The 57,479-nt window shown below is 71.3% G+C and carries 56 protein-coding genes (2 of these 56 cut by a window edge); 37 read left to right on the forward strand and 19 right to left on the reverse strand.

From position 1 onward, the window contains the following. Window positions 1–19 carry the 3' end of a cation:proton antiporter gene (locus ACLQ2S_RS18310; RefSeq protein ID WP_425702170.1) on the forward strand. Its footprint begins 1,460 nt before the window's first position, so the window shows 19 of its 1,479 coding nt (coding positions 1,461–1,479); the start codon falls outside the window, past its left edge; it ends in the stop codon at window positions 17–19. Between the two features lie 28 nt (window positions 20–47). On the opposite strand, the gene ACLQ2S_RS18315 is transcribed toward ACLQ2S_RS18310, so the two are convergent. The 3 genes from ACLQ2S_RS18315 to ACLQ2S_RS18325 form a co-directional block, all read right to left on the reverse strand. Next, complete coding sequence (locus ACLQ2S_RS18315) at window positions 48–1,703, reverse strand: hypothetical protein (protein WP_425702171.1); 1,656 nt, start codon at window positions 1,701–1,703, stop codon at window positions 48–50. A gap of 242 nt (window positions 1,704–1,945) precedes the next feature. Beyond that, window positions 1,946–3,538 (reverse strand): xylulokinase, encoded by a 1,593-nt coding sequence (locus ACLQ2S_RS18320; RefSeq protein WP_309223525.1) that lies wholly within the window; start codon window positions 3,536–3,538, stop codon window positions 1,946–1,948. Window positions 3,539–3,541: 3 nt separating this feature from the next. Continuing rightward, window positions 3,542–5,839, reverse strand: coding sequence for an aminotransferase class III-fold pyridoxal phosphate-dependent enzyme (locus ACLQ2S_RS18325; protein ID WP_309223524.1), 2,298 nt, complete (start codon window positions 5,837–5,839; stop codon window positions 3,542–3,544). A gap of 144 nt (window positions 5,840–5,983) precedes the next feature. Between ACLQ2S_RS18325 and ACLQ2S_RS18330 the strand changes: the two genes are divergently transcribed. Next, on the forward strand, window positions 5,984–7,165 hold the full coding sequence (locus tag ACLQ2S_RS18330) for a PucR family transcriptional regulator (RefSeq protein WP_309223523.1): 1,182 nt from the start codon (window positions 5,984–5,986) through the stop codon (window positions 7,163–7,165). A gap of 422 nt (window positions 7,166–7,587) precedes the next feature. Beyond that, entirely contained in the window at window positions 7,588–8,625 is a 1,038-nt protein-coding gene (locus ACLQ2S_RS18335; RefSeq protein WP_425702172.1) for a glycoside hydrolase family 11 protein, read from the forward strand. 123 nt (window positions 8,626–8,748) lie between these two features. Here ACLQ2S_RS18335 and ACLQ2S_RS18340 read toward each other — a convergent pair whose 3' ends face one another. Then, on the reverse strand, window positions 8,749–9,153 hold the full coding sequence (locus ACLQ2S_RS18340) for a DUF6223 family protein (protein WP_425702173.1): 405 nt from the start codon (window positions 9,151–9,153) through the stop codon (window positions 8,749–8,751). 222 nt (window positions 9,154–9,375) lie between these two features. On the opposite strand from ACLQ2S_RS18340, the gene ACLQ2S_RS18345 reads away from it, so the two are divergent. The 12 genes from ACLQ2S_RS18345 to ACLQ2S_RS18400 all read left to right on the forward strand — a co-directional run bounded on the left by ACLQ2S_RS18345 (window position 9,376) and on the right by ACLQ2S_RS18400 (window position 21,108). Beyond that, window positions 9,376–10,512 (forward strand): sensor histidine kinase, encoded by a 1,137-nt coding sequence (locus tag ACLQ2S_RS18345; RefSeq protein WP_425702174.1) that lies wholly within the window; start codon window positions 9,376–9,378, stop codon window positions 10,510–10,512. Continuing rightward, window positions 10,509–11,171, forward strand: a complete 663-nt coding sequence (locus tag ACLQ2S_RS18350) for a response regulator (RefSeq protein ID WP_425702175.1) — start codon at window positions 10,509–10,511, stop codon at window positions 11,169–11,171. Before ACLQ2S_RS18345 ends, ACLQ2S_RS18350 begins: the two co-directional genes overlap by 4 nt. 109 nt (window positions 11,172–11,280) lie before the next feature. Beyond that, entirely contained in the window at window positions 11,281–12,054 is a 774-nt protein-coding gene (locus ACLQ2S_RS18355; protein ID WP_425702176.1) for a (Fe-S)-binding protein, read from the forward strand. A gap of 17 nt (window positions 12,055–12,071) precedes the next feature. Then, window positions 12,072–13,481 carry a lactate utilization protein B gene (locus tag ACLQ2S_RS18360; protein WP_425702202.1) on the forward strand — a complete coding sequence of 470 codons (1,410 nt, stop codon included), beginning with the start codon at window positions 12,072–12,074 and terminating at the stop codon, window positions 13,479–13,481. Further along, window positions 13,463–14,077 (forward strand): LutC/YkgG family protein, encoded by a 615-nt coding sequence (locus tag ACLQ2S_RS18365; RefSeq protein WP_425702203.1) that lies wholly within the window; start codon window positions 13,463–13,465, stop codon window positions 14,075–14,077. The genes ACLQ2S_RS18360 and ACLQ2S_RS18365 overlap by 19 nt, the downstream gene beginning before the upstream one ends. A gap of 70 nt (window positions 14,078–14,147) precedes the next feature. Next, window positions 14,148–14,603: a helix-turn-helix transcriptional regulator gene (locus tag ACLQ2S_RS18370; protein WP_309223520.1), complete on the forward strand. Its 456-nt coding sequence runs from the start codon at window positions 14,148–14,150 to the stop codon at window positions 14,601–14,603. After that, window positions 14,600–15,010, forward strand: a complete 411-nt coding sequence (locus ACLQ2S_RS18375; protein ID WP_425702177.1) for a VOC family protein — start codon at window positions 14,600–14,602, stop codon at window positions 15,008–15,010. Before ACLQ2S_RS18370 ends, ACLQ2S_RS18375 begins: the two co-directional genes overlap by 4 nt. Further along, entirely contained in the window at window positions 15,007–17,385 is a 2,379-nt protein-coding gene (locus ACLQ2S_RS18380; protein WP_425702178.1) for an ATP-binding cassette domain-containing protein, read from the forward strand. Before ACLQ2S_RS18375 ends, ACLQ2S_RS18380 begins: the two co-directional genes overlap by 4 nt. Window positions 17,386–17,680: 295 nt before the next feature. Next, entirely contained in the window at window positions 17,681–18,313 is a 633-nt protein-coding gene (locus tag ACLQ2S_RS18385) for an HNH endonuclease family protein (protein ID WP_309223519.1), read from the forward strand. A gap of 128 nt (window positions 18,314–18,441) precedes the next feature. Then, window positions 18,442–19,449 carry a 1-aminocyclopropane-1-carboxylate deaminase gene (locus ACLQ2S_RS18390; RefSeq protein ID WP_425702179.1) on the forward strand — a complete coding sequence of 336 codons (1,008 nt, stop codon included), beginning with the start codon at window positions 18,442–18,444 and terminating at the stop codon, window positions 19,447–19,449. A 140-nt stretch (window positions 19,450–19,589) separates the two neighbouring features. After that, window positions 19,590–20,360: a neutral zinc metallopeptidase gene (locus tag ACLQ2S_RS18395; RefSeq protein WP_155219841.1), complete on the forward strand. Its 771-nt coding sequence runs from the start codon at window positions 19,590–19,592 to the stop codon at window positions 20,358–20,360. A gap of 100 nt (window positions 20,361–20,460) precedes the next feature. Further along, complete coding sequence (locus tag ACLQ2S_RS18400) at window positions 20,461–21,108, forward strand: HAD family hydrolase (protein ID WP_425702204.1); 648 nt, start codon at window positions 20,461–20,463, stop codon at window positions 21,106–21,108. Between the two features lie 65 nt (window positions 21,109–21,173). On the opposite strand, the gene ACLQ2S_RS18405 is transcribed toward ACLQ2S_RS18400, so the two are convergent. The 5 genes from ACLQ2S_RS18405 to ACLQ2S_RS18425 all read right to left on the reverse strand — a co-directional run bounded on the left by ACLQ2S_RS18405 (window position 21,174) and on the right by ACLQ2S_RS18425 (window position 27,669). Then, a complete protein-coding gene (locus ACLQ2S_RS18405) occupies window positions 21,174–23,723 on the reverse strand; it encodes an ABC transporter permease (protein WP_155219838.1) in 2,550 nt (849 codons plus the stop codon). Beyond that, window positions 23,723–24,490 carry an ABC transporter ATP-binding protein gene (locus ACLQ2S_RS18410; RefSeq protein ID WP_309223518.1) on the reverse strand — a complete coding sequence of 256 codons (768 nt, stop codon included), beginning with the start codon at window positions 24,488–24,490 and terminating at the stop codon, window positions 23,723–23,725. The genes ACLQ2S_RS18405 and ACLQ2S_RS18410 overlap by 1 nt, the downstream gene beginning before the upstream one ends. Before the next feature lie 265 nt (window positions 24,491–24,755). Beyond that, window positions 24,756–25,439: a response regulator gene (locus ACLQ2S_RS18415; RefSeq protein ID WP_155219831.1), complete on the reverse strand. Its 684-nt coding sequence runs from the start codon at window positions 25,437–25,439 to the stop codon at window positions 24,756–24,758. Between the two features lie 39 nt (window positions 25,440–25,478). Continuing rightward, entirely contained in the window at window positions 25,479–26,675 is a 1,197-nt protein-coding gene (locus tag ACLQ2S_RS18420; protein ID WP_425702180.1) for a sensor histidine kinase, read from the reverse strand. Between the two features lie 79 nt (window positions 26,676–26,754). After that, window positions 26,755–27,669, reverse strand: coding sequence for a RecB family exonuclease (locus ACLQ2S_RS18425; protein WP_155219825.1), 915 nt, complete (start codon window positions 27,667–27,669; stop codon window positions 26,755–26,757). Window positions 27,670–27,794: 125 nt separating this feature from the next. Here ACLQ2S_RS18425 and ACLQ2S_RS18430 point away from each other — a divergent pair, with 125 nt between their 5' ends. The 3 genes from ACLQ2S_RS18430 (at window position 27,795) to ACLQ2S_RS18440 (ending at window position 30,655) form a co-directional block, all read left to right on the forward strand. Continuing rightward, window positions 27,795–28,916 carry a M50 family metallopeptidase gene (locus ACLQ2S_RS18430; RefSeq protein WP_375335355.1) on the forward strand — a complete coding sequence of 374 codons (1,122 nt, stop codon included), beginning with the start codon at window positions 27,795–27,797 and terminating at the stop codon, window positions 28,914–28,916. Window positions 28,917–28,963: 47 nt separating this feature from the next. Next, on the forward strand, window positions 28,964–29,935 hold the full coding sequence (locus ACLQ2S_RS18435; protein ID WP_375335354.1) for a tRNA (adenine-N1)-methyltransferase: 972 nt from the start codon (window positions 28,964–28,966) through the stop codon (window positions 29,933–29,935). Between the two features lie 150 nt (window positions 29,936–30,085). Next, on the forward strand, window positions 30,086–30,655 hold the full coding sequence (locus tag ACLQ2S_RS18440; protein WP_155219820.1) for a hypothetical protein: 570 nt from the start codon (window positions 30,086–30,088) through the stop codon (window positions 30,653–30,655). Between the two features lie 56 nt (window positions 30,656–30,711). On the opposite strand, the gene ACLQ2S_RS18445 is transcribed toward ACLQ2S_RS18440, so the two are convergent. Beyond that, window positions 30,712–31,005, reverse strand: a complete 294-nt coding sequence (locus tag ACLQ2S_RS18445; RefSeq protein ID WP_309223537.1) for a ferredoxin — start codon at window positions 31,003–31,005, stop codon at window positions 30,712–30,714. 178 nt (window positions 31,006–31,183) lie between these two features. On the opposite strand from ACLQ2S_RS18445, the gene arc reads away from it, so the two are divergent. From arc to prcA, 6 genes are all read left to right on the forward strand, one after another. Next, entirely contained in the window at window positions 31,184–32,965 is a 1,782-nt protein-coding gene (gene arc, locus ACLQ2S_RS18450) for a proteasome ATPase (RefSeq protein ID WP_309223516.1), read from the forward strand. Between the two features lie 213 nt (window positions 32,966–33,178). Beyond that, complete coding sequence (gene dop, locus ACLQ2S_RS18455) at window positions 33,179–34,696, forward strand: depupylase/deamidase Dop (protein WP_155219817.1); 1,518 nt, start codon at window positions 33,179–33,181, stop codon at window positions 34,694–34,696. Between the two features lie 104 nt (window positions 34,697–34,800). Then, window positions 34,801–35,016, forward strand: a complete 216-nt coding sequence (locus tag ACLQ2S_RS18460) for a ubiquitin-like protein Pup (protein WP_092380345.1) — start codon at window positions 34,801–34,803, stop codon at window positions 35,014–35,016. Between the two features lie 195 nt (window positions 35,017–35,211). Further along, entirely contained in the window at window positions 35,212–35,394 is a 183-nt protein-coding gene (locus tag ACLQ2S_RS18465) for an endonuclease domain-containing protein (RefSeq protein ID WP_331461363.1), read from the forward strand. Further along, entirely contained in the window at window positions 35,313–36,152 is an 840-nt protein-coding gene (prcB, locus tag ACLQ2S_RS18470; protein WP_309223515.1) for a proteasome subunit beta, read from the forward strand. Before ACLQ2S_RS18465 ends, prcB begins: the two co-directional genes overlap by 82 nt. Before the next feature lie 61 nt (window positions 36,153–36,213). Continuing rightward, window positions 36,214–37,044 (forward strand): proteasome subunit alpha, encoded by an 831-nt coding sequence (gene prcA / locus ACLQ2S_RS18475; RefSeq protein WP_309223514.1) that lies wholly within the window; start codon window positions 36,214–36,216, stop codon window positions 37,042–37,044. 129 nt (window positions 37,045–37,173) lie between these two features. Here prcA and ACLQ2S_RS18480 read toward each other — a convergent pair whose 3' ends face one another. Genes ACLQ2S_RS18480 through rfbB form a run of 6 tightly spaced genes read right to left on the reverse strand, consistent with a single transcriptional unit; the run spans window position 37,174 to window position 42,465 of the window. After that, window positions 37,174–38,199: a glycosyltransferase family 2 protein gene (locus ACLQ2S_RS18480; RefSeq protein ID WP_155219814.1), complete on the reverse strand. Its 1,026-nt coding sequence runs from the start codon at window positions 38,197–38,199 to the stop codon at window positions 37,174–37,176. Next, window positions 38,196–39,500, reverse strand: coding sequence for a polysaccharide biosynthesis protein (locus ACLQ2S_RS18485; RefSeq protein WP_309223513.1), 1,305 nt, complete (start codon window positions 39,498–39,500; stop codon window positions 38,196–38,198). The genes ACLQ2S_RS18480 and ACLQ2S_RS18485 overlap by 4 nt, the downstream gene beginning before the upstream one ends. Further along, on the reverse strand, window positions 39,497–40,198 hold the full coding sequence (locus ACLQ2S_RS18490) for a glycosyltransferase family 2 protein (RefSeq protein WP_155219811.1): 702 nt from the start codon (window positions 40,196–40,198) through the stop codon (window positions 39,497–39,499). Before ACLQ2S_RS18490 ends, ACLQ2S_RS18485 begins: the two co-directional genes overlap by 4 nt. Next, window positions 40,191–40,589 (reverse strand): DUF2304 domain-containing protein, encoded by a 399-nt coding sequence (locus ACLQ2S_RS18495; RefSeq protein ID WP_155219808.1) that lies wholly within the window; start codon window positions 40,587–40,589, stop codon window positions 40,191–40,193. The genes ACLQ2S_RS18490 and ACLQ2S_RS18495 overlap by 8 nt, the downstream gene beginning before the upstream one ends. Further along, window positions 40,586–41,470: a dTDP-4-dehydrorhamnose reductase gene (gene rfbD / locus ACLQ2S_RS18500; RefSeq protein WP_155219805.1), complete on the reverse strand. Its 885-nt coding sequence runs from the start codon at window positions 41,468–41,470 to the stop codon at window positions 40,586–40,588. The genes ACLQ2S_RS18495 and rfbD overlap by 4 nt, the downstream gene beginning before the upstream one ends. Continuing rightward, entirely contained in the window at window positions 41,467–42,465 is a 999-nt protein-coding gene (gene rfbB, locus ACLQ2S_RS18505) for a dTDP-glucose 4,6-dehydratase (RefSeq protein ID WP_309223512.1), read from the reverse strand. The genes rfbD and rfbB overlap by 4 nt, the downstream gene beginning before the upstream one ends. A gap of 84 nt (window positions 42,466–42,549) precedes the next feature. Between rfbB and rfbA the strand changes: the two genes are divergently transcribed. From rfbA to ACLQ2S_RS18525, 4 genes are read left to right on the forward strand one after another with little or no spacing between them, the layout of a single operon-like run. Continuing rightward, window positions 42,550–43,461: a glucose-1-phosphate thymidylyltransferase RfbA gene (rfbA, locus tag ACLQ2S_RS18510; RefSeq protein WP_309223511.1), complete on the forward strand. Its 912-nt coding sequence runs from the start codon at window positions 42,550–42,552 to the stop codon at window positions 43,459–43,461. Then, on the forward strand, window positions 43,458–44,075 hold the full coding sequence (locus ACLQ2S_RS18515) for a dTDP-4-dehydrorhamnose 3,5-epimerase family protein (RefSeq protein ID WP_309223510.1): 618 nt from the start codon (window positions 43,458–43,460) through the stop codon (window positions 44,073–44,075). Before rfbA ends, ACLQ2S_RS18515 begins: the two co-directional genes overlap by 4 nt. A gap of 57 nt (window positions 44,076–44,132) precedes the next feature. Further along, window positions 44,133–45,491, forward strand: a complete 1,359-nt coding sequence (gene pafA / locus ACLQ2S_RS18520) for a Pup--protein ligase (protein ID WP_155219802.1) — start codon at window positions 44,133–44,135, stop codon at window positions 45,489–45,491. 54 nt (window positions 45,492–45,545) lie between these two features. Beyond that, the gene (locus tag ACLQ2S_RS18525) at window positions 45,546–45,731 is read left to right on the forward strand and encodes a hypothetical protein (protein WP_155219799.1); all 186 of its coding nucleotides are present in this window, start codon (window positions 45,546–45,548) and stop codon (window positions 45,729–45,731) included. 91 nt (window positions 45,732–45,822) lie between these two features. On the opposite strand, the gene ACLQ2S_RS18530 is transcribed toward ACLQ2S_RS18525, so the two are convergent. Further along, on the reverse strand, window positions 45,823–46,923 hold the full coding sequence (locus tag ACLQ2S_RS18530; RefSeq protein ID WP_155219795.1) for a DUF3866 family protein: 1,101 nt from the start codon (window positions 46,921–46,923) through the stop codon (window positions 45,823–45,825). A 200-nt stretch (window positions 46,924–47,123) separates the two neighbouring features. Here ACLQ2S_RS18530 and ACLQ2S_RS18535 point away from each other — a divergent pair, with 200 nt between their 5' ends. From ACLQ2S_RS18535 to ACLQ2S_RS18560, 6 genes are all read left to right on the forward strand, one after another. Next, window positions 47,124–48,113 carry a helix-turn-helix transcriptional regulator gene (locus ACLQ2S_RS18535; protein WP_425702181.1) on the forward strand — a complete coding sequence of 330 codons (990 nt, stop codon included), beginning with the start codon at window positions 47,124–47,126 and terminating at the stop codon, window positions 48,111–48,113. Further along, window positions 48,110–49,132, forward strand: coding sequence for a helix-turn-helix transcriptional regulator (locus ACLQ2S_RS18540; RefSeq protein ID WP_309223508.1), 1,023 nt, complete (start codon window positions 48,110–48,112; stop codon window positions 49,130–49,132). The genes ACLQ2S_RS18535 and ACLQ2S_RS18540 overlap by 4 nt, the downstream gene beginning before the upstream one ends. Before the next feature lie 10 nt (window positions 49,133–49,142). Next, a complete protein-coding gene (locus ACLQ2S_RS18545) occupies window positions 49,143–49,391 on the forward strand; it encodes a hypothetical protein (protein WP_309223507.1) in 249 nt (82 codons plus the stop codon). A 242-nt stretch (window positions 49,392–49,633) separates the two neighbouring features. After that, window positions 49,634–49,906, forward strand: coding sequence for a Sec-independent protein translocase subunit TatA (tatA, locus tag ACLQ2S_RS18550; RefSeq protein WP_155219792.1), 273 nt, complete (start codon window positions 49,634–49,636; stop codon window positions 49,904–49,906). Between the two features lie 18 nt (window positions 49,907–49,924). Then, a complete protein-coding gene (gene tatC / locus ACLQ2S_RS18555; protein WP_309223506.1) occupies window positions 49,925–50,875 on the forward strand; it encodes a twin-arginine translocase subunit TatC in 951 nt (316 codons plus the stop codon). Between the two features lie 61 nt (window positions 50,876–50,936). Then, window positions 50,937–51,869 (forward strand): diacylglycerol kinase, encoded by a 933-nt coding sequence (locus ACLQ2S_RS18560; protein ID WP_309223505.1) that lies wholly within the window; start codon window positions 50,937–50,939, stop codon window positions 51,867–51,869. 58 nt (window positions 51,870–51,927) lie between these two features. Here the strand turns inward: ACLQ2S_RS18560 and ACLQ2S_RS18565 are convergent, their stop codons facing one another. Then, window positions 51,928–52,683 carry an HAD family hydrolase gene (locus ACLQ2S_RS18565; protein ID WP_309223504.1) on the reverse strand — a complete coding sequence of 252 codons (756 nt, stop codon included), beginning with the start codon at window positions 52,681–52,683 and terminating at the stop codon, window positions 51,928–51,930. An 85-nt stretch (window positions 52,684–52,768) separates the two neighbouring features. Between ACLQ2S_RS18565 and ACLQ2S_RS18570 the strand changes: the two genes are divergently transcribed. From ACLQ2S_RS18570 to ACLQ2S_RS18580, 3 genes are all read left to right on the forward strand, one after another. Continuing rightward, window positions 52,769–55,537, forward strand: coding sequence for a DEAD/DEAH box helicase (locus ACLQ2S_RS18570; protein WP_155219786.1), 2,769 nt, complete (start codon window positions 52,769–52,771; stop codon window positions 55,535–55,537). Between the two features lie 159 nt (window positions 55,538–55,696). After that, the gene (locus ACLQ2S_RS18575) at window positions 55,697–56,611 is read left to right on the forward strand and encodes an MHYT domain-containing protein (protein WP_425702182.1); all 915 of its coding nucleotides are present in this window, start codon (window positions 55,697–55,699) and stop codon (window positions 56,609–56,611) included. 35 nt (window positions 56,612–56,646) lie between these two features. Continuing rightward, window positions 56,647–57,060 (forward strand): type II toxin-antitoxin system Phd/YefM family antitoxin, encoded by a 414-nt coding sequence (locus tag ACLQ2S_RS18580; protein WP_155219783.1) that lies wholly within the window; start codon window positions 56,647–56,649, stop codon window positions 57,058–57,060. Between the two features lie 115 nt (window positions 57,061–57,175). On the opposite strand, the gene smpB is transcribed toward ACLQ2S_RS18580, so the two are convergent. Next, window positions 57,176–57,479: the 3' portion of an SsrA-binding protein SmpB gene (gene smpB / locus ACLQ2S_RS18585; protein ID WP_155219780.1), read on the reverse strand. Its footprint extends 188 nt past the window's final position; only the last 304 of its 492 coding nucleotides appear in the window; its start codon lies off the right edge, out of view; its stop codon occupies window positions 57,176–57,178.

Genomic DNA, 57,479 nt, shown 5'->3' on the forward strand with positions numbered 1-57,479 from the left:
GGGCGCTCCCCGGGAGTGAGCAGGCGCGCCGACCGCCGGGTCCCGCCTCAGCCTAGGTGGTACACCAGCGCGCCGTCGACCTCCTCCCGGGTGATGCCGAGGCCGTCGAAGGGTCGGGTGGCGACGCCGTCCCAGGGCGTACCGGCGAGCAGGTGCGGCAGGACCACCACCGACCGGATGCCCGCCTGCCGCAGGAACGCCACGCTGCCCTGGTCGGGGAAGGTCGCGCTGGCCGCGCGGATCTGCTCCTGACTGGTCGGTACGAAGGTGATGTGACCGTTGACGACGCGGGGGAACCCGTCGGTGGACCAGAGCATGATGTGGGCCTCGGTCACCCCGTCGCTGGGCAGGATCAGCATGGGCTCGGCGGCGGAGCGCATCGCCGCCGGGGCGGTCGGCACGTCGGGGTGGGGGGTGCGGTTGACCCCTTCGACCAGCACCAGCAGCAGCGGGATCACCAGCAGGACCCGGCCGACGATCCTCGGCCACCGGAGGCTGGGAAGCTGCCGACCGAACTCGGTGATCGCTCCGGCCGCCAGGATGGCGAGCAGCAGGCTGATCCACACCATGAGCCGCCCCGGGGTGCGCAGCGCCTCCCAGCCGGGGAGCACCCGCGACAGCGTCAGGTATCCCGGGTCGCCCTCGCCGACGAGGTTGCTGCCCAGGCCGAGCGCACCGGTGACCAGCACGCCGAGCCCGAGCACCACCCGGTGGCGGACCCGGAACGCCGAGTAGCTCAGCCCGGCCGCGGCCAGCACGATCAGCGTGACGCCGGGCAGCAGCGCCATCTCCGGTGGCCACGACAACTGGGCGCGGGCGGCCTCGAAGTAGTCGCCCCACAGCCACGAGTCGGCGGGCGCGACGAAGTAGCCGCGCAGCGGCGGGGAGAACATCTGCGTCCAGGCCAGGTCTCGGCGCGCCTGCGGATTCAACTCGACCACCCGCAGGAAGGCGGTCCCCAACCAGACGCACACCACACTGAAGACGACGCCGCCGACCAGGTTGGCCAACACCACCCGGCGGCCCAGGAGCCACCGGCCGGTGCGCCACCGGGTCCACCCCACCGCCACGAGGACCACCAGCACGGTACCGGCCAGGAAGTACACCAGCGGCAGGCCGACGGCGAAACCGAGGGTCAGCTGCCACGCCGCGACCAGCCACCCGGCCACGATCCATCCCGGACGGTGCAGCGCGGGCCGGTGACCCTCGCGCAGGGACCAGCCGTGACCGCGAGCCAGCATCGCCAGGCACAGCGCGATGCCGCCGATGGAGAGGATGTTCAGGTGGCCGCTGTGGGCGAGCCGCCACGGAGCGAAGGCCCAGGCGACGCCCGCCACGGCCGCCGCCGTCCTGATCCCACCCAGCTGGCGCACCAGCGCGTACGCCCCGACGAAGGCGAGCGCGTGGGCCAGGACGTAGAGCAGGTTGTAGCGGAACACCGCCGCTTCCATGCCGTTGCCGAACAATCCGGCCGGCGCGTAGCCGATCAGGTTGTCGGTGTAGGCGAACGTGTACAGCTCCGGAAAGAAGGTGTTGGAGTGCCAGAGGCCGAGCGGGTTGGTGGCCAGGGCGTGCCCGCCCCAGGCGACCTGCCACGCCTGCAACGTGGGATCGCCGATGTCACCCGGAATGGTGGTCCACGGATGCCGCAACGTCGGCCAGGTGAGCACGACGGCCAGCAGCAGACCCGCGAAGCTCGCCACCGTCCACTCGTGACGCAGCAGCCGAGCCGCCTTGGTGAACCACGTTTTCCCGTCGCGCGGCGGAGCTTCCGTTTCCTCTGGTTCCGGACCGGTTTGCGGGTCGGCGGACGGCGTTCCGACAAGACCTCGACGTATCGCCTGCACGTATCCTCCTGCCGATCTCCGTCGCCGACCTCCTAGCCTCGCATCGACAACTGGATAAAAGCCATCGTCGATGGCTACCGAAACTTTCGGGAGCATCGTCAGCTGCGGTTGAGCCGCCGGTACAGCGGGGCGAGCCGGCGGTGCGCCTGCCGGTAGACGCCGAAGATCTCGTCGTAGCGGGCGCGGTGCGCCGGGTCCGGTGCGAAGACCCGGTCGGTACGCATCAGCCCCGGGATGTCGGCGAAGCTGAGCTGCCCGGTGCCGACCGCGCCGATCCAACCCGCGCCCCGGGCGTTGACCGCCAGCGGTCGGGCATCCCGACGGATCTCGACACCGAGCACGTCGGCGAAGATCTGACACCACGAGTCCGACAGCGCCCCGCCGCCGGTGACGGCCATCGAGGTCACCGGCGCGCCGAGGAACCGGTTCACCGCGCCGAGCAGCCAGCGGGTGTTGAACGCGACCCCTTCGAAGACCGCCCGCAACAGGTCCGAGCGGTTGGTGTCGAGGGAGATGTTGAGGAACCCGGCGCGCAGGGTCGCGTCGTCCACCGGCGCGCGTTCACCGTAGAGCCAGGGGGTGTAGAGCACACCGTTCGCGCCCGGCGGCACCGTAGGGATGATCGCGTCGAAGGCGTCGAAGATCGTTCCCTCGTCGCGGCTGAGTCGACCGGCGCCGAGCAACGGATCGTCGTACTCCACGATCTTGTCCCGGAGCCAGGTGAGGTTGGCCCCGGCGGTGGCCTGGAGGGCGGTCATCAGGTAGCGGTCGCCGATGGCGCAGGGCACGGCGGCGATGCCGGCGGTGACGTCGGTCTTCTTCCGGGGCACGTGGGCGGCTATCCAGGAGGAGGTCCCGACGTACAGGTGCGGCTCGTTGTCCCCGGTGGTGCCGGCCCCGATCGCCGCCGCGGTGTTGTCGATCGACCCGGCGACCACCCGCACCGTCGCGGGCAGGCCCAGGTGGGTGGCGGCGGACGGCGTCAGGGTGCCGATCACCTCGGTGCAGGCGACGATGGGCGGCAGCCGGTCCGCGTCGATGCCGCAGTCGGCGACCAGCGCGGGGGAGTAGCGGATGTCGCCGGGCCGCCGGTTGTCGGTCACCCACGAGGTCAGGATCGAGTCGACGGTGGCCACCGTACGTCCGGTGAGCCTCAGGTTGATCCAGTCGAGCACGTTGAGGAACGTCGCGGTCCGCGCGTACACCTGCGGCCGGGTGTCGCGGACGAACAGCATGTGAGCGGCGGGGTCCTTGCCGGTGGGGGAGGGCATTCCGCCGGTCAGCCGCAGCCACCGGGCGATCCGGCGCACCGACATCCCCTGGTACGCGGGAAAGCCGCCGAACTGCCGTCGCAGGTGCGGCGCGCCGCGCATGTCGAGCCAGCTGATGCACGGGGTCAGCGGCGCGCCGTCGCGGTCCACCGCGATCGTCCCCTCACCCTGGGTGGAGGCGCAGACCGTGGTCACCGCCCGCATCTGGTCGGGGTGGTCCCGACCCAGGTCGGCGGCGACCTCCCCGAGCGCCGCCCACCAGTCGAGCGGGTCCTGTTCGGCGCCGCCGCCGGGCAGCACCCGCAGTGGGACCGGCCGCTCGGCCCAGCCGGTGACCGTGCCGTCGGCGGCGACCAGCGCGGCCTTCAGCGCCGAGGTGCCCAGGTCGATCGCGAAGACCTGCGGCGGGCTGGCGGCCACCGCTCAGACCCCCTCGACCAGCGCGAAGACCTGGTCGAATCGGCTGAGGGCGTCGTCGATGACCTCGTCGGTGTCGGCCATCGACGTGTACATCCGCGAGCCGGCCAGGGTGATCACACCGTGTGCGGTGTAGGCGGCACCCATCTGCTCCATCAGCCGCTTGCGGGCCTTGTTCTCCCGGAGCAGCTTCACCGGGTTGCGCATGTCCAACAACATCACGCCGCTGCACTCCAGGTGCACGATGGAGCCCTGGTTGTACGCCACGTACGGCAACCCGTAGGAGTCGATCAGTCGTTGCAGGCCCCGGGTCAGCCGGTCACCGGCCCGGCCGGCGATCACCGGGGCGTTGGTGCGGGCCATCTCCTCGATGGCGAAGTAGCCGGCCGCGCAGGACAGCGGGTTGGCCGACAGCGTGCCGCCGACCTGGATGTGCGCCCCGCTCCTACCGTCCAACCCGGATCCGAAGACCGCCATCACGTCGGCCCGCCCGCCGACACCACCGGCCATCGGGTAGCCGCCGGAGACGGCCTTGCCCAGCACGGTCAGGTCGGGGGTGACACCGAAGTAGCCGGCGGCGCCGCCGAGCCCGAGCCGGAATCCGGTGACCACCTCGTCGAAGATCAGCAGCGCGCCGAACTCGTCGCACAGCTCGCGGACACGGGCGTTGAAGTCCCGTGGCGCGGGCCGGGTGCCGGACTCCGGGCCGACCGGTTCGACCACCACCGCGGCGGTGCCGCCGCGCAGCCGGTTCTCGATCAGCTTGCGCTTGAGCTGCCCGAGGTCGTGCGGGAAGGCTTCCCGGGTGCGGGCCGTCGCCCCGAACGGGATGCCCTTGGCGTTCATCCGGTAGGTGCCCGGCACCCGCAGCCCGTAGACCATCGTGTCGGACCAGCCGTGATAGGCGCCGCCGACCTTGATCACCATCTTCTTGCCGGTGAAGGCGCGGGCGCCGCGGACGGCGGCCATCACCGCCTCGGTGCCCGAGCCCAGCGACCGGTACATCTCCACGTGCGGCATGAACCGGTGGATGATCTCGGCGAGTTTGAGTTCGTACTCGTGGAACAGGCCGGTCACCGGGCCGCAGTCGCGGATCACCTCGGCGACCCGCTCGTTGACCGGGCCGTAGTTGCTGCCCAGGATCGTCGGCCCGCCGGCCTGGAGGAAGTCGATGTAGGTGTTGCCGTCCCGGTCCACCAGGTACGCGCCGTCGGCCCGGTCGATGGCCAGCGGGAACGGGTGGTTGAACGCCAGGTTGTGCTGCACCCCGCCGGGGATCCGACGCTTGGCCCGGTCGGTGATCTCCTTGCTGGCCCGGCACTTGGTGTCGAAGTAGTTCAACACGTCGAGCATCGCGTCGTGGCGCAGTCCGCGTACCGGTTGGGCGGTCAGCGCCTTGAGTCGACGCATCACGTCGTCCACGTCGGGGTACGCGCTGATCGCGTACCCGAGCCGGGCCGACTCCGCGCCCGGCGTGCCGCCGGCCCCGTCCGACACCGTCCCGGTCGTTTCGGTCGGGGCCGCCGGGGTGCCCGCCGCCCGGTCGGCGGCGATCTCGGCGGCGACCGCGTCGGCGCTGGGCAGTTCCTCGTCGGCGGGTACCCGCACCGGCTCGACCGCCTCGGTGAGCTGGGCGGCGATCCGCTTCTCGTCGGCTCGCAGCTTGCTGAAGGCGATCTCCCGGATCGTGGTCGGGATGGTGTGGACCTTGCCCGCCTCGCTGGTCAGCGCCAGCAGATAGGCGATGGACACCTTCTCCAGCAGGGCCATGTTGAACACCGCCCGGTCGGGGTCGGTGCCGACGGCGACCACCCCGTGGTTGGCGATGATGAAGGCGTTGTCCCCGCTGGCCACCTTCTTCTGCACGTTGCGGGCCAGGAACCCGGTGCCCGACGGGGCGTAGTCGATGATGGCCACCTGGCGGCCCAGGAAGCGCACCTGCTCGTCGGTGAGCGCCGGGATCGGCTTGCGCAGGAAGGCCAGCGCCGAGGCGTACGGCTGGTGGGTGTGCACGATCGCGTTGACGTCCGGCCGCTCCCGGTAGATGTTGGCGTGCATCCCGCACTCGATGGACGGCTTCAGCCCGACACCGGAGTCGTCGGGCACGTGCCGGCCGTCGAAGTCCACGAGGCAGACGTCCTCGACGCGCATCCGGTCGTAGTCGTAGTTGCTCGGAGTGACCGCGTACAGCCGGTGACCGGGCACCCGGACCGAGACGTTGCCCTCGGTGGCCTTGAGGTAGCCCCGGGCGAGCATGGTGCGGCACATGTCGACGACGTGCTGGCGGGACAGGCGGTGCTGCACGGCGGTCTCCTCCGTCGGGTCGCCGGCCGCCAGGCGGTGCGCGGCCGGTCGGGTTCATCGTCGCGTGGGCGTCCCGATCGGGACACCGTCCCACCGGCAGCGAGAATGTCCACCCCTCTTATCCCGGCGTGACAAAATCGTCGGGTGAGCGCGCCCGTCTCCACGACGCCGTGGCGACACCTGCCCGCCGATCTGGCCGCCGCGATGCGCCCGCACCTGCCGGCCACCGTCGCCGCCGTGGCGGCCGCCGTCACCGAGGCCACCCCCGCCTTCGCCGACATCGCCGACGACAAGTTCGCCCGGGACGTACGCACTGCGGTGCAGGTGGCGCTCGACCGCTTCCTCGACCTGGTCGGCACCGGGGAACCGGCGCTGCCGCCCCGGGTCCGGGAGGTCTTCGTCGGATTGGGCGCCGCCGAGGCACGCGAGGACCGGGGGCCGGAGGCACTGCTGACCGCGCTGCGGACGGCGGCCCGGCTGTTGCTGCGTACGGCGTCGCAGTCACTGGCCCGGCTGCGCCCGCTCGATCCGGAGGAGTTGATCGACCTCTCCGACGCGGTCAGCGCGTACGTCGCCGAACTGGCGGCGGCGAGCACCGACGGGTACGCGCTGCAACTGCGTGAGCAGGCCGGGGAGGTCGACCGGCGGCGCCAACTGGCCGAACTGCTGCTGCGTGGCGACGGCATGCCCAGCGCCGTCGAGTCCGCGGCGGCCCGGATCGGTTGGCCCGACCTGGACGCGGTGGTGCCCGTGCTGCTGCCCCTGGACCAGGCCCGCGACGTGCGGTTCCGGTACGGCCCGGACGGGCTGGTCGTCGAACGTGGACGCGACGCCGTGCTGCTGCTGCGCTCCGGCCCCCGGGCGGCGCGGGTCGCCCTGACCGAGGCGCTGGCCGGGCGGCGGGCGGTGGTCGGCCCGGAACTGGGCTGGCCCCAGGTGCCGGCGGCCGTCCGGCTCGCCGAGTTGACCGCCGGACTGGTCGGCCCCCGCGCCGCCCCGGTCTTCGTCGACGACCACCTGGTCACGTTGACCCTACGCGGTGAGCAACGGGCGTTGGCGGTGCTCACCGCCCGCCGCCTCGCACCGCTGGCGCGGCTGCGCCCGGCCCAGCGGGAGAACCTGCTGGCGACGCTCCACGCCTGGCTGCGGCACTGGGGGTCGCGTGCCGAGGTCGCCACCGAGTTGTTCGTCCATCCGCAGACGGTCAGCTACCGCCTCAAGCGGCTGCGCGAGTTGTACGGTGCCGACCTGGACGACCCGGCGGCCCGCTTCGAGCTCCTGGTGGTGCTGACCAACCAGCTCACCGTCGACGCTGGACGCGGCTAGGTTTCACGGGCAGTAGGCGATCGAGGTCGGCGAGTATCCGGAAGGTATCTGGAACTTTCGCTGGACAGCTGCCCTGACCTGGCGCAGGGCGTCGTGACGGTGACCTGGGGCGACCCGCCACCGTGGTCTTACCGGCCAACGTCAACGTATTCCTTCGCCTCGACGGTGGTCAAGGCCAGGTTTCGGGAGTATTTCCGGAAGTTGTTGACGGTTCGGTGGACCCGTGCCAATACTGTTGGCCATCGACGCATCCAGAGATGAACGTCGATGACCGCTACCTGCTTCGCCGGTCATCCGCGAGACGACCGACGCAACACCACCACCCGGTACGACGTCGACAGTCGACGGTGGCTGCCCAGCCACCGGGGCGGCCGATGCGTAGCGCACTGCTGGCCGTCGGCCAGCCGTCATGAGGAGGAAGCATGAACAACGTCCCCGGCCCACCACGAAGTCGCCGCCGCGGCCGCGTCAGGATGCTGGCTGCCGCTGCCTTCGCCGCCGTGCTGGCGACCACCGCTATCGTGGCCAGCCCGGCTCAGGCTGAGGCTGACCGTCAGGTCTGTTCGAACACGGAGGGTACCCACAACGGGTTCTTCTTCTCGTTCTGGAAGGACAGCGGCGACGCCTGCATGGTGTTGCGCGAGAACGGTCGTTACAGCAGCTCGTGGAGCAGGAGCACGAACAACTGGGTCGGCGGCAAGGGCTGGAACCCTGGCACGCGCCGTACGATCAGCTACTCGGGTAGCTACAACCCGGGTAACAACAACAGCTACCTGGCGTTGTACGGCTGGACCCGTAACCCGCTGGTCGAGTACTACATCGTCGAGAACTTCGGTAGCTACAACCCGAGCAGTGGCGCGACCCGGCTGGGCAGCGTGACCACCGATGGTGGCACCTACGACATCCTGCGTAGCCAGCGGGTGAACCAGCCGTCGATCGACGGTACCGCGACGTTCTACCAGTACTGGAGCGTCCGGCAGCAGAAGCGCAGCAGTGGCACCATCACCACCGCGAACCACTTCGACGCCTGGGCCCGGGTCGGGTTGAACCTGGGTAACCACTACTACCAGATCATGGCGACCGAGGGTTACCAGAGCCAGGGCAGCTCGGACATCACCCTGCGCGAGGGCGGCAGCTCGGACCCGGGCCCCGGCCCGACCAACCCGGGCAACCCCACCACCCCGCCGCCCGGCAACGGTGGCTGCTCGGTCAGCGTGAACCGCGCCGAGGACTGGAACGACCGGTTCAACACGACCTTCTCGGTCAGCGGCAGCAACAACTGGACCGTCACCATCCGCACCAACGGTGGCCAGAGCCTGCAGAACAGCTGGAACGCCACGATCAGCGGCAACAGCGGCACGCTCACCGCCCGGCCGAACGGAAACGGCAACAACTTCGGCATCACGCTCTACAAGAACGGCAACAACACCACACCGACGGCAACCTGTTCCGCCGGCTGATCTGGTGAACACAGCGGTGGGGTGCCGGCTCGGGCCGGTGCCCCACCACCATCGCGACACGGTGACGGGCCGGTTCCCTCGCGGGCCGGCCCGTCACCGTGCGGCGAGTCGAGCCGGGCTCGCTCAGCCGCCGCGTCGTGTGCGCCCCAGCACGAGGCCACCGACGACCACGGCGACCAACCCCAGCACCAGCGCCACGTAACCGCCACCCCGGCCGTTGCCGGTGCCTATGCCGCTGTCCGAGGTGACCACGACCAGACCGCCGAGCGCCAGGCCGACCGCCCCCGCGGCGAGGGCGACCATGCCGCGCCGCGCCGCGCCGGTGCGGGCACGGACGAGTGCCGACCCGCCGATGACCACACCCGCGAGCGCGATCAGGGCGGCCACCGATGATCCGACCCGACCGGCGCTCATGGCCTCGGCGGCGATCGGGTAGGTGGTGATCCGGTCGGCCACCGGTACGGCGAGTCCGACCGCACCGGACGGTGCGGCCAGGGCGGCGTCGAGCACGAGCCGGACGAGCGTCATGGTGTCTCCTCTGTGGTCACGTCGGCTGGTGAGAGGTCTCCGATCCTGCTCGCGGGCGCACCGATGGTCATCCGGCCCACGTAGGCACTTTCTCCTGCCGCGCCCGGCGCGCCCGGCTACCGCGTGCGTGGTGGCCGCCGCCGCGCTACCGCGTACGTGGTAGGTGCCCAGTCGTCCGTGCGCATGAGTCACCGGTCGGGGTTTGCCGGTTAGGGTGCGCGCATGGGTGAGCGGTGCGGGCGGATTCTGCGGCTTGCGGCGGTCCGGGACTGGGTGATCGCCGTCGGCGTGACGGCGGTGCTGCTCGTCGCCGGGCTGTCCGCGGCGCCGCCCACCACGGCGGTCGGCCTGTTCGGTTACGCCTGTGTGGTCACCGGCGGCCTGGCGTTGGTCGCCCGCCGACGGGCTCCGGTGGCGGTGCTGGTCGTCACCGGCGTGTGCGCGGTGGGTTACCAGGCAGCCGGCATCGAGGTGCCCGCTGTGGCGTTCCTGTTCGCGGTGTACGCGGCCGTCCGCGCGGGGCACCGCGCGGTCACCGTCGTGGCGGCTGTCGCGATGCTGGTCTCCCTTCCGCTCGCCGCCCTGGCCCTACCGCCGACGCCGCCGGTCGGCGAGGCGCTCGCCCAGGCCCGCGACGCGCTCGAAGTGGCCTGGCTGGTCGCCGCCGGTGCCGCCGGTGAGGCGTTACGGCAGGCTGAGCGACGCGCGGAGGAGGCCGAGCGCACCCGCGAGGAGACGGCGCTGCGCCGCGCCGACGAGGAGCGGCTGCGCATCGCCCGGGAACTGCACGACTCCCTCACCCACCAGATCTCGATCATCAAGGTGCAGGCCGAGGTCGCGGTGCACCTGGCCGGCAGACGCGGTGAGCCGGTGCCGGAGGCGCTGGTGGCCATCCGGGAGGCCAGCCGTGCGGCGACCCGGGAACTGCGCGCGACCCTGGAGGCGCTGCGCGCCGACGGGACCACCACCTCGCCCGGGCTCGACCAGCTTCCGGACCTGGTGCGGCGGGCCCGGCTGGCCGGTGTGGACGCGACGTTGACCATCGACGGACAACGACCCGACGTGCCGGAGGCCGTGCACCTCGCCGCCTACCGCATCGTGCAGGAGGCGCTGACCAACATCACCCGACACGCCTCCACCGCCTCGGCGTCGGTGCGGATCGACTACCGGCCGGATGCCGTCGCGATCCGGGTCGACGACGACGGCGAGGCCGTGCCGGGCGGCTCGACCGCACCCGGCGTCGGGCTGCTCGGCATGCGGGAACGGGTCGCCGCCCTCGGGGGCCTGTTGCACGCCGAGGCCCGCGACGGGGGCGGGTTCACCGTGCACGCCGAGCTTCCGGTGGGGGCGACGCCATGATCCGCGTGCTGCTGGTCGACGACCAACCGCTGCTGCGCAGCGGATTCCGCGCGTTGCTCGACATCGAGGACGACATCGAGGTGGTGGCCGAGGCCGCCGACGGCGAGCAGGCGCTGGCCCTGGCCCGGGAACACCTGCCCGACATCGCGCTGGTCGACATCCAGATGCCGGTCATGGACGGCATCGAGACGACCCGGCGCATCGCCGCGGATCCCGCCCTGGCCGGCGTACACGTGGTCATCCTGACCAACTACGGCCTCGACGAACACGTGTTCCACGCGTTGCGTGCCGGTGCCGCCGGCTTCCTCGTCAAGGACATCGAACCGGCGGATCTCGTGCACGCCGTGCGGGTGGCCGCGCGCGGCGACGCCCTGCTCGCACCGTCGATCACCCGCAAGCTGATCGACCGGTACGTCACCGAGCCACCGCGGACGCCGGCCGGCGCGCGGCTGAAGGAGTTGACCAACCGGGAGCGGGAGACGGTCGCCCTCCTCGCGCAGGGCCTGTCCAACGACCAGATCGCCGAACGCCTGGTGATCAGCCCGCTGACCGCGAAGACCCACATCAACCGGGCGATGACGAAACTCCAGGTCCGTGACCGAGCACAGCTCGTGGTCATCGCGTACGAGTCCGGCCTGGTGACGGCGCGCGGTCGGTGACCTCGGCGGCCCGGTCCGGTGGTGTCGCGGCCTGCGGTACGGCAGACTCAGCGGATCCTGCGCCACCGGCCCGACGGTGGTTCCGTGACGGTGTCGACGGAGGGTTGACGTGCGGATCGCGTTGTTCGTGACGTGCCTGGCGGACACCCTGTTTCCCGAGGCGGCGAAGGCGACGGTGCGGTTGCTGGAGCGGTTGGGGCACGAGGTGGCGTTCCCGCCGGGGCAGACGTGCTGTGGGCAGATGCACGTCAACACCGGTTACCAGGCGCAGGCGCTGCCGCTGGTACGCCGACACACCCGGGTCTTCGACCCGTACGACGTGATCGTGGCCCCCTCGGGATCGTGCGTCGGGTCGGTCCGCCACCAGCACGCGACGGTGGCGCGGCGCGCCGGTGACGTCCGGTTGGCCGCGTGGGCGGAGTCGGTGGCGGGGCGGACGTACGAGCTGTCCGAGTTGCTGGTGGACGTGCTCGGGGTGACCGACGTCGGCGCGTACTTCCCGCATCGGGTGACCTACCATCCGACCTGTCACTCGCTGCGCATGCTGCGGGTGGCCGACCGGCCGCTGCGGTTGCTGCGCGAGGTGCGTGGGCTGGATCTGGTGGAGTTGCCGGCGGCGGAGCAGTGCTGCGGGTTCGGGGGGACGTTCGCGGTGAAGAACGCGGACACGTCGACGGCGATGCTGGCGGACAAGATGCGTCACGTGCTCTCCACCGGCGCGGAGGTCTGCACGGCGGGTGACTCGTCTTGCCTGATGCACATCGGTGGTGGGTTGTCCCGGCTGCGCAGCGGAGTCCGGACGGTGCATCTGGCGGAGATCCTGGCCTCGACCGAGCGGGACGACACCATGGGTGAGCGGGCAGAGCTGGTGGTGCGGTCGTGACGCGGACCTTCCTCGGCATGCCGACGACCGCGCCGACCGGCGTCGGGCACCTGCGGGGCGCGGAGCCCTTCCCGGTCGCCGCCCGACGGGCGCTGGCCGATGCGCAGTTGCGCCGCAACCTCGGGCACGCCACCGCGACGATCCGGGCGAAGTCGGCCGCGGTGATCGACGAGGTGCCGGACTGGGAGCGGTTGCGGGCGGCCGGGTCGGCGATCAAGACCGACGTCATGGCCCGGCTACCGGAGCTGCTGGAACAGCTTGAGCAGCGGGTGACGCAGGCCGGTGGAGTGGTGCACTGGGCCGCCGACGCCCACGAGGCGAACGCGATCGTCGTCGACCTGGTGCGCGACACCGGCAGCGACCGGGTGATCAAGGTCAAGTCGATGGCGACGCAGGAGATCGGCCTCAACGAGGCCCTCGAAGCGGCCGGCATCGCGCCGGTGGAGACCGACCTCGCCGAGCTCATCGTGCAGCTGGGCGACGACCGGCCGAGTCACATCCTGGTGCCGGCGATCCACCGCAACCGGGCCGAGATCCGCCAGATCTTCCTGCGCGCGATGCCGGGCGTGGACCCGGCGTTGACCGACGAACCGGCAGACCTCGCGGCGGCGGCGCGTCGCTTTCTGCGGCAGACGTTCCTGTCCACGCCGGTGGCGGTCTCCGGGGCGAACTTCGCCGTCGCGGAGACCGGCACGCTGGCGGTGGTGGAGTCCGAGGGCAACGGTCGGATGTGCCTGACGCTGCCGCGTACGTTGATCACCGTGATGGGTGTGGAGAAGGTGGTGCCGACCTGGCGGGACCTGGAGGTGTTCCTGCAACTGCTGCCCCGGGCCTCGACCGGGGAGCGGATGAACCCGTACACCTCGATGTGGACCGGGGTCACCCCGGGCGACGGGCCGCAGGCGTTTCACCTGGTGCTGCTGGACAACGGACGCAGCGCGGTGCTCGCCGACGAGGTGGGCCGGCAGGCGTTGCACTGCATCCGCTGCTCGGCGTGCCTGAACGTGTGCCCGGTCTACGAGCGCACCGGCGGGCACGCGTACGGGTCGGTGTATCCGGGACCGATCGGCGCGGTGCTGTCCCCGCAGCTGACCGGGGTGGCCGACAACGCCTCGTTGCCGTACGCCTCGTCGCTCTGTGGGGCCTGCTACGACGCCTGCCCGGTGAAGATCAACATTCCGGAGCTGTTGGTGCACCTGCGCGACCGGGCGCCGCATCCGCACGCGGAGTCGGCCGTGATGGCCGCCGCCGCGTACGCCATGGACCGCCCGGCACTGTTCGCGGCGGCGCAGCGCGCGACGCGGCTGAGCCGGCTCGCCGGACGGCGCGGCCGTGGTCTGCCGCCGCCGCTGTCCGGCTGGACCGACGGCCGTGACCTGCCCGATCCGCCGCCGCAGACCTTCCGCGACTGGTGGGCGAACCGGTGACCGCCCGGGAGACGGTCCTCGCCCGGCTCCGCGCCGCGCTCGGCCCCGCCGCACCGGCGCTGACCGAGGTGCCACGCGACTACCGGCGCGACGGCGTGGTCGATATCGAGCGGCTGGTCGATCGGCTGACCGACTACCGCGCCCAGGTGCACCGGGTCGCCGCCACCGCCGTCGCCGACACCATCGCCGGCATCCTGCCCGCTGCGGCGACCGTCGTCGTTCCGCCGGGGCTACCGTCGGCCTGGCTGCCGTCGACCGTGACCGTCCTACCCGACGACGACCTGGACAACGCTCGGATCGCCGCCGCCGACGCCGTGGTCACCGCCGCCGCCGTCGCCATCGCCGACACCGGCACGGTCGTGCTCGACGGCTCGCCCGACCAGGGCCGTCGCGTGCTCAGTCTCCTGCCGGACCGGCACGTCTGCGTGGTCCGCACCGCCCAGGTGGTCGCCGACGTGCCCCAGGCCCTGGCCCGCCTCACCCCGCACCGGCCATCGACCTGGATCAGCGGCCCGTCGGCCACCAGCGACATCGAACTCGACCGGGTCGAGGGCGTACATGGCCCCCGCACCCTGCACGTCATCCTGCTGCCCTGACCGGTCGGCGGGCGACGCGGTGGACCGGCGAGGTCACGACATGTCGGACCGGCGTGGCAGGATCGTGCGGGTGACCAGCAGATCCACCGAACAGAGACTGGACGATCTCGCGCGGCTGCGCCGCGTGCGGGACCGCATCGACCGGGAGTACGCACAGCCGCTGGACGTGGAGGCGCTCGCCCGTGGGGTCAACATGTCGGCCGGGCACCTCAGCCGCCAGTTCCGGCTGGCCTACGGTGAGTCCCCGTACGGCTACCTGATGACCCGGCGCATCGAACGCGCCATGGCGTTGCTGCGCCGGGGTGACCTCAGCGTCACCGATGTCTGTTTCGCGGTCGGCTGCTCGTCGCTGGGCACGTTCAGCACCCGCTTCACCGAGCTGGTCGGGGTGCCGCCCAGCGTCTACCGCCGGGACGCGGCGCGCGCCACGAGAGGGCTCCCGTCCTGCGTGGTGAAACAGGTGACCAGACCGATCAGGAATCGAGAAGCAGTGCCGATGCGTCCCTGGTTAGCGTGGCCGTCATGAACCTCACCATTCACGCCAGCTTCCTGCCGCACACCGACCCGGACGCCTCCCTGGCCTTCTACCGGGATCTCCTCGGTCTCGAGGTCCGCAACGACGTCGGCTTCCAGGGCATGCGCTGGATCACCGTCGGACCGCCCGGTCAGCCCGACACCTCCGTCGTGCTGCATCCACCGGCGGCCGACCCCGGCGTGACCGACGAGGAGCGCCGCACCATCACCGAGATGATGGCGAAGGGCACCTACGCCTCGATCGTGCTGGCCACGCCCGACGTCGACGGTGTCTTCGAGCGGCTCCAGGCCGCCGACATCGACATCGTGCAGGAGCCGACCGACCAGCCGTACGGGGTTCGTGACTGCGCCGTCCGCGATGCCGCCGGCAACATGATTCGTATTCAGGAAGTGCGATGAGCGTGGACAACCAGTCGTCGGCGCGGCACGCCGCGGACAGTCACGATCTGATCCGGGTGCAGGGCGCCCGCGAGAACAACCTCAAGGACGTCACCGTCGAGCTGCCGAAGCGTCGGCTGACCGTGTTCACCGGGGTCTCCGGCTCCGGTAAGAGCTCGCTGGTGTTCAGCACCATCGCGGCCGAGTCGCAGCGGCTGATCAACGAGACGTACAGCGCGTTCATCCAGGGTTTCATGCCCACGCTGGGGCGGCCGGAGGTCGACGTCCTCGACGGGCTGACCACCGCGATCATCGTCGACCAGGAGCGGATGGCGGCTAACCCACGGTCCACCGTCGGCACCGCCACCGACGCCAACGCCATGCTGCGGATCCTGTTCAGTCGGCTCGGCCAGCCGCACATCGGCTCCCCCCAGGCGTTCTCCTTCAACGTCGCCTCGATCAGCGGCGCCGGTGCGGTGACCATCGAACGGGGCGGCACCACGACGAAGGAACGGCGCAGCTTCAGCATCACCGGTGGCATGTGCCCGCGTTGCGAGGGCACCGGCCGGGTGACCGACATCGACCTGACCGCGTTGTACGACGACAGCAAGTCGCTCAACGAGAGCGCGCTCACGGTGCCCGGTTACAGCATGGAAGGTTGGTACGGCCGGATCTACCGTGGCTGCGGCTTCTTCGACCCGGACAAGCCGATCCGCGAGTACACCAAGCGGGAGCTGCACGACCTGCTCCACAAGGAGCCGACCAAGATCAAGATCGACGGGACGAACCTGACCTACACCGGGCTGATCCCGCAGATCCAGAAGTCGTTCCTGTCCAAGGACGTCGAGGCGATGCAGCCGCACATCCGCGCCTTCGTGGAGCGGGCGGTGACCTTCACCGTCTGCCCCGAGTGCGACGGCACCCGGCTGAGTGCGGCGGCCCGCTCGTCGAAGATCAACGGCATCAGCATCGCCGACGCCTGCGCGATGCAGATCAGCGATCTGGCCGAGTGGGTGCGCGGGCTGCGTGAGCCCTCGGTGGCGCCACTGCTGGCCTCGTTGCAGCACACCCTCGACTCCTTCGTCGAGATCGGGCTCGGCTACCTCAGCCTGGACCGGCCGTCCGGGACGCTCTCCGGCGGCGAGGCGCAACGCACCAAGATGATCCGCCACCTCGGTTCGTCGCTGACCGACGTCACCTACGTCTTCGACGAGCCCACCATCGGGCTGCACCCGCACGACATCCAGCAGATGAACCGCCTGCTGCTGCGGCTGCGGGACAAGGGCAACACCGTGCTCGTCGTGGAGCACAAGCCGGAGACGATCGCCATCGCCGACCACGTCGTCGACCTCGGCCCCGGGGCCGGCACGGCGGGTGGCACCGTCTGTTTCGAGGGCACCGTCGAAGGGCTGCGGGCCAGCGGCACCCTCACCGGCCGGCACCTCGACGACCGGGCCACCCTCAAGAAGTCGGTGCGTACGCCCACCGGACACCTGCCGATCAGGAAGGCGTCGACGCACAACCTGCGCGACGTCGACGTCGACATTCCACTCGGGGTGCTCGTCGTGGTCACCGGCGTCGCCGGTTCGGGCAAGAGTTCCCTGGTGCACGGGTCGATCCCGTCGGACGCCGGGGTGGTGGCGATCGACCAGGGCGCGATCCGTGGCTCGCGGCGGAGCAACCCGGCGACGTACACCGGGCTGCTCGACCCGATCCGTAAGGCGTTCGCGAAGGCCAACGGTGTGAAGCCGGCGCTGTTCAGCGCCAACTCCGAGGGGGCGTGCCCCACCTGCAACGGCGCCGGCGTCATCTACACCGACCTGGCGATGATGGCCGGGGTGGCCACGGTGTGCGAGGAGTGCGAGGGCAAGCGGTTCCAGGCATCCGTGCTGGAGTACCACTTCGGCGGCCGGAACATCGCCGAGGTGCTCGCGATGCCGGTCGGCGAGGCGGCGGAGTTCTTCGCCTCCGGCGAGGCCCGTACCCCCGCCGCGCACCGCATCCTCCACCGGCTCTCCGAGGTCGGGCTCGGCTACCTCAGCCTCGGCCAGCCGCTCACCACCCTCTCCGGTGGCGAGCGGCAGCGGCTCAAGCTGGCCACCCACATGGGCGAGCAGGGCGGGATCTACGTGCTCGACGAGCCGACCACCGGGTTGCACCTCGCCGACGTCGAGCACCTGCTCGGCCTGCTCGACCGGCTGGTCGACGCGGGCAAGTCGGTCATCGTGATCGAGCACCACCAGGCGGTCATGGCACACGCCGACTGGATCATCGACCTGGGGCCGGGCGCCGGCCACGACGGCGGCCGGATCGTCTTCGAGGGCACTCCGGCCGATCTCGTCGCCGCCCGGTCCACCCTCACCGGCGAGCACCTCGCCGCGTACGTGGGCGCCTGAGTAGGTCGCCGCCGCCGACGGTGCGGACCGTCGGCGGCGGCTCGACGACTCCGGCGGCGGTGGTACACCTCCTCGACCCCGCCCGCCGCCGTCGTGACACCAGCGGGCGGGCGGTGAACCCGGCGCCACCCGCGCCACGGCCGTGCGTCGGAGGGGCCGTCACGTGACTTTCACCGGGCTTTCGGCGCGACGACATCTATTGATCGCGATGTTTGCGAGAATGCCCGTGTCCCTGCCGCGCCCCCAAGTCGGGTTCCCCCACCCGCCGTGGCAGGAGACAGTCAGGAGTCGCCCCGTGGCTCACCTACGCAAGGTCGCCATCGTCTCGGTGATCGCCGTCGTCCTGTCCGTCGTACTCGTCCCGCCGGCGGCACACGCCACGCCGCCCAACATCCCCTCGTACAGCACTGCGGTGAGCCGGCTGAACTCGCTCACCGTCGCGGCCGAGTCCCACCAGTCCAGCTACCGTCGGGACCTGTTCCCGCACTGGATCACCATCACCGGCACCTGCAACACCCGGGAGCAGGTGCTCAAGCGCGACGGCAGCAACGTCGTCGTCGGCTCCAACTGTTCTCCGACGTCCGGGTCCTGGTACAGCCCGTACGACGGGGTGACCCGGACGAACGCGTCCGACATCTCCATCGACCACGTGGTGCCGCTCGCCGAGGCGTGGCGGTCCGGAGCGTGGGCCTGGACCACGGCGCGGCGTCAGACGTACGCCAACGACCTGGGTGGCCCGGAACTGTGGGCGGTGACCGGCAGCATCAACTCGTCCAAGGGTGACAAGGACCCGGCTGCCTGGAAGCCGCCGCGCACCGCCTTCCACTGCACCTACGCGCGGGCCTGGATCCAGGTGAAGTGGTACTACGGCCTGACCGTCGACAGCGCCGAGAAGTCCGCGTTGAACAGCATGTTGAACACCTGCTGACCTGCGGTTATATCCGATGATCGGGGGCGTGACGTCGACGACGTCACGCCCCCGTCCCGTAGTGCCGGGCGGCGACGGGTCGCGCGGGAACCTTGACACCCAGATGAATGCAACGTGCAATATATTGCATGTCTCTTGCCGAGTTCGACCGTTACCCGTTGCTCTTCGGTCCCAGCCCGATCCACCCGTTGGACCGGCTGAGCCGCTACCTGGGCGGTGCCCGGATCTGGGCCAAACGGGAGGATTGCAACAGTGGACTCGCCTTCGGCGGGAACAAGACCCGCAAGCTGGAGTACCTGCTGCCCGACGCCCTCGCGCGCGGCGCGGACACCCTGGTCAGCATCGGCGGCGTGCAGTCCAACCACACCCGGCAGGTGGCCGCCGTGGCGGCCCGCGCCGGCCTGAAGGCCGTCCTGGTGCAGGAGAGCTGGGTGGACTGGCCCGACCCGGTCAACGACAAGGTCGGCAACATCCTGCTGTCGCGGGTCATGGGTGCCGAGGTGCGCCTCGGGCGGGACGGGTTCGGCATCGGCATCAAAGAGAGCTGGCAACGGGCGGTGGAGGAGGTCCGGGCCCGCGGCGGCGTGCCGTACGCGATCCCCGCCGGGGCGTCCGACCACCCGCTGGGCGGGCTCGGTTTCGCCAACTGGGCCGAGGAGGTCCGGCAGCAGGAGCGGGAGCTGGGCGTCTTCTTCGACACGATCGTGGTGTGCAGCGTCACCGGCAGCACCCAGGCGGGGATGATCGCCGGTTTCGCCGGCCAGGACCGGCCCCGCCGGGTGATCGGCATCGACGCCTCGGCGAAGCTCGACGAGACCCGGGCCCAGGTGGAGAAGATCGCCCGCAACACCGCCGAGCTCATCGGCCTGCGGCGGGACCTGCGCGACGACGAGATCACCGTCCTGGCGGGCTGGGCGGGGGACCGGTACGGAATCCCGGTGCAGTCCACCCTGGACGCCATCCGGCTCACCGGCGAGCTGGAAGGCATGATCATCGACCCGGTGTACGAGGGCAAGTCGATGGCCGGACTGATCGACCTCGTCCGTACCCGGGACATCCCCGCCGACGCCAACGTCCTCTACGCCCACCTGGGCGGCCAACCGGCCCTGAACGCGTACCACACCCTCTTCGCCTGAGCCCGCCCCGACTACCGGCGGTCCGCCGTCAGCGGTCCGGTGGGCGATCGGCGTCGGCTCGTGGAGCCGGTCGACTGAACCGGACGGGGCGGTAAGGCGTACCTGACGGCAACGGGCGTGACGGTCGTACCGTCGGGGTACTGGTCGGACGACGCCGAGCTGGGAGGAACAGGGTGACGGCAGGTGGGCGAGGGCGACGCCGGGGGAGGCTCGCCGGCCTGGCGGTGGCACTGGTGGCGGCGGCCGCCTGCATGGTGGAGCCGGTGGGCGGGTCGGCCGACCCGACCGGGCAGCGGGAACCGGCCACCCCCACCGGCGAGGTGACCCGGGCCGACGGCACCGACACGGTGGAGGAGTTCCGGCAGGACATGGCCGACGCGCAGCGACTCTCCGAGGTGTACTGGGCGGAGCAGTTCAAGGCGGCGGGGCGGTCCTTCCGGCCGATCCGGCGGGTCATCCCGTACCAGCGTGATGGTGAGGTCTCCTGCGGTGGCCAGGAGGTGCCCCGCAACAACGCGGTCTACTGCACCGTCAGCGACTTCATCGCGTACGACATCAACTGGTCCTTCGGTGCCTTCCGGCAGATCGGTGACGCGTTCGTGTTCTACCTGCTCGGCCACGAGTACGCACACGGCATCCAGACCCGGCTGGGCATCCGCTACTCCTTCACCATCCAGCAGGAGTTGCAGGCCGACTGCATGGCCGGGGCGTTCCTCGGCGACTCGGTCCGCGCCGGTCGGCTCACCCTCGACGAGGGCGACCTCGACGAGTTCCACGAGGGGCTGCTGGCCGTCGGCGACGATCCGGGGCAACCGTGGTTCGCGGAGGGCTCGCACGGCACCCCCGAACAGCGGGCCGAGTCGTTCTTCCGTGGCTACGAGCGGTCCCTGGCCGCCTGCGATCTTGGTTGAGAAAGGTCACTGTGCCGGGCACGGGGTCACGCCGGCTGGCAGGATTCACCGGTTACCCGAGCCTGAGGAGGATCCGGTGAGCAGCACCCGCCCGGCCGCCGTGCTCTTCGACATGGACGGCACCCTGGTCGACAGCGAGCGACTGTGGGACATCGCGCTGGCCGAACTCGCGCAACGCTACGGCGGCACGCTGTCCACCGCCGCCCGGCGGGCCATCGTCGGCACCGGCATGGCCGACTCGATGCGTATCCTGCACGACGACCTGGGACAGCCACACCGGGATCCGCAGGCCAGCGCGGAGTGGATCGACACGCGGATCCTGGAGCTGTTCCGCACCGGACTGCAGTGGCGTCCCGGAGCACTGGCCCTGCTCGGCGCGGTCCGGCAGGCGCGGATCCCCACCGCCCTGGTCACCTCCAGCGGTCGGCCGCTGGTCGAGATCGCCCTGGACACCCTCGGCCGGGACAGCTTCGACGTGGTGGTCTGCGGCGACGAGGTCGACGCGACCAAGCCGCACCCGGAGCCGTACCTGACCGCCGCCCGGCTGCTCGGGGTGCCGATCGACAGGTGCGTGGCGATCGAGGACTCGGCGACCGGGGTGGCCAGCGCGGTCGCCGCCGGAGCCGCAGTGCTGGCCGTACCCGCCGAGGTGCCGCTGGCACCGACCGACGGCGTACACCAACTGGAGAGCCTGCTCCTGGCGGACCTGGAACTGCTCGGCGGACTGCTGCGGCGCGACCTCGGCTGACACCGTCCGACGCGCCGAGCGGCCCCTGCCACCGTCCGGTGACAGGGGCCGCTCGTCCGGTTGCCTCAGTCGTGGGCGATGGCGCCCAGCACGTTGATCCGGGCGGCCCGGAACGCCGGCAGCACCGCCGCGATCACCCCGACGAACGCGGCCAGGCCGAGGAAGACACCCATCTGGCTCCACGGCAGGACCAGCTTGGTGATCCCCTCGTCGCGTAGGGCCTCCACCACCGCGGCGCCGAGAGCGGCACCGACCACGACACCGAGCAGCGCGCCGAACACCGAGATCACCACCGCCTCGACAGTGATCATGCCCATGGTCTGCGACCGGCGCAGACCGATCGCGCGCAGCAGACCCAACTCCCGGGTCCGCTCCAACACCGACAGGGCGAGGGTGTTGATGATGCCGAGCACCGCGATCACGATCGCCAGCGCCAACAGGATCTGGATCATCTGGAGCAGCGCGTCGAGTTGACCGGCCTGCTCCTCGATGAACGCGTCCCGGTCGGCGACAGACACCTCCGGACTGTCCGCCAGCAACGCCTCCACCCGGGGCAGCACGTCGGCCGCCCGGACCCCCGGCTCCAACTGGATGTAGCCCTGGATGGGCTGCGGGATGGCGAAGTCACGCGCCGCCTCGGCCGGCAGCGTCACACCACCGAACAGCGGGGTGCTCTCGTAGATGCCGGTGACCGTGTAGGTGCTCTCCTCGCCCCGGGCCAGCTGCACCGGCACCGTCGAGCCGACCGACAGGCCACGCGACTCCGCCCGGTCCGAACTGATCAACATCTGGCCGGGCCCCAGCCGCTCGATGTCCCCGGCGGTGGCGGTGGCGCCGAACATCCGCACCAACGCGCTCGGCTCGCTGGAGGCGGCGACCCAGGTACGCTCGCCACCGACCATCGCCATGTCGCCGTACTCGCCGTCGACGAGCCGGACCCCGGGGATCGCCTTCGCCTCGTCCAGCACCGCCGGGTCGAACGTCGGCGGGCGCGGACCGGACTGCGCCCCGGCGATCACCAGCTCGGCCTTGATGGTGTCCTGCGCCAGGCCGCTGATGCTGCTCTTGGCCGAATCCAGGATCACCGTGATGCCGGTGACCAGGGCGATGCCCACCATCAGCGCGGCGGCGGTGATCGCGGTGCGGCGCGGGTTGCGACCGGAGTTGAGCCGGCCCAGCTTGCCCGGCACCCAACCGGAGAAGACCGTGCCCAGCGCCGCCACCACCGGACGGCTGATCAGCGGCGTCAACAGGGCCACCCCGATGAACGCGAACAGCACGCCACCGAGGATGGTGGCCAGCGTGTTGCCACCGGCGTGCCCGCCCAGGCCGAGGAAGAGCAACGTGGCGCCGACCGCGGTGACCAGCGCGCCACCGACGGTCACCTTGGTCAACGGTCGATCCGGCGTGGCGACGTCCTGCATCGCCGCGATCGGTGGGATCCGGGCGGCCCGCAGCGCCGGCAGCAACGCCGCCAGCACGGTGATCACCAGACCGACACCGAACGCACCGATCACCGCCGACGCGGGCACCGCGACCCCGGCCAGCTCCAGCCCACCGGCGAGGTTGCCGAACAGGTACGCCAACAGCGCCCCGATGCCGATGCCGGCGGCCAGGCCGAGCAGCGAGGCGATCAACCCGACGGCGATCGCCTCCAACACCACCGAGCCGATGATCTGCTTGCCGCTGGCGCCGACCGCCCGCAGCAACGCCAGCTCCCGGGTGCGCTGCGCCACGATGATCGAGAACGTGTTGAGGATCAGGAACGTGCCGACCAGCAGCGCCACCGCCGCGAAGCCGAGCAGGATCCGGTTGAAGAAGGACAGCCCCTCCTTCAGACCGGCGGCGGCATCGGCGGAGAGTTCCTCGCCGGTCTTGACCACGTAACCGTCGCCGACGGCCGCGGCCACCGCGTCGCGGAGCTGGTCGGTGGAGACGCCGTCGGCGGCGGTGACCACGATGTTGCTGAACGTGTCCGGCTCGCCGAGCATCAGCTGCTGCGCCACGGGCGTGGTGAACATGACCTCGTTGGCCCCACCGAGGGAGTCCCGGTCACCGCTGTAGCCGAAGATGCCGACGATGGTGAAGTCCTTGCGCGGCGCGAGGGTGAGCACGCCCACCCGGTCGCCGAGCTTCACCCGGCCGGCGTCCGCCAACCCCTTGTTGATCACGATTTCGTCGTCGGCCTGCGGCGCCCGGCCCTCGCGCAGCCGGACCAGGTCGCTCTCACCGACCCAGTTGCCGCCCAACTGGGGCGGCCCGAACGAGGTAACCGCCTTGCCGTTGCTGCCGATCAGCCGGGCACCGTCGACGGCGACCACACCGGTGGCCTCGGACACCCCGTCCACCGTCCGGACCTTCTCCAGCACCGCCGCCGGGAACGGGGTGGGCAACTGCTCGCCCTCGAACTCGCTGATCTCCAACCGTGGCTTGGCGGCCACGTTGACGTCCACTTCGGCGTACGCGTCGGCGAACAGCGAATCGAAGGAGCGGCCCAGAGTGTCGGTGAGGACGAAGGCGCCGGAGACGAACATGACGCCGAGCACCACGGCCAGGCCGGACAGGATCAGCCGGACCTTGCGAGCCAGCAGACTCTTCAGGGTTGCCCGGAACATCAGCCGGTCACCTCGGCGGGCGTGTCGAGCTTCTTCATCGTGTCCAGCACCGTGTCGGCGGTCGGCTCGATCAACTCCGAGACGATCTGACCGTCGGCGAGGAAGACCACCCGGTCGGCGTACGCCGCCGCCACCGGATCGTGGGTCACCATGACGATGGTCTGCCCGTGCTGGCGTACCGAGTTGCGTAGGAAGTTCAGCACCTCGGCACCGGCCCGCGAGTCGAGGTTGCCGGTCGGCTCGTCGGCGAAGATCACTTCGGGGCGGGCGACCAGGGCACGGGCACACGCCACCCGCTGCTGCTGACCACCGGACAACTGCGCCGGCCGGTGACCCAACCGGTCCCGCAGGCCCACCGTGTCGATCACCACGTCGTACCAGGCCGGGTCCGGCTTACGCCCGGCGATCGACAACGGGAGCAGGATGTTCTCCTTGGCGGTCAACGTCGGCAGCAGGTTGAACTGCTGGAAGATGAAGCCGACCTTGTCCCGACGCAGCTTCGTCAGACCCGCGTCACCGAGCCCGGTGACGGTGGTGTCGCCGATCATCACCGTCCCCCGGGTCACCGAGTCCAACCCGGCCAGGCAGTGCATCAAGGTCGACTTACCGGAACCCGACGGGCCCATGATCGCGGTGAACCGTCCGCGTTCGAACTCCGCGCTGACCCCCCGCAAGGCGATGACCTGGGCCTCGCCGCTGCCATACACCTTCCACACATCGCTCGCCCGGGCTGCGGCCGTTGCCGACTGGCCTGTCGTAGCGGTCACGTCGTGTACCTCTCCGTCGTCTGGTCGCACCGACCCCCGCTGGTCCGGCGCGGATCCATCATCTGTGCTGCCTGTTACGAATCCGTCCGACTCCGGGCGGAGCCGCAGCGGATTTCCGGCTGCGGGTATCCCCGAAACCGACGTCAGGGATGTCCCCGAATCGGCAGCCCGATGGTCCCGGTCATCCTGAACGTTGCCGTCGTGTGAGGGTCAACCGAATTCCACCGGAGACAGTCACGGTAGGTGACGGACGCAACCGCCGGAGCTACGTCCCGGGACGGACCAGACCTGATTCGTACGCCAACACCACGGCCTGCACCCGGTCGCGTAGCCCGAGCTTGGTCAACACGTGTCCCACGTGCGTCTTGATGGTGGTCTCGCTCACCGACAGCGCGCGGGCGATCTCGGCGTTCGACAAGCCGCGGGCGACCTGCACGAGCACCTCCCGCTCCCGGTCGGTGAGCGCGCTCAGTGCCTTCGACGGCGTCGCGGTCGGGTCCGGCAGCACGTCGGCGAAACGGTCCAACAGCCGACGCAGGATCCGGGGCGCCACCACGGCGTCTCCGGCGGCCACCGTGTGGATCGCGGTGACCAGATCCTCCGCCGGCACGTCCTTGGCCAGGAAGCCACTCGCCCCGGCCCGCAGCGCCCCCACCACGTACTCGTCCAGATCGAAGGTGGTCAGGATGAGCACCCGCACCGGCAACCGGGCGTCCACGATCGCCCGGGTGGCGCTCACTCCGTCCATCCGGGGCATCCGGATGTCCATCAGCACCACGTCCGGCAGCAGGCGACGGGACAACTCCACCGCCTCCACGCCGTCGCCCGCCTCCGCGACGATGTCCAGGTCGGTCTCCGCGCCGAGGACCATCCGGAAGCCCGTACGCAGCAGCGGCTGGTCGTCGGCGAGCAGGATCCGTACCGGCCTGCGGTCCGTCGAATCGACCATCTGGTCCTCCCTGTCGGACTGCGTCTCTCACCCGGCGACTCACCTGCGGCCCGGGTCGGGCAGCGGTTCGACCGGAATCCGGGCGTACACCCGGTAGCCACCGCCGGTCCGCGCGCCGATGTGCAGGATCCCACCGTAGAGGCCGACCCGTTCCCGCATCCCGACCAGGCCATGCCCGACCTGACCGGTGCCCGGCGACGGCCCGCGGCCGGTGTCGGTGACCTCGGCCTCCACCGCGTCGGCGGTGAAACCGACCCGCACCCGTGCGGTGGCCGTCCCGGCATGCTTGAGGGCGTTCGTCAGCGCCTCCTGCACGATCCGGTACACGGTCAACGCCACCCCCTCCTCCAGGTGCCCCGGCACACCCGTCACGCTCAGCGTCACCGGCAGCCCGGCCTCACGGACCTGATCGGCCAACGCCTCGATACCGGCGATGCCCGGCTGCGGCGCCAACTCCGCCGCCGGCTCGGCCTCGGTCCGCAACACGTCGAGCAGCCGACGCAGTTCCCGCAGCGTCGCCCGGCTGGTCTCCTCGATCGTGGCGATCGCCTCGTCGGCGCTGTCCGGATCGCGGCGCAGCACCCGCCGCACGCCGGTCGCCAGCACCCCCATCACGCTGACGTGGTGGGCGACGACGTCGTGCAACTCGCGGGCGATCCGTCGCCGCTCGTCCGCGACCGCCTGCTCGGCCAGAGCCCGCTGGTTCGCCTCGGCCACCCGGGCCCGCTCCCGCAGCGCCTCGGTGGAGGTGCGCCGCGCGTGCACCGTCCGACCCACCGAGAACGACACGACCCCCACCAGGATGTTGTTCGCGACCAGGAACGCCGAACCGACCTGCGGGACGCCCTCCGGCGGCAGCAGGGCGTTCACGACGGCCACCGGAAGCCACAGCACCATCGCCGCGACCAGCGCCCTTCGGGTCGGCTGGTGGGCCGCCATCGTGTAGGTGAGCACCACCAGGGTGAAGCTCTGCGTGGTCGGTGACACCTCGACCACGATCGGCAGCAGCAACGTCGCCACCGCCGCCAGCAGCGCCGGCCACGGCGCCACCCGGCGTACCACCACCGGCGCGGCGCACAACACGCTCCACCCCAGCGCCGCCGGCAGCGGCCCGGGCCAGAACTCCCGAGGGGTGAGCAGGGTGAACACGATCTCCCCCAGGACCAGGCCGACGGCCAGCAGCGCGTCACCGACCAGCGGATTGCGCCGCAGCCACCGCCTCAGACCGTTACCCATTCCACGACGCTAGCCGCCGACACCGGCGAAAGATCGTCTTGTGTGCTGACTCCCGCCTCATCCCAGCGGAGGAGGGCGGCTACTCGTCGGCTCCGGGCTGCACCGGAACGGACCGGGCGTCGCGCAGCGGATCGGGCGTCGCCGCCGACTCCGGAAAGGGCGGCGGCGTGCCGCCGTAACTGGGGCACAGCGCCTGGTGACTGCACCAGTCGCACAGTCGGCTCGGCCGGGGCCGGAAATCCCGGGTGGCGGTGGCCTGCTCGATCGCCCGCCACAACGCCACCACCGTCCGCTCGAATCGCGCCAACTCCTCCGCGTCCGGGGTGTAGTCACACACCTCGGCGTCCTTGAGGTAGAGCAGGCGCAGCACCCGGGGCACCACGCCACGGGTACGCCACAACACCAGCGCGTAGAACTTCAGCTGGAACAGGGCCCGCGCCTCGAACGCCTCCCGTGGAGCCCCGCCGGTCTTGTAGTCCACCACCCGCAACGCGCCGTCGGGGGCCACGTCGAGCCGGTCGAGGTAACCGCGGATCAGCAGCTCGTCGTCGACCACGGCGGAGATCAGGCTCTCCCGCTCGGCCGGCTCCAACCGACGCGGATCCTCCACCGTGAAGTAGCCCACCAGCAGCGCCGAAGCCGAGCGGAGGAACTCCGCGAGGGCGGCCGGATCGGCGTCCGAGAAGAGCCCGGCCAGCTCCGGCTGCTCGGTGACCAGACGGTCCCACTGACCGGCCACGAGGTCACCGGCGGCCTGCGGGGTGCGGGCCGGTGCCGGCAGGTCGAACAACCGCTCCAGCACCGCGTGCACCAGCGTGCCCCGGGCCTGCTCCACCGTGGGCCGCTCGGGCAGCCGGTCGATGCTGCGGAACCGGTAGAGCAACGGGCAGGTCTTGAAATCCGCCGCCCGCGACGGTGACAGCGAGGCCCGCACCGTCGTCGGCAACTCGGTCGGGGTCGTCGCCTGCGCAGTGATCACCGGTTCCGCCGTCATGCCCCCGAAGGTTAGGGCACCGGTGTGACAGGCCGACCGCCGCCGCTCCGGTACGTGATCTCCCGCCGCGTAGCATCAGCCCGATGGAACAGCGCAGGCGACCACGGGCCAGCCCGCGCCCCGGCATGCGGGTGGGCCGGATCCTCGGGGTGCCGCTGTACCTGAACGCCTCGATTCTGCTGCTCGCCCTCCTGATCACGGTCCTGTACGGCGAACTCGCCGGCCAGCGGCTGAACCTGTCCCCGCTCGGCGGGTACCTCGTCGGGGCCGGATTCGTCCTCGCCCTGCTCGGTTCGGTGCTGGCCCACGAACTCGGCCACGCCCTCACCGCCCGCCGCTTCGGCATCGGGGTGCGGGGGATCACCCTGGAACTGCTCGGCGGATACACCGAGATGGACCGCGACGCGCCGACTCCCCGGATCGACCTGCTGGTGTCACTGGCCGGGCCGGCCGTCTCCGCGGTACTCGGGGCCGCCGCCGTGGCCGCGACCGTGGCCCTGCCCGACCGCACCGTGGCCGACCAACTCGCCTTCCAACTCGCGGCGAGCAACGTCATCGTCGCGGTGTTCAACATCCTGCCCGGCCTGCCGCTCGACGGCGGGCGGGCGTTGCGTGCGGCGGTCTGGGCCCTGACCCGGGACCGGCACCGGGCCACCGAGGTGGCCGGATGGGCCGGACGGGTGCTGGCCGTCGGCACCGCGCTGCTGGTGGCCGTGCTCTACGCGACCGACGTGCTGAGCCTGCTGGCCCTGCCACTGACCGCTCTGGTCGCCCTCACCCTCTGGCACGGCGCCGGGCAGTCGATCCGGATGTCCCGCATCGGTCGGCGGCTCCCGCTGGTCGACCTGGCCAGCCTGGCCCGGCCGGTGTACACCGTGCCCACCGGCACCCCGCTGGCCGAGGCACAGCGGCGCGCGGAGCAGGCGCACCCGGCCACCGAGCCGCGACCGCCGGTGGCGCTGCTGGTGACCGACTCCGCCGGACGGCCGGTGGCCCTGGTCGACCCGGCCGCCGCCGCGGCGGTGCCCGAGGCCCGTCGGCCCTGGTTGGCCGTGGACGCCGTCGCCCGTACCCTCGCCGACCTGCCGACCATCCCGGTGACCACCGACGGCGAACGGGTGCTGGAGACCGTGCAGACCCACCCGGGCGCACAGTACGTCGTGACGGCAGGCGAAGATGTCGTCGGCGTTCTGCACATCGCGGATCTGGCTCAACTGCTCGAACCTCACCGGAAGATGAACACGTGACCGTCACCCACTCCGCCCACCCGGCCAGCGACGAACCCGAGGAGAAGGTGGATCCGCCCGCCGTGCGGCGTGGGCCGTTCCAGCCGGGTGACCGGGTGCAGCTGACCGACCCCAAGGGGCGGATGCACACGGTGACCCTGGAGCCGGGCAAGGAGTTCCACACCCACCGGGGCATCCTGGCGCACGACACGCTGATCGGCCTGCCCGACGGCAGCGTGGTGACCACCTCCGGCGGCGGCACCGCGTTCCTGGCGCTGCGCCCGCTGCTGTCGGACTACGTGCTCTCCATGCCCCGTGGCGCCCAGGTCATCTACCCCAAGGACGCCGCCCAGATCGTCACCATGGGTGACATCTTCCCCGGCGCGAAGGTCCTCGAGGCCGGTGCCGGCTCCGGAGCGCTGAGCTGTTCGCTGCTGCGCGCGGTGGGCACCACCGGGGAGTTGCACTCCTACGAGCTGCGCGACGACTTCGCCCAGATCGCCCGCCGCAACGTCGAGGCGTTCTTCCGGGGCCCGCATCCCGCCTGGCACCTGCACGTCGGCGACGTTGCCGAATGCCGGGAGACCGGTTTCGACCGGATCATCCTGGACATGCTGACCCCCTGGGAGAACCTCGACATGGTCGAACGCGCGCTGCTGCCCGGCGGCGTGTTCATCGGCTACGTGGCCACCACCCCCCAGCTGTCCGAGCTGGTGGAGGCGCTACGCGAGCGCGGCGGCTGGACCGAGCCCCGAGCCTGGGAGTCGCTGGTGCGGGACTGGCACGCCGAAGGGCTGGCGGTCCGCCCCGACCACCGGATGATCGCGCACACCGCCTTCCTCGTCTCCGCGCGTAAGCTCGCCCCCGGAGTCACCGCCCCGCCCCGGCGTCGCAAGCCCAGCAAGGGCACCGAGGCGTACGCGCAGCGACGCCAGGCACTGCGCGAGGCGGAGGCGGCCCGGCAGGCGAGCGTGGTGGCACCCGAGGCGCGGGCCGGGCAGACACCACCCGACGTGGCGCAGGAGACGGACAAGCCGTGACGGCGGAATGGGGCGGCTGGGAGTGAGTGGGCTCATCCTGGGCAGGCTCGGCGGTGGCCGAGGTGACCACGTGAGCGGACGTGGCGAACGGACGGTCGGCGCGGTGCGGCGCACGCCTAGGCCGGTGCCGGGCGGGGGCGAGGTGATCCGATGAATCGTCCCGGCTTCGGTGGCGATCTACCGGCGGTCTTTCCCGACTGGTCGCCGTACGCCGATCTCGAATCGGCGGCGCGGGCCTACCTGCGTGACCCCGACGTCGCCCTGGAGGCACTCGGCGGTGTCCTGCGGGGGGCGTCGGTGCTCGGCTTCACCCTGGAGCGCTTCGTCAACGAGGTGAACGGCGTGTGGCAGGAGGTCGTCGTCTGCGACGGCAGCCGCCTGGTGCTCTGGCACGGCGAGGACGTGCCGCCGGGGGAGGGGCCGCCGGGTTCGATGACCTCGTCCCTGCGCGTGGTGCCGGTCTCCTCGGTCACCGAGGTGGGCTGCCGACGGCGGTTGTTCCGGCACGACAACGGTGAGATCCGGGTCGACAGCATCGACGTCTACCTGCTGCTGACCTCGCTGGACGAGTCGCCGCCGGGCGAGGAGACCACCGGCGGGCCCCGGCACGACGCGTTGCGCTTCGGCAAAACCCTCGACGACGGCGGCGCCGGGCAGATCGCCCGGTTGGAGGAGTTCGCCCGGTTGGTCGCCTCGGTGGTCGGCCGTCCGCTGCTGTAGCGGTCCCCCGTGCATCGCCCGCTCGGGTGATTCCGCGGGCCCGGTGGGCGTCCAGGTCAGTCGTCGGCCTCCGGGCCGGCGACTTCGACGCCGTCGCTGCCGCGTACGACGTGGATGCACTCGCCGGGGCACTCCTTGGCCGAGTCGATCACCTCGAGGCGCAGGTGCTCCGGCACGTCCACCCGGCCGCCCGGCGTCTGCACCAGCTCACCGTCCGGGCCCTTGACGTACGCCAACCCGTCGACGTCGAACTCGAAGACCTCCGGCGCGTACTGCACACACAGCCCGTCGCCCGTGCACAGATCCTGGTCAACCCAGACCTGCAACTGGTCGGTCGCGACCTCGGCCACCGGTGCACCCCCCATGTTCTCCCGTCCCACCCCTCGACGGTACCCGAATGCCGGTACCCGCCCGTCGACCCACCCTTGGCGATCAAGCTTCTGTGACGGGCGCGTTGCGGAGGACCGAATCGGGCTCATAGCGGCTAGTGTTAGGGCAGAACGTTCAAGCCCCCCGGGGAGGTGGGACGTGGCACGCAGCGACGACGCGGACTCGCGCGCCGCACGGTGGGAGAAGGAGGCCCACGATCTCTCCACGCAGGTCGCGTTCCTTCAAGAGGAACTCGCTCTGGTGCGGCGCAAGTTGACCGAGAGCCCCCGACACGTCCGGCAGCTCGAAGAGCGGCTGGCCGCCACCCAGGCGCAGTTGGCGCGGCTGACCGAGAACAACGAACGGCTCGTGAGCACCCTGAAAGAGGCTCGCGCGCAGATCGTGACGCTCAAGGAGGAGATCGACCGGCTCGCTCAACCCCCAAGTGGCTACGGCGTTTTCCTGGCCCGGCACGAAGACGGCACGGTCGATGTCTTCACCGGCGGACGGAAACTGCGCGTGGCGGTATCGCCCTCGCTCGACGTCGGCGAACTGCGCCGCGGCCAGGAGGTCCTGCTCAACGACGCGCTCAACATCGTTGACGCGTTCGGCTACGAGCGGGTCGGCGAGGTGGTCATGCTCAAGGAGATCCTCGCCGGTCCCGAGGGCGCGCCGGGTGACCGGGCGCTGGTGGTGTCGCACTCCGACGAGGAACGCATCGTGCACCTGGCCGACACCCTGATCGGCAGTGCGATCCGGGCCGGCGACTCGCTCATGATCGAACCTCGCTCGGCGTACGCGTACGAGCGGATTCCCAAGAGCGAGGTCGAGGAACTCGTCCTGGAGGAGGTGCCGGACGTCGACTACACCGACATCGGCGGCCTGCACTCCCAGATCGAGCAGATCCGTGACGCGGTCGAGTTGCCGTTCCTGCACGCCGACCTGTTCCGGGAGCACCAGCTGCGCCCGCCGAAGGGCATCCTGCTCTACGGTCCGCCGGGCTGTGGCAAGACCCTGATCGCCAAGGCGGTCGCCAACTCGCTCGCCAAGAAGATCGCCGAGCGGCGGGGCGAGGAGAAGCACACCAGCTTCTTCCTCAACATCAAGGGCCCCGAGCTGCTCAACAAGTACGTCGGTGAGACCGAGCGGCACATTCGGTTGATCTTCCAGCGGGCTCGGGAGAAGGCCGGCGAAGGCACTCCGGTCATCGTGTTCTTCGACGAGATGGACTCGGTCTTCCGCACCCGTGGCTCCGGTGTCTCCTCCGACGTGGAGAACACCATCGTGCCGCAGCTGCTCAGCGAGATCGACGGCGTCGAGGGGCTGGAGAACGTCATCGTCATCGGCGCCTCCAACCGGGAAGACATGATCGACCCGGCGATCCTGCGCCCGGGACGCCTCGACGTGAAGATCAAGATCGAGCGTCCGGACGCCGAGGCGGCCAAGGACATCTTCTCCAAGTACATCCTCCCGGGCCTGCCGCTGCACGCCGACGACCTCGCCGAACACGGCGGCGACGCCCAGGCCACCGTCGCCGCCATGATCGACGCGGTGGTGCTGCGGATGTACTCGGAGACGGAGGAGAACCGCTTCCTGGAGGTCACCTACGCCAACGGTGACAAGGAGGTCCTGTACTTCAAGGACTTCAACTCCGGCGCGATGATCCAGAACATCGTCGACCGGGGCAAGAAGATGGCCATCAAGGAGTTCCTCACCTCCGGTAGGAAAGGGTTGCGCCTGCAGCACCTCCTCGACGCCTGCGTCGACGAGTTCCGCGAGAACGAGGACCTGCCCAACACCACCAACCCCGACGACTGGGCCCGCATCTCCGGCAAGAAGGGCGAACGGATCGTCTACATCCGTACGCTCGTCTCCGGCGGCAAGGGCGCCGAGGCCGGACGCTCCATCGAGACCGCCAGCAACACCGGCCAATACCTCTGACCGGCACGCGCCACCAGGGCCCGTGACGCACGGCGTCACGGGCCCTGCCCGTGCCGGCGGCGGGCGTCGCCACCGGTCCGCCCAGCCGCGGATCGACGAACAGCGCAAGCCGCAGGTGCGACCCCGGGGGCCCGCTGCGCCCCCGGTCGGGTCAGTGACGACTACGCTCGACGTGACGGGGGACCGGTCGGGCAATACGAAGCGGGTAGGTCGATGAGCGTTAGACGAATCATGGGTACCGAGGTCGAGTACGGAATCTCCGTGCCCGGCCAGGCCGGAGCCAACCCGATGGTCACCTCCTCCCAGGTGGTGAACGCCTATGGCGCCCGACCGGAGCTGAACCGCGGTGGTCGGGCCCGCTGGGACTACGAGGAGGAGTCACCGCTGCGGGACGCCCGTGGCTTCACCTACTCCGGTGCGGTCTACGACCCGGCCGAGGCGCTCGCCGACGAGGACCTCGGCCTGGCCAACGTGATCCTGACCAACGGGGCGCGGCTCTACGTCGACCACGCGCACCCGGAGTACTCCACCCCCGAGGTGACCAACCCCCGCGACCTGGTCCGCTGGGACAAGGCGGGGGAGCGGGTGATGGCGGAGGCGGCCCGACGGGCCGCCACGATCCCCGGCAGCTCGCCGATCCACCTCTACAAGAACAACACCGACAACAAGGGCGCCAGCTACGGTGCCCACGAGAACTACCTCATGCGTCGGCAGACGCCGTTCGCCGACATCGTGGCGTACCTGACGCCGTTCTTCGTGACGCGGCAGATCGTCTGCGGTGCCGGCCGCGTCGGCATCGGCCAGGACGGTGGCCAGGCCGGTTTCCAGATCTCGCAGCGTGCCGACTTCTTCGAGGTCGAGGTCGGCCTGGAGACCACCCTCAAGCGGCCGATCATCAACACCCGCGACGAGCCGCACGCCGACGCCGACAAGTACCGCCGCCTGCACGTCATCATCGGCGACGCGAACCTCTCGGAGATCTCCACCTACCTCAAGGTGGGCACCACCGCGTTGATCCTCACGATGATCGAGGAGAAGGCGCTCGGCCCCGACCTCGGCATCGCCGACCCCGTCGGCGAGCTGCGCGCGGTCAGTCACGACCCGTCGCTGTCCCACCTGATGCGGCTGCGCGACGGGCGTCGACTGACCGCCATGGACGTGCAGTGGGCCTATCTGGAGCGGGTACGCGCCTTCGTCGACGACCGGTACGGCGACGACGTCGACGAGCAGACCGCCGACGTGCTGGACCGGTGGGAGGACGTGCTCGACCGGCTGGGACGCGACGTGATGCTCTGCGCCGACGAGTTGGACTGGGTGGCGAAGCTGCGGCTGCTGGAGGGCTACCGGGAGCGGGAGAAGCTCGGCTGGGGGTCGCACAAGCTCCAGCTGGTCGACCTCCAGTACTCCGACGTACGCCCGGAGAAGGGTCTCTATCACCGGCTGGTGTCCCGGGGGTCGATGAAGACGCTGCTCAGCGACGAGGAGAGCCGCACGGCGATGACCGAGCCGCCGGAGGACACCCGCGCCTACTTCCGGGGTCGCTGCCTGGCTCAGTACGCCTCCGAGGTGGTCGCCGCCAGCTGGGACTCGGTGATCTTCGACGTCGGTCGGGAGTCGCTGGTGCGGGTGCCGATGATGGAACCGGAACGGGGCACCAGGCGGCACGTCGGTGCGTTGTTCGACCGCTGCGCCAGCGCGAAGGATCTGCTGGAGACCCTGACCGGCGGCTGAGCCGTCGGTCGGGGCCGTCCCCGCGCGTCGGTACGGCGCGCGGGCGACGTTTCGTCACTCCTGCGAGGTAAGTTCATCGCAGGGAGATCGTGGAGGAGGCAACGATGGCCACTCGTGACAGCGGCGGTCAGTCGCAGTCGGGCAAGTCCCGTCAGGGCGAAGAGGTCGAGGACGTCACCGTCGAGGCGAACCCGGAGGTCGCCGAGCGGCACGCCGAGATCACCGAGGACGTCGACGACCTGCTCGACGAGATCGACTCCGTCCTTGAAGAGAACGCCGAAGAGTTCGTGAGAGGTTACGTGCAAAAAGGCGGCGAATAGGGCATCTGCCCGTTTTGCCCGACCGGTCGGGCGAAGTCTGCCCCCCAATGCAAGCGCTCGCTCCCCGTCACCACCTGCGGCGGCGGTACGGCATCGGTCAGCGGCAGTTCGACGAGCTGCTGACCGAGCAGGGCGGGGTGTTTGTGCGGTGACCCCGATCCGGAACATGTGGACCACGATCATCGCACCGGGTGGGTGCGCGGGATACTCTGCTTCAACTGCAACGGTGGTCTTGGCCAGTTCCGTGACAGTCCGACGAGGCTGGCCCGGGCCATCACGTACCTGAGAGGAACCACGTGGCAGCGGGTTTTGATCCATCCGGGCGTCTTCCAGATGTGTTCACCAACGCGGGGACGTCCTCCTTCACGGCATTCCTGAGCAAAGTGGCCCCCGAGATGCTGCCGGGCCGACGAGCGCTGCCCCCGGGCATGGCCGCCGATCTGGCCCCGCACGCCACCACGATCGTGGCCATCGCTGCCGCCGGTGGTGTGGTCATGGCCGGCGACCGGCGGGCCACCATGGGCAACCTGATCGCCCAGCGGGACATCGAGAAGGTCCACCCCGCCGACGCGTACTCGCTGGTGGGCATCGCCGGCACCGCCGGAGTCGGCATCGAGTTGATGCGACTGTTCCAGGTGGAGCTGGAACACTACGAGAAGATCGAGGGCGCGATGCTCTCGCTCGACGGCAAGGCGAACCGGCTCGCCTCGATGATCCGTGGCAATCTGGGCGCGGCCATGCAGGGACTGGCGGTGATTCCGCTGTTCGCCGGGTTCGACCTGGCGGCCGGCGATCCGGCACGGGCCGGGCGGATCTTCAGCTTCGACGTCACCGGCGGCCCGTACGAGGAGACCGGCTACGACGCGATCGGCTCGGGTTCGCTGTTCGCCAAGTCGGCGTTGAAGAAGCGGTACCGGGCCGGGCTGTCCGTCGAGGACGCGGTGCGGTTGGCGGTGGAGGCACTCTACGACGCCGCCGACGACGACACCGCGACCGGCGGACCCGACCTGACCCGACGGATCTACCCCGTGGTGATGACCGCGACGGCGGAGGGCACGCACCGGCTGACCGACGCGGAGACCTCGACGATCGCGGAGAGCGTGGTCGCCGGCCGGATGGAGAATCCGGGTGGCTGAGCCGCCCACCCGCAGCTGATCCCCGTTTCCCCGAGTACGCGCCCGAAGGAGAGCCGCCGCCGTGGCCATGCAGTTCTACGCCTCGCCCGAACAGATCATGCGCGACCGTTCCGAGTTGGCCCGCAAGGGCATCGCCCGGGGGCGCAGCGCGGTGGTCCTGAGCTACGCCGGTGGGGTGCTTTTCGTCGCCGAGAACCTCTCCAGCGCCCTGCACAAGGTCAGCGAGATCTACGACCGGATCGGGTTCGCCGCCGTGGGCCGGTACAACGAGTTCGAGAACCTGCGCCGGGCGGGTGTGCGGATGGCCGACCTGAACGGACTGAGCTATGACCGTCGTGACGTGACCGGTCTGGCGTTGGCCAACTCGTACGCGCAGATCCTCGGTGCCATCTTCACCGAGCAGTCGAAGCCGTTCGAGGTGGAGATCTGTGTGGCCGAGGTGGGTGCCACGCCCGAAGACGACTCCCTCTACCGCAACACCTACGACGGTTCGGTGACCGACGAGCCGGGGCGGATGGCGATGGGCGGTCAGGCCGAGGCGATCTCCGGGGTGCTCAAGTCGCACCACCGGCCGGACATGTCCCTCGGCGAGGCGGTCAAGGTGGCGGTGCAGGCGTTGAGCAGTGTCGGTGGCGAGGGTGGTGCCGCCCGTACGATCGCCGCCGACCAGTTGGAGGTCGCCGTCCTGGACCGCCACCGGGTGGGTCGTACCTTCCGGCGGATCACCGGGACCGCGTTGATCTCGCTGCTCGACGGCGACGCGACCGACGGAGCGGCCGAGGGCGACCGGGCACAGACCCCGAGTACGCCGACGGAGGAGGGGCACAAGCCGACCACCTCGGCGGGCTCGGCGGACCTGGAGGACAAGCCGGGCGAGGCCGCCGGGGACTGAGTCTCGGCCCGGTCTGTCGCGGCGTCCGTACGGTTTCGACCGGCTGGACGCCGCGTCGTCGTCCCGGCCCTCGACCCCGGCAACGAGCCTGCGTCAGCTGGCTGGAAGGTGCGCGCTCCGTCGGGCGGGTCAGCGACTGAGCAGTGGCCGTACGAGTGCCCACCAGGTGGCGGCGAGGGCGTTGAAGACGCCCGTCCCGGGTGGCGCGGCGACGTTCGACGGCGCTATCCGGGCGGTCATCAGGTCGGCGAGGGCACCGTCACCGACGACACGTTCGGCCTGGAGCCGGCGTCGACGGGCCCGGATCCAGTCCCGGTGACGCCACAGCCAGGCCCAGCCCCGGCCCTTCTGACGTGCCCAGCCGCCGGCCAGGGCGGCGGCGAGCATGGCGGCCTCGGTGAGCAGCAGCATCGGCGCCAGCAGCGCCAGGGTCCGACCCTGGTACGCGGTCAGCAGGGTCAGCAGGCGGTTGCGTTCGACCAGGTAGAGCTTGAGGTCGTTGCGGGAGAACTCGTAGTGGTGCAGCACCACGGCGTCGGGCACGTACTCCAGCCGTAGGCCGCGCTGCCACAGCCGCAGGCTGAGTTCGGTGTCCTCGTGGTAGGCGAAGTACTCGTCGGGGAAACCGCCGAGTTCCTCCCAGCGGCGGCGGTCGATGACGAAGCAGCAGCCACTCAGCGACGGCACCACGGTGCGCCGGGCGTGGGCGCTGGCCGGTTCACCGTTGCCACCGGCCCAGGACAGGCCGGTGAAGTGCAGCGGGTTGCCCGAGGTGTTGATCAGATCGGGGTCGTGGGCGAGCCGGATGGAGGCCATGGCGGCACCGACGCCCGGCTCGGCGGCCACCGCGACGACCTTGGCGAGGGCGTCGGGGGCCACGATGGCATCGGAGTTGACAAAGGCGATCCAGTCGCCGGTGGCCTCGGCGGCACCGATGTTGCAGCCGCCGGAGTAGCCGGTGTTCGCCTCCGGTCGGATGACGCGTACCCCGGGCAGCCCCTTGACCACGTCGATGCCGTCGCCGGTGCAGCCGTTGTCCACCACGATCAGGTCGAGGTCGACGTCGGTGCTGGCGAGCAGCGCCTGGGCGGCGTCGACCAGCCAGGGCTCGGCGCCGTAGGCCAGCGTCACGGCGGTGACGCGGGGTGGTCTCATGGGGTTCCTCCGCTGGTGGTGGCGGGCATCGGGGCCGCGACCGGTGGAGCGGGTGGGGTGGCGCGGCGGCGACGCAGCAAGGTGATCATGATGGCGGTGGCGACCACGGAACCGACGGTGTAGCCGAGTTCGACGCGCAGTGCGACGGGTAGCGGGGGCAGGGTCGCGACGGCGAGCGCGGCGACGCCGATGGTCCAGGCCACGGCCTGCGCGCGATGCCGGCCACGGGCGAGGAGCGCCTGACCGAGCACCATCGCCCACAGGTAGGCCAGGGTGGCCGCCGACAGCCAGGCGAAGTCGCCGTGGCCGAGCACGTCGGGGGTGTCGAACAGGGCCCGTACGAGCCACGGGCCGGTGAGGGCGGTGAAGATGCCGCCGAGCGCCCCGAGGGCGGTGACGACGGCCAGGGACCGGCGGAGCAGGGCACGGAAGGCTGGTTCGTCGCCGGTGGCGGCGGCGGTGGACAGGCCGGGCAGCAGCGCGGCCTGCATCGAGCCGAAGACGAACAGCGGTATGCGGACCAGCACCAGCGCGGAGAGCAACGCACCGGCGGTGGCGACGTCGGCCGGGTCGAGCAGCCGTACGTTGATCACGCCGATGTTGACCACCACCTGGGCGAGCAGGCTGGAGATGGTGAGCAGGGTGAGCCCGCGCAGCAGTGGCCGCCACGGGACGGCCGGTCCTCGGCCGACCGCCCGGGCGACCGGTGCGGCGGTCAGGGCGACGGCGACCAGTGGTGCCACGACCAGCACCAGCGCGTAGGCCACCGGGGAGTCGACGCCGGTGGCGGCGAGGGCGGCGACCAGGCCGATACGCAGGCCACCGTCGAGGCCGAGTTGGGTGCCGTACCAGCGGAAGCGGCGCAGGCCGGAGAGCACGCCACGGGTGGTGTGGGTCACGGCCAGTGCGACCAGCGATCCGGCGAGGGCGGGCACCATCGCGGGGTCGCCGCCGAAGAGTCGGTCGGTGAGGATGTCGGCGCTGCCGAGGGTGAGCAGCAGGAGCAGGCCGAGCACGGCGACGGCCACGGCGGTGCCGCGTGCCAGTACCGGCCCGGGTGGCAGCCCCCGGGAGTGGCGGGCCGCGACGAGGCGGGCGACCTCCTGTTCGACGGGGAAGAACACGCCGATGCCGATGGTGAACACGACGGACCAGAGCACCGACAGGGAGGAGTAGTCGGCGGCGGTGAGGTTGTGTCCGGCCAGGGCGAGATGGACGTACGCGGCCAGCCCGACCACGGCCAGGCCGATGCCGACGGGGAGCGTGCCGGCGGGGACGAGGCGGAGCAGGCGGCCGATCACCGGCGGATGAGGGCGAGCGTGAGGACGGCCAGGGCCCGGCCCAGGTAGATCATCGCCTTGGCGGGGGAGTGGCTGGGGGTGCCGGCCATCCGGCGGCGCATGGCGACCGGGACCTGCTGGATCCGGTAACCGCGCCGGGCGGCGTGCACCAGTGTCTCGACGGTGTCGCCGAGATACTCCGCCGGGTACCACCGGGCGAACATCTCGATCATTCGACGGTTGGCGGCCCGGAAACCCGAGGTGGTGTCGGTCAGGGTGGCACCGGCCAGGCCGGACAGCACCAGCGACAGCATGGCCATCGCCCAGCGGCGGGGGCCGCGTACGGTGTAATCGCCCTCGCCGGCGAACCGGGCTCCGATGACCAGGTCGTAGTCGTCGAGCAGGTCGATGAGCTTCGGCACGTACCGGGGGTCGTGCTGCCCGTCGGCGTCGACCTGCACCGCGGCGTCGTAGTCGTGCTCGTAGGCGTAGCGGTAGCCGAGCCGCATGGCGCCACCGACGCCGAGGTTGTACGGCAGTCGGGCGACGCGGGCACCGGCCGCGACGGCGACGGCGGCGGTGTGGTCGGTGGAGCCGTCGTCGACGACGAGCACGTCGACGCCGGGCAGTTCGCCGCGGATCTCGCCGACGACGTCGCCGATGGAGGCGGCCTCGTTGAGCGCCGGGATGATGATGAGGAGCTTCTTGCCGTTAACCATCGCGGGACACCAGTTCCGCGGGGTCCGCTCGGTGGGTCCACTCCGCGCGTTCCGCGCGTTCCGCCTCGACCTCGGCGCGGAGCAGGGCGAACTCCTCGGCGAGGGTACGGGTCTCCTCCTCGAGCGCGCTGACCTCCCAGCTGAGGTGGATGCAGACCAGCAGCAGGAAGACGATGCCGAGGAAGAGCACCAGGCTGACGCCGGAGGCGACGCCGAGCAGGTCCGCGACGCCGTCGAGCAGCCGGGGGAACAGCGACAGTGGAATCACCACGAACAGCAGGCCGAGCCAGAGCATGCCGTACTTCTCGCGGAGTTGCCGACGGCGCAGCAGCTCGACGATCGTGCCCAGCAGGACCAGTCCGGTCAGGCCGGTGACCAGGGTGAGCTTCATACGACCTTCCACGGGGAGAGTGGAGCGGCGGGGGCGAACGCGTCGACCAGGGTGGCGTGCCAGTCCGGCAGGGGCGACAGCCCGGCCTCGGCCCACCGGCCGTGTCCGAGCACACTGTACGTCGGTCTCCGGGCGGGTCGCACGAACCGGGCGCTGGTGGTGGGCCGGATCCGGTCCGGGTCGAGCCCGTGTCGGGCGAACACCGCACGGGCCAGGCCGTACCAGGTGGTCTCCCCGGAGCAGGTGCCGTGGTAGACCCCGGGCGCGGCCCGTCCGGTGTCGGCGGCTTCGGCGAGCATGACCAGCTGGTGGGCCAGGGCTCGGGACCAGGTCGGCTGGCCCCGCTGGTCGTCGACGACGTCGAGGGTGTCGCGTCGGTCGGCCAGGTCGAGCATGGTGGTGACGAAGTTGCGGCCGTGGGTGCCGTAGAGCCACGCGGTCCGCACCACGTACCCGGCGTCCGGTAGCAGTCGGGTCACGGCCCGCTCGCCGACGAGCTTGCTGCGGCCGTACGCGTTGAGCGGTGCGGTCGGCGCGTGCTCGGGGTAGGGCGTGGTGGCGGTGCCGTCGAAGACGTAGTCGGTGGACAGGTGCAGCAGGCGTACGCGGTGTGCGGCGCAGGCGGCTGCGAGGTGGCCGACGGCGTCACCGTTGACGGCGGTGGCGGCCGACTCGTCTGCCTCGGCGCCGTCGACGTCGGTCCAGGCGGCGGTGTTGACCACCACGTCGTGGCCGCCGACGGCGGCGTGCACGGCGGCGGGATCGGTGATGTCCAGGTCGGCGCGGGTGGCGGCGGTGACCCGGTGGTCGGGCCGCGCGGTGAGGACGTCGACCAGGTCACGTCCGAGCATCCCGCCGGCTCCGGTCACCAGGAACCTCATGCGGTGGCCGCCTTCAGCGGTTCCCACCAGGCGCGGTTGTCCCGGTACCAGCGGACGGTGTCGGCGAGCCCGGTGTCGAAGGCGATGCTGGGGGCGTACCCCAGCTCATTGCTGATCTTGGTGATGTCCAGCGAGTACCGACGGTCGTGGCCCTTGCGGTCGGCGACCGGCGTCACCCGGTCCCAGCCGGCGTCGCAGGCGTCGAGGAGCCGGGCGGTCAGTTCCTTGTTGGTCAGCTCGGTGCCGCCGCCGATGTGGTAGACCTCGCCGGCGCGCCCCTTGTCCTGGACCAGGGCGATGCCCCGGCAGTGGTCGTGCACGTGCAGCCAGTCGCGCACGTTGCCGCCGTCGCCGTAGAGCGGGACGTTGCCGCCGTCGAGGAGGTTGGTGACGAACAGCGGGATGACCTTCTCCGGGTACTGGTAGGGGCCGTAGTTGTTGGAGCAGCGGGTGACCACCACGTCGAGGCCGTGGGTGCGGTGGTAGGCCAGGGCGAGCAGGTCGGAGCCGGCCTTCGACGCCGAGTAGGGCGAGTTGGGGGCCAGCGGCCAGTCCTCGGTCCAGGAGCCTTCGGCGATGGAGCCGTAGACCTCGTCGGTGGAGACGTGCACGAACCGGTCGACGCCGTGGCGCAGCGCGGCGTCGAGCAGGTGCTGGGTGCCGAGGACGTTGGTCGTGACGAAGGGCGCGGCACCGGCGATGGAACGGTCGACGTGGGACTCGGCGGCGAAGTGCACGATCACGTCATGCCCCGCGACGGCCTGGTCGACAACGTCGGAGTGACGTATGTCACCGTGCACGAAGCGCAGTCGAGGGTCGTCGGCCACCGGCGCGAGGTTGGCCAGGTTGCCGGAGTAGGTGAGCGCGTCGAGCACGGTGACCTCGGTCGGCTCCAGTGCCGGAACGCCGGCGGCGCTGCCGCCGGGAACGCCGAGCAGCATCCGCACGTACTCCGAACCGATGAAACCGGCACCGCCGGTGACCAGAATCCTCACGGGTCCGGAAGTCTACGCGAAACGGCCACTTTCGCAGCGCAGGCGAAACGTGGCCGCTGGTCGGTCTGCCGGTAGGCTCCCCGGGTGCGTGGAATCCTGCTCGCCGGTGGCACCGGATCCCGGCTCTGGCCGATCACCCGGGCGGTGTCGAAACAGCTCATGCCGGTCTTCGACAAGCCGATGATCTACTACCCCCTCTCCACCCTGGTGATGGCCGGGATCCACGAGATCCTGGTGATCACCACGCCGGAGGAGCAGGACCAGTTCCGGCGGCTGCTCGGCGACGGCGGACAGTTCGGGCTCCGGCTGGAGTACGTCGCCCAGCCCCGGCCGGAGGGCATCGCGCAGGCGTTCGTGCTCGGGGCGGACTTCATCGGCGACGAGTCGGTGGCGCTGATCCTCGGTGACAACATCTTCCACGGCGTCGGCCTGGGACGGCAGTTGGCCGAGGCGGGCGATCCGGTGGGTGGACGGATCTTCGCCTATCCGGTGGCCAATCCGCAGGCGTACGGCGTGGTGCACTTCGACGCCGACGGTCGGGTGCTGTCGATCGAGGAGAAGCCGAAACGGCCGACGTCCCGGTACGCGGTGCCCGGCCTGTACTTCTACGACAACCGGGTGGTGGAGATCGCCCGGGGGCTCACCCCCAGTGCGCGGGGCGAGCTGGAGATCACCGCGGTGAACGAGGCGTACCGGCAGTGGGGGGAGCTGTCGGTCACCGTGCTCGACCGGGGGACCGCCTGGCTGGACACCGGCACCTTCACCTCGCTGATGCAGGCGGCCGAGTTCGTCCGGGTGATCGAGGAACGACAGGGCTTGAAGATCGGCTGCGTGGAGGAGGCCGTCTGGCGGGCCGGACTGATCGACGACGCGCAGCTGCGGGCGCTGGCCGAACCGTTGACCAAGAGTGGCTACGGCGACTATCTGCTCGACCTGCTCGCCAGTGGGCGGCAGGAACCGACCGGTGAGTTCGGGGCGGCGGGGGTGGCACGGTGAAACTCCGACCGTTGAGTGTCGAGGGCGCCTGGGAGGTCACCCCGCAGCAGCACGGCGACCCGCGTGGGCTGTTCCTGGAGTGGTACCGCTTCGACCGGCTGACCGAGGCGGTCGGGCATCCCCTGCGGCTGGCGCAGGGCAACCTGTCCGTCTCGTCCCGGGACGTGGTGCGGGGGATCCACTTCGCCGACGTGCCGCCGGGGCAGGCGAAGTACGTCACCTGCGTACGGGGAGCGGTGCTCGACGTGGTCGTCGACCTGCGGGTCGGCTCGCCCACCTTCGGCCGGTGGGAGGGCGTCCGCCTGGACGACGTGGACCGGCGCGCGGTCTACCTGGCCGAAGGGCTCGGTCACGGGTTCTGCGCGTTGACCGACGACGCCATGTTGACCTACCTCTGCTCCACCACGTACAATCCGTCGGCCGAGCACGCGGTGCACCCGCTGGACGAGGAGTTGGGCATCGAGTGGCCGACCACCGCGCCACGGCTGTCCGACCGCGACGCCGCCGCGCCGACCCTGGCCGAGACCCGGGCGGCCGGGCTGTTGCCGGTGTACGAGACCTGCCGGCGGTACGCCGCGACACTCGCCGCAACGGCGGCTTCCACCGACGGTTGAGATCGACACCTGCTCCGACAGTGACGAACAGGGCCTCGGTACGGCTAATGTCTCATCATGGAACGGCGAATCTTCGGTCTGGAGACCGAGTACGGCGTCACCTGTACCTACCGCGGACAGCGGCGGCTGTCCCCCGACGAGGTGGCCCGGTATCTCTTCCGCCGGGTCGTGTCCTGGGGCCGGTCGAGCAACGTCTTCCTGCGTAACGGGGCGCGGCTCTACCTGGATGTCGGCTCACACCCCGAGTACGCCACCCCCGAGTGCGACTCGGTGGTCGACCTGGTCGCCCACGACCGGGCCGGTGAGCGGATCCTGGAAGGGCTGCTCATCGACGCGGAGAAGCGGCTGCACGACGAGGGCATCGCCGGTGAGATCTACCTGTTCAAGAACAACACCGACTCGGCCGGCAACTCGTACGGCTGCCACGAGAACTACCTGGTGTCCCGGCACGGCGAGTTCGGCCGGCTCGCCGACGTCCTGATCCCGTTCCTGGTCACCCGGCAACTGATCTGCGGTGCCGGCAAGGTGCTCCAGACCCCGCGTGGTGCGGTGTACTGCCTGTCCCAGCGGGCCGAACACATCTGGGAGGGGGTCTCCTCGGCGACCACCCGCAGCCGGCCGATCATCAACACCCGCGACGAGCCGCACGCCGACGCGGAACGCTACCGCCGGCTGCACGTCATCGTCGGCGACTCCAACATGAACGAGGTCACCACGCTGCTGAAGGTCGGCACCGCCGACATCGTGCTGCGGATGATCGAGGGTGGCGTGGTGATGCGTGACCTCACCCTGGAGAACCCGATCCGGGCGATCCGGGAGGTGTCGCACGACATCACCGGTCGGCGCAAGGTGCGGCTGGCCTCGGGCAAGGAGATCAGCGCCCTGGAGATCCAGCAGGAGTACCTCGCCAAGGCGACCGAGTTCGTGGAGCGGCGCGGCGGCGACCAGACCGCCAAGCGGGTGGTCGAGCTGTGGGGCCGGGTGCTGCGGGCGGTGGAGACCGGCGATCTGGAACCGGTGTCCCGGGAGATCGACTGGGTGAGCAAGCTGCGCCTGATCGAGCGGTACCAGCGCAAGCACGACCTGCCGCTGTCGCACCCCCGGGTGGCGCAGATGGATCTGGCGTACCACGACCTGCGCCGGGGTCGGGGCCTCTACGCGTTGTTGGAGCGGCGCGGCGCGGTGGACCGGGTCGCCACCGATCCGGAGATCTTCGAGGCGAAGGAGACGCCGCCGCAGACCACCCGGGCCCGGCTGCGGGGCGAGTTCATCCGGCACGCCCAGGAGAAGCGGCGGGACTTCACCGTCGACTGGGTGCACCTGAAGCTCAACGACCAGGCGCAGCGGACCGTGCTGTGCAAGGACCCGTTCCGGGCGTACGACGAGCGGGTGGAACGGCTGATCGCCAGCATGTGACCGGCCGACCGGGGCCGTGTCGAACCGGCCGGCCCCGGGTAGGCTGGACCGGCCATGATTCCTTCTGAACCGTCCACCCCGGGTGCCCAGCGGCAGACGTGGCTCGAACGCCGCCGCGAGAAGATCCGCGCCGAGGTCGAACGTAACCGTCGCGGCGAGTACACCGTGCCCACCTGGGTGCTCGCCCTGGCCCTCGCGCTGATCGTGGGCGCCTGGGCCGCCCTGGTCATCCTCGCGTGAGGTGAAAGGAAGGGCACCTTATTAACGCCTGCGGTAGAGCAGGGGCCCCTTGTTAACTAACGCTGGCCGCGTGGACTAACGCTGGGCCGCGTTAACTAAGGCTGGGCTGCGCCGTCAGGCGGGCGGCGTGCCGACCGGCCGCGGCGGCGGCGAGGAAGTAGGCGTGGTCGGCGTCCAGCCCGCGCCCCATCGTCGACAGCGGCACCGGGCTGCGCCGCAGGGCCGCGTCCAGCCCGTCCGTGTCCACCCGGACCAGCGTGTGTCGCTCGCCCAGCGGGGCCAACGCGGCGTCGACCTCGGCGGCCAGCGTCGGGTCCAGGCCCGTCGGCACCACCAGCTCCGCACGGGCCAGCGCCACCCGGCCGTACGCGGTGAGACTGTGGTGCGACACGCCCCGGTGCCGGGTCCGGGGGTCGGCGTCGGAGATCCGCAGCGAACCGATCGGGTGACCGCCGAGGGCGGCGACGGCGTTCACCGCCTCGCCGACGGCCACCCCGGAGAATCCCCAGCGGGTGCCGGTGCCGAGATTGCCCGGCCCCTGCGCCACCACCGCCACGTCGGCGTCGAGCACGTGCCGGGCGGCGAGCAGCCCGCTGTGCAGCGTCGATGCCTCCAGGTCGCCGCCGAACGCCTGCCCGACGCTGATCGTGCCGACCAGGTCGTCGTGCAGCCCGGCGAGGGTGCGGGAGAACCAGGCGGGCAGCGCCCCACCGTCGGTGAGCAGGTACGCCACCCGCGCCTCGGGGGCGTCGAGGTGGATCCCGGCCAGGATCGCCGGCAGGGCGGAGTGCAGGTCGGCGGTGACCACCGGCAGCCCGGCGAGGTCGTCGGCGGCGGCCAGGATCTCCCGGTGCGGTGACGCCTCCTCGTCGACACCGAGCAGGATCGGCTGCAACGGGGTGTAGCGGGCCTTGACCAGATGCCCCGCGTCGCGGGTGTCGCCCGCCTGCGGCGGATCCGGCGGCAGCCGCTCCGGCAGCGCCACGACCAGCGCGTACCCGCCGGTGCCCAGGCCCATCAGCAGCGCACCGGCGTTGAGCAGCACCCGGTCGCCCGGCTCCGGCTCACCCACCAGCGCCGGGTAGGCCAGTGCCCGCATGGTGCCGCCGTCGTCCACTTCGACGTCCAGCTCCACCGCCCCGGCCCACCGCCTGCGCAGCCCCGCCACCGTCCCCGCTCGCCACCGCACCATGCCCGCACGCTAACCCCCACCCCGCTGTCCGCCGCCCACCGGGTGCCATCCGCCGAGCACGCTTACCATGGGGGCAAACCCTGATGAAAGGCGCGTTCCGGCGACCACCGTCGCCTGATCGGCGAGTCGGGGTGAATGGGAGTATGTGGGCGTGGCGTGGGGTGGATGCGTGACGGGTGTGGGCTGCTAGCGTCTACGGGGTGTCGCGCAGCCGCACCGAACGCCTGGTCAACCTGGTGATCTGCCTGCTGTCCACGCGGCGGTTCCTGACCGCCGCGCAGATCGCCGCGACCGTGCCCGGTTATGAACACGATCTGGACGACGCCCGGGAGCACGAGGCTTTCCAGCGTAAGTTCGAGCGGGACAAGGCCGAGCTGCGGGAATTGGGCGTACCGCTGGAGACCGGGACGGCGAGCGCCTTCGACACGGAGCCCGGGTACCGGATCGCCCGCCGGGAGTACGCGCTACCCGACATCCCGCTCCAGCCGGACGAGGCCGCCGCGGTCGGCATCGCCGCGCGACTGTGGCAGCACGCGGGTCTGGCCGCCGCCGCCTCCTCGGGGCTGGCGAAGCTGCGCGCGGCCGGTGTGGACGTGGATCCGCAGGCCACCCTCGGACTGGAGCCGATGGTCACCGTCGACCCGGCGTTCGCCCCGCTGACGGCGGCCGCCCGCGACCGGCGGGAGGTCCGCTTCGACTACCGCGTCCCGGACCGGGACGCGCCCGCCCGCCGTCGGCTGCAACCGTGGGGCGTGGTCTGCTGGCGCGGCCGGTGGTACGTGGTCGGCCACGACCTCGACCGCGACGCCACCCGCTGCTTCCGGTTGTCGCGGGTGGTGGGCGTGGTGCGGGCCACCGGTGAGCCGAACGCCTACCAGCCGCCGACCGACGTCGACCTGATCAGTCACGTGGCCCGCTGGTCCGGCCCGATCGAGCGACCCGGGCGGGCGACCGTGCTGGTCACCCCGGGTCGCGCCGCCGGGTTGCGCCGCTGGGCGGTGGAGGTCACCGCCGGGCCGGAGGCGGACCGCGTGGTCCTGCCGTACGGCGACGCCTGCTGGCTGGCGGGTCACCTCGTCGGCTACGGGCCGGACGTACGGGTCATCGACCCGCCCGAGGTGCGGGAGGCGGTCATCCAGCGGCTCAAGGAGATCGCCGCCCGCCACGACGCCCTGGCGGTGCTCCCGTGAGCGGCCCGACCCGGCCGGCGGCGCGTGCCGGTTCCCGGGCCTCGGCCGATCGGCTGGCCCGACTGCTGAACCTGGTGCCGTACCTGCTCGCCCGGCCCGGCATCGAGATCGCCGAGGCGGCCGGTGACCTGGGCGTCACCGAGCGGCAGCTGCGGGAGGATCTGGAACTGCTGTGGGTCTGCGGGCTGCCCGGGTACGGCCCGGGTGACCTGATCGACATGGCGTTCGACGGTGACCGGGTGACCATCACCTACGACGCGGGCATCGACCGGCCGCTGCGACTCACCCCGGACGAGGCGTTGGCGCTGGTGGTGGCGCTGCGGATGCTCGCCGAGACCCCCGGGGTGGCCAACCGGGAGGCCGTCGAGCGGGCCCTCGCGAAGATCGAGGACGCGGCCGGTGACCTGGTCGCCGCGCCGGTGGAGGTACGACTGCCCGGCGACACCGGGCGGGTGGAGCAGCTGCGTGCCGCGGTGCAGAGCGGCCGGGCGCTGCGCATCACCTACTACACGGCCACCCGTGACGAGACCACCGAGCGGGTTGTCGACCCACTACGGGTGTTGATGACCGGTGGCGTCACGTACGTCGAGGCGTGGTGCCGCCGTGCCGAGGCGGTGCGGTTGTTCCGGGCCGACCGGATCGACGCGGTGACCGAGCTGGCCGAACCCGCCGTGGTGCCGCCGCAGGCCCGACCGCACGACCTGCGTGACGGGGCGTTCCGTCCCTCGCCCGACCTGCCGCTGATCACCCTGCGGATCGGGCGGGGGCAGCGGTGGATCACCGAGTACTACCCCTGTGAGCGGGTCGAGTCCGACGGTGAACGGTGGGTGGTGTCGCTGCGCGTCACCGATCTCGGCTGGGCCCGCCGGTTCGTGCTCGGCCTCGGCCCGGACGTCGAGGTCGTCGCCCCGGCCGAGCTGGCCGGGCAGGTCCACGAGTCGGCGGTGGCGGCCCTGGAGGCGTACGCCCGGCCGGTGCCGGCCGGTGCGGACCCGGCAGCGACCGGCGACAGGCAGTAGGCTGGCCCGCGTGCTGAAGTGGATCGTGCTCGCCCTGGTGCTGGTGCCGCTGGTTCTGCTCGCGCTGGCGGTACGACCGGTGTTGGCGCGGCTGCCCCAGCTGCGCCGGGCGGTGCTGGCGTTGCAGCGGCGGGTCGACGAGGCGACGGCGCTGCGCGAGTCCGCCGAGCATCTCCAGCAGCAGGCGGAGGGGCTACAGAGCCGACTGGACACCACCCAGCAGCGACTCACCCTGATCAGGGCGCGTCGCGGCGACTGACGCGCGGTCGACCGACGCACCGCGCGGTGCGCGTTCCTGCCCGTACGGTGCATTCTCGTGCGCGCGGAGGGGTCACTTCGCGCAGAAAGATCCAGCCGCACGGTTGACGTGGCAGTTCCCGGTGGCCGAGACTGCAGCCACCGGGACGAACCCCCTCCGCCCCGGCGGGTGGCAACGGCCCTCGTCGCACGTACGATGGGCTGCGATACCACCCCCGTTGGCACAAGCGACTGGAGCTTCACATGGGTGCCCTCAAGCCGTGGCACATCGCCGTACTCGTGGTCGTGCTGATCCTGCTCTTCGGTGCGAAGCGGCTCCCCGACGCCGCCCGGTCCCTCGGTCGCTCACTGCGGATCATCAAGGCCGAGACGAAGAGCCTGGCCGACGACGACCGCGACCTCGCCGGTAAGGCCGACGCGCAGGCCGGCTACCAGCCGTACCCGCCCCAGCAGCAGCCCTACCAGGGCACCGTGCAGCCGCCGGTCGACCCGGTGCAGCGCGTCCGCGATAACTGATCCCCGGGTCCGGTAGCCGTGGCCTTCGGACTCCGCAAACGCGGACCGAGCAACTTCGAGCGGGCCGCCGACGGCTCGATGACCCTCATCGAGCACATCCGCGAGCTGCGTGACCGGCTGTTCCGCGCCTCCGTGGCGATCATCGTCGGGCTGATCGGGGGGTACCTGCTCGCCCAGCCGGCGTTCGACCTGCTGAGCCAGCCGTACTGTCGACTGCCCGGGATGATGGTCGACGGCGAGTGCCAGAAGTTCCTGATGCTCGCCCCGGCGGACGGCTTCGTCCTCAAGCTCAAGTTGGCGCTCTGGATCGGTCTGATCCTCGCGGCCCCGGTCTGGCTCTACCAGTTGTGGGCGTTCATCGCACCCGGGCTGCACCGCCACGAGCGCAAGTGGGCGTACGTCTTCGTGGCGATCGCGGCTCCGCTGTTCGCCGCCGGTGCGGTCCTCGCCTTCCTGGTCGTCGACAAGGGTCTGGCCTTCCTGCTGGAGGCCGGTGTCACCGGCACCGACTCGCAGCTGGAGGTGACCCGCTACATCAGCTTCGTCACCACCATGATCCTGCTGTTCGGGGTGGCGTTCGAGTTCCCGCTCACCCTGCTGATGCTCAACTTCACCGGCGTGGTGAGCGCCCGGCGGCTGCTCAGCTGGTGGCGGGTGGTGGTGTTCGTCTGCTTCGCGTTCGCGGCGGTGGCCACGCCCGACCCGGGTCCGTTCGGCATGACGTTGCTGGCGCTGTGTCTGTCGCTGCTCTACTTCATCGCGGTCGGGGTGGCGTTCCTCAACGACCGGCGGAGGGGACGCGGCAAGGAGGTCTACGCCGGGATCGCCGACGACGAGGCGTCCCCGCTGGAGTTCGACCGGGAGTCGGTGGCGGCGGGACCGTCGGTCGGCACGGTCGGCCCGATCGACGCACCGGAGCCGGTGGCCAAGCCGCTGCCGATCGAACGACGCTACGACGACGTCACCTGACGCGTCGTAGGACCGACTGCCTGGCCGGCGTGGTCGCGTCCGCGCCGGCCCAGGCAGTACGGTGCTCGCCGTGACCTCAGACGATCACCCCTCGGTGCCCGACGGGCCCGTCGCCGTGCTGGCCAACCCGACCGCCGGGCGGGGTCGGCACCGGGGACTGCTGCCGGACCTGCTGGATGGTCTCGCCGCAGCCGACCGGCCGGTGCGGCTGCTGCGCGCCGCCAGCGCGGTGCAGGCCGAGGCGGCCTGCCGGGCCGCGGTGGCCGAGGGGGCCGCCGCGCTGGTCGCGGTGGGTGGCGACGGCACGGTGCACCAGGCGATGCAGGCCGTCGCCGGCACCTCGGTGCCGTTCGGGCCGGTCCCGGCGGGCACCGGTAACGACTTCGCGGTGGAGACCGGTTTCCCCGCCGACCCCCGGGCGGCGGTCGAGGTCATCACGGCGGCCCTGCGTGAGGGACGCAGCCGACCCGTCGACCTGGCCCGGATGACCGGGGCGGACGGCACCCTCCGCTGGTACGGCGCGGTGCTCGCGGCCGGTTTCGACGCGATCGTCAACGAGCGGGCCAACCGGATGCGCTGGCCGCGTGGTCCCCGCCGGTACGACCTGGCGATCCTGGTGGAGTTGGCCCGGCTGCGGCCACGCCGGTACACCCTCACCCTCGACGGCGAGCGGATCGAGGTCGACTCGGTGCTGGTGGCGGTCGGCAACGGGGCCAGTTACGGCGGCGGGATGCGGATCTGCCCCGACGCGGACCCGACCGACGGTCTGCTCGACGTGGTGGTCGGCGGTCGGTTCGACCGACGGACGCTGATCCGGGTCAAGCCGCGCATCTACGCCGGCACCCACGTCGCCCATCCGCTGGTACGCACCTACCGGGCCCGCACCGTCACCCTCGACGCGCCGGGCATCACCACGTACGCCGACGGTGAACGCTCCCTCGCCCTGCCCTTGACGGTCACCGCCGTCCCGCGCGCCCTGCACCTGCTCCGCTGACCGTCCCACCGGTCTGCGTGGGACCGGACGCGGGCCGCAGGTGCCGGTGACGCCGGGATCAGGCGGCGGGCTGGATGAGGTCGAGGACGGAGCCCAGCGCGTTGGGGCGGCCGGGATCGGCGGCGGGGAGGATCAGGGCGGCGCACCCGGCGGCGACGGCACCCGCGTCGGCGGGCGTGTCGCCGACCATCAGCGACTCCTCGGGGTCGACGCCGAGCATGCCGCAGGCCCGCCAGAAGATCGCCGGGTCGGGCTTGCACCGGCCCACCTCGTACGACAGCACGTAGGCGTCGACCAGGTCGGCCAGTCCCCAGGCGGCGAAGAGCGGTCGGATGTCGAAGCCGATGTTGCTGACCACCGCCACCCGGACACCGGCGGCCCGCAGCGCGGCGAGGGTCGGCGCGGTGTCGGGGTAGGGCACCCACCCCTGCGGCGTCAGCACCCGCTCGTACAGCGCCTCGGCGAACCCGTCGATACCGGCGTCGACCGTCTCGGCCAACCCGGTGTAGGCGCCCCGGTGGGCGTGCTCGTACAGGTCCCGGTCGGCCCACAGCTCGGCCAGGTGGGGCGGTACCCGCGCCGGCAGCGGCCCACCGGCGCGCCCGGCGGTGAGCAGCCGGTCGGCCAGGGCGGTCGCGCGGGCCCGGTCCAGTTCCACGCCGCACGCCGACGCGGCGGCCAGCACCCACTGGCTGGGCTCCTCCACCTGCGCCAGCGTGCCGTGGAAGTCGAACAGCACCGCCCGCACCCGCCGACGGGACGGGCCCCGATTGACGTCGGGTACGGGAACGGTCGGTTCGGCATGATCCGGCACGTGGTGCACCCTACCGACCCGCCCCGACCACCCCGACGGTCGGCCTTGCCGGGTGCTCGTCGGAGGCACGCACTAATCTTGAAGCATGTCGAGCCCCGCCGAGCGGTATGCCGCGGCACGCCGCCGGGCCGCCCAGGCCTCACAGTTTCCGGCACTGGAAGAGTTCACCGCTGACCTGGGGTTCGACCTCGACGACTTCCAACGGGAGGCGTGTCAGGCCCTGGAGCGGGGCAGTGGCGTGCTGGTCTGCGCGCCCACCGGCGCGGGCAAGACGGTGGTCGGCGAGTTCGCCGTACACCTGGCGTTGCGGGGTGCGCCGGGGCGGCCGGAGCCGGTCGACGGTCCCCGCCGCAAGTGCTTCTACACCACGCCGATCAAGGCTCTGTCGAACCAGAAGTACCACGACCTGGTCGACCGGTACGGCGTCGAGCAGGTGGGGCTGCTCACCGGCGACAACGCCATCAACGGCGACGCCCCGGTGGTGGTGATGACCACCGAGGTGCTGCGCAACATGCTCTACGCCGGCTCGGCCACCCTGGAGGGCCTGGCGTACGTGGTGATGGACGAGGTCCACTACCTGGCCGACCGGTTCCGTGGCGGGGTCTGGGAGGAGGTCATCATCCACCTGCCCGCCTCGGTGACCCTGGTGTCGCTGTCGGCGACGGTCTCCAACGCCGAGGAGTTCGCCGACTGGCTGATCACGGTGCGGGGCGAGACCACGGTGGTGGTCAGCGAGCACCGGCCGGTGCCGCTGTGGCAGCACATGCTGGTCGGCAAGCGGATGTTCGACCTGTTCCACGACGCCGCCGCGGCCCGCAAACACGACGTGCACCCGGAGTTGCTGCGCTACACCCGGGACACGATGCGCCGCCTCGACCTCGGCGAGGGCCGGTTCGGCGGCGGGCGGCGCGGGCCACGCTGGCGTGGCCCGATGCGCCCGGACATCGTCGACCGGCTGGACCGCGAGGGGCTGCTGCCGGCGATCCTGTTCATCTTCAGCCGGGCCGGCTGCGACGCCGCCGTGCAGCAGTGCCTCGCCGCCGGGCTGCGGCTCACCTCGCCCGAGGAACGCTCCGAGATCCGCCGGGTGGTGGAGTCCCGGGTGACGGCGATTCCCGGCGAGGACCTGTCGGTGCTCGGCTACTGGGAGTGGCTCGACGGCCTGGAGCGGGGGCTGGCCGCCCACCACGCCGGGATGCTGCCGGCGTTCAAGGAGGTCGTGGAGGAGCTGTTCGTCAGAGGGCTGGTCAAGGCGGTCTTCGCCACCGAGACCCTCGCCCTGGGCATCAACATGCCCGCCCGGTGCGTGGTGCTGGAACGCCTGGTCAAGTACAACGGCGAGGCGCACGTCGACCTGACTCCGGGGGAGTACACCCAGCTCACCGGGCGGGCCGGTCGTCGGGGCATCGACGTGGAGGGGCACGCCGTGGTGGTGTGGTCCCCGGAGACCGACCCCCGGCACGTGGCGGGCCTGGCCTCCACCCGGACGTATCCGCTGCGGTCCAGCTTCCGGCCGTCGTACAACATGGCGGTGAACCTGGTCGGCAGCGTCGGCGCGGAGCCGGCGCGAGCGCTGCTGGAGTCCTCGTTCGCCCAGTTCCAGGCGGACCGCTCGGTGGTCGGCCTGGCCCGCCAGGTGCAGCGCAACACCGAGACCATCGAGGCGTACGGCGTCGAGGCGGAATGCCACCACGGCGACTTCGACGAGTACTTCGCCCTGCGGGTGGCCATCGCCGACCGGGAGCGGGCCATCGCCCGGCAGGGGCAGAGCCAGCGTCGGGCGGCGGCGGTGACGGCCCTGGAGCGGCTGCGGGTGGGCGACGTGATCCGGGTGCCGTCCGGACGTCGGGCGGGCCTGGCCGTGGTGCTCGACCCGGCGGCCGGAGGGTTCAGCGAGCCGCGTCCGCTGGTGCTCACCCAGGATCGCTGGGCCGGTCGGATCAGCCCCGGTGACTTCACCACCCCGGCCGAGGTGCTGGCCCGCATCCGGGTGCCCAAGCACTTCAACCACCGTAACCCGGCCGCCCGACGTGACCTGGCGGCTCAGGTCACCGGCACCGGCCTGGACCGGCACTCCCGCCGGGGCTCCCGGGGGCGACGCTCCACGGAGGACCAGCAGCTCACCCAGCTCCGTGCCGAGCTGCGCCGACACCCCTGCCACGCCTGCCCGGAGCGGGAGGAGCACGCCCGCTGGGCCGAGCGCCGCCGCCGGTTGGAGCGGGACACCGAGGAGCTACGGGAGCGGGTCGCCGGTCGGACGGGGTCGTTGGCGCGTACTTTCGACCGGATCGTCGCGTTGCTCACCGCGCGCGGCTATCTCGCTGCCGACGGCGCTGTCACCGACGCCGGTCGGATGCTCGCGCGGATCTGGACCGAGGCGGATCTGCTCGTGGCGGAGTGCCTGCGGCGTGGGATCTGGGACGGCCTGTCACCGGCCGAGTTGGCCGCTGCGGTCTCGGTGGTGGTCTTCGAGGCCCGCCGCGACGTCGACGAGCGGCCCTCGCTGCCGCGCGGCGCGGTCGCCGAGGCGGTCGACGAGACCCTGAAGCTGTGGGGCGAGATCGAGGCCGACGAGGCGGCGCGTGGCCTGGCGGTCACCCGGGAACCCGATCTGGGTTTCGCCTGGCCGATCTACCGCTGGGCCCGGGGCGAGGCGTTGGCGAAGGTGCTGACCAGCGGGCAACTCGACGGCGAGATGCCGGCCGGCGACTTCGTCCGGTGGGCCCGCCAGGTGGTGGACCTGCTCGGCCAACTGGCCGACTCCGGCGGTGCCTCCACCGAGTTGCGGGCCACCGCCCGGCAGGCGATCAACGCGGTCAACCGGGGTGTGTTGGCCTACCACTCGCCGGCCTGACCGCCCCCGACGGCGGTCAGCCCTACCGACGCGTCGCTGCGTCACCGTGGCGGCACGCCCCGGAGTGCCCGGGGGCCCTGCTGTGCCTGGTAGAAGCGTCCCGGATCATGTCATCGGCGCGTGCGCTACGCGCCGGTAGCAGCTCTGGGGGGAGCCCACGTGGCAGAGATCAATCATTTCGAGTACGGCTGGATCACACCGGCGTTGAGCTACGCGTTGTCGGTGCTCGGCTCGATCCTCGGCCTGGTCTGCGCCGGCCGGATCCGGACCGCGACCAGCACCGGTCAGAAGCTCTGGTGGGGGAGCCTGGCCGCGTGGGCGCTCGGCGGCACGGCGATCTGGACGATGCACTTCATGGCGATGCTCGGGTTCGCCGTGACCGGGACGCGGATCCGGTACGACGTGCCGATCACGGTCGCCAGCGCGTTGCTCGCGGTGGTGGCGGTCGGCATCGGATTGGCGATCGTGGGCACCGGTCGCCTCTCGGTGGCGCGGATCCTCGGTGGCGGCCTGTTCACCGGTGCGGGGGTGGCGGCGATGCACAACACCGGCATGGCGGCGATGCGGCTTGACGGTCGGCTGCTCTACGACAACCTCCGGGCGGGGTTGTCGGTGGTGATCGCCGTGGTCGCGGCCTCTGTCGCGCTCTGGCTCGCGGTGACCGTCCGCAGGCCGGTGGCGATCTTCGCCTCGGCGCTGGTGATGGGGGTGGCGGTCAACGGAATGCACTTCACCGGGATGAGCGCCCTGTCGGTGCACCTGCACGACGAGCCGGCCGAGGTCACCGGGGCCGGTGTCGGTACGCTGCTGATCCCGATCGTGCTGCTGGTGATCTTCGGCGTGGTCGGTCTGGTGTACGCGCTGCTCGCCGCGCCCAGCGACGACGACCGGGCCGCGATGGCGTATCTGGCTGCCCGGCGGACGCAACCGGCCACGGCCACGGCCTCGGCTGCGGCGGGCGGCGAGCCGGATGTCACCGCACCCGATCCGGTGGGGCTGCGCGCCCGGTCGACGCTGGCCCGGCCCGGCACCCAGTTCCCGTCCCGTCGGGACCGTCCGCCGCGTCGACCGTAGCGGAAAGTGTCGTACCCGGTACCGACCATGTATTCATGGCTGTCCCCGCCCTCACTCCGCGAAACACCCCGGCGCGCTCGCTGCCCCTTCGCGAGGCGCGCACCCGACTCAGCCAACTCGTCGCCATGGCGGAGCTGACCGACACGGTCACCGTGGTCACCCGTGACGGTGACTCCCGGCCGGTCGCCGCCATCGTGCCGGCGGCGGCTGCCCGCACCGTCGCCGAGGCGCGTGCCGACGCCGATCGGCTGGCCGAGGTCACCGCCGGGTGGTCCCGGCGGCTCGACGCCCAGCGACAGCAGAGTCGCCGCCGCCACGCCGCCGAGTTGCGGACGGTGGCGGCGGCGCTCGCCGAGGTCTGGGCCGAGCTGGATCGGCGCTTCCCGCCCGGCACCGATCCCGCGTTGGCCCGGCTGCGGGCCGCCCACGCCCACCTGCTCGCCGGCTGAGGCACCCCTCGCCGGTGCCGACCCACATCCCGGCTGAGCCCCGCCACCCTCCCCGGGGGCGCGGCTGGCCCGGCGTCCGGTCGGCCTTGGGTCGCGGTCGACCCGGTGACTCGGCTCAGCCGCGTGCCGGGCGTCCCTTGAGCCGGCGGCCCAGCTCGCGGGCGATCTCCCGGTTCGCGTCGCGTTCGGCCAACACCTGCCGCTTGTCGTACGTCCGGCGTCCCTTGGCCAGTGCCAGCTCGACCTTGGCCCAGCCGCCGGAGAAGTACATCGACAGCGGCACCAGGGTGATGCCGCCCTCGCGGGTCCGGTCGAGGATCCGGGCGATCTCCACCCGGCGCAGCAGCAGTTTGCGGGTACGCCGGGGCGCGTGATTGGTCCAACTGCCGTAGCCGTACTCGGCGATGTGCAGGCCGTAC

This window comes from Micromonospora sp. DT48, assembly GCF_049844495.1.
Taxonomy (GTDB): domain Bacteria; phylum Actinomycetota; class Actinomycetes; order Mycobacteriales; family Micromonosporaceae; genus Micromonospora.

Coding starts and splice junctions, on each gene's coding strand:
- ACLQ2S_RS18335 (WP_425702172.1), top strand. CDS start 7,588: ATGAACAACGTCCCCGGCCCACCACGAAGTCGCCGCCGCGGCCGCGTC.
- ACLQ2S_RS18340 (WP_425702173.1), bottom strand. CDS start 9,153: ATGACGCTCGTCCGGCTCGTGCTCGACGCCGCCCTGGCCGCACCGTCC.
- ACLQ2S_RS18345 (WP_425702174.1), top strand. CDS start 9,376: ATGGGTGAGCGGTGCGGGCGGATTCTGCGGCTTGCGGCGGTCCGGGAC.
- ACLQ2S_RS18350 (WP_425702175.1), top strand. CDS start 10,509: ATGATCCGCGTGCTGCTGGTCGACGACCAACCGCTGCTGCGCAGCGGA.
- ACLQ2S_RS18360 (WP_425702202.1), top strand. CDS start 12,072: ATGCCGACGACCGCGCCGACCGGCGTCGGGCACCTGCGGGGCGCGGAG.
- ACLQ2S_RS18375 (WP_425702177.1), top strand. CDS start 14,600: ATGAACCTCACCATTCACGCCAGCTTCCTGCCGCACACCGACCCGGAC.
- ACLQ2S_RS18380 (WP_425702178.1), top strand. CDS start 15,007: ATGAGCGTGGACAACCAGTCGTCGGCGCGGCACGCCGCGGACAGTCAC.
- ACLQ2S_RS18390 (WP_425702179.1), top strand. CDS start 18,442: ATGTCTCTTGCCGAGTTCGACCGTTACCCGTTGCTCTTCGGTCCCAGC.
- ACLQ2S_RS18405 (WP_155219838.1), bottom strand. CDS start 23,723: ATGTTCCGGGCAACCCTGAAGAGTCTGCTGGCTCGCAAGGTCCGGCTG.
- ACLQ2S_RS18415 (WP_155219831.1), bottom strand. CDS start 25,439: ATGGTCGATTCGACGGACCGCAGGCCGGTACGGATCCTGCTCGCCGAC.
- ACLQ2S_RS18420 (WP_425702180.1), bottom strand. CDS start 26,675: ATGGGTAACGGTCTGAGGCGGTGGCTGCGGCGCAATCCGCTGGTCGGT.
- ACLQ2S_RS18425 (WP_155219825.1), bottom strand. CDS start 27,669: ATGACGGCGGAACCGGTGATCACTGCGCAGGCGACGACCCCGACCGAG.
- ACLQ2S_RS18430 (WP_375335355.1), top strand. CDS start 27,795: ATGCGGGTGGGCCGGATCCTCGGGGTGCCGCTGTACCTGAACGCCTCG.
- ACLQ2S_RS18440 (WP_155219820.1), top strand. CDS start 30,086: ATGAATCGTCCCGGCTTCGGTGGCGATCTACCGGCGGTCTTTCCCGAC.
- dop (WP_155219817.1), top strand. CDS start 33,179: ATGAGCGTTAGACGAATCATGGGTACCGAGGTCGAGTACGGAATCTCC.
- ACLQ2S_RS18460 (WP_092380345.1), top strand. CDS start 34,801: ATGGCCACTCGTGACAGCGGCGGTCAGTCGCAGTCGGGCAAGTCCCGT.
- ACLQ2S_RS18480 (WP_155219814.1), bottom strand. CDS start 38,199: ATGAGACCACCCCGCGTCACCGCCGTGACGCTGGCCTACGGCGCCGAG.
- ACLQ2S_RS18490 (WP_155219811.1), bottom strand. CDS start 40,198: ATGGTTAACGGCAAGAAGCTCCTCATCATCATCCCGGCGCTCAACGAG.
- ACLQ2S_RS18495 (WP_155219808.1), bottom strand. CDS start 40,589: ATGAAGCTCACCCTGGTCACCGGCCTGACCGGACTGGTCCTGCTGGGC.
- rfbD (WP_155219805.1), bottom strand. CDS start 41,470: ATGAGGTTCCTGGTGACCGGAGCCGGCGGGATGCTCGGACGTGACCTG.
- pafA (WP_155219802.1), top strand. CDS start 44,133: ATGGAACGGCGAATCTTCGGTCTGGAGACCGAGTACGGCGTCACCTGT.
- ACLQ2S_RS18525 (WP_155219799.1), top strand. CDS start 45,546: ATGATTCCTTCTGAACCGTCCACCCCGGGTGCCCAGCGGCAGACGTGG.
- ACLQ2S_RS18530 (WP_155219795.1), bottom strand. CDS start 46,923: ATGGTGCGGTGGCGAGCGGGGACGGTGGCGGGGCTGCGCAGGCGGTGG.
- tatA (WP_155219792.1), top strand. CDS start 49,634: ATGGGTGCCCTCAAGCCGTGGCACATCGCCGTACTCGTGGTCGTGCTG.
- ACLQ2S_RS18570 (WP_155219786.1), top strand. CDS start 52,769: ATGTCGAGCCCCGCCGAGCGGTATGCCGCGGCACGCCGCCGGGCCGCC.
- ACLQ2S_RS18580 (WP_155219783.1), top strand. CDS start 56,647: ATGGCTGTCCCCGCCCTCACTCCGCGAAACACCCCGGCGCGCTCGCTG.